The following is a 53597-nucleotide window of genomic DNA, read 5'->3' on the forward strand; positions in this document are numbered from 1 at the left end:
CGGTTGTCGTGCGTGAGCGGGCGGAAGAAGTGTTCGCGGGGTGGGGCGAAGAACTGCATGGGCTGCGCGATCAGTTGCTTCTGGCCGCCAGAGGTCACTCGATGTTCTGCACCTGCTCCCGCAGCTGCTCGATCGCCACCTTCATTTCCACCGAGATGTTGGTCAGCTCGATCGCCACCGCCTTCGATCCCAGCGTGTTGGCCTCGCGGTGCAGTTCCTGCATCAGGAAGTCCAGCCGCTTGCCGATTTCGCCGCCCTTCTTCAGCAGGCGCTCGACCTCGTCCAGGTGAGCGCGCAGCCGCGTCAGTTCCTCGGCGACATCGATGCGGAGCGCATACGCGGCCGCCTCGTTGATCGCGCGCTCCTGCAGCGTCTGCTCGGAAATCGTCTGCGCCGCGCCCGTGGCGCTCAGCGCCTCCTGCCAGCGCTCGAGGAAGCGCTCGCGCTGACGCTGCACGGCGGCGGGGATCAGCGGCTCGGCCTGTGTGGCGAGGTCCCGCAAAGTGGCGACGCGCTGCTTCAGCATCGTCACGAGCTTGGCGCCTTCGCGCTCTCGCGCCTCGAGGAACCCCTTGATGCACTGGCGCGCGGCGTCGAGCACCGTCTCGTCGTTCGCGGAGGCGCCGGTCGTGCCGGTCTTGCACCAGTTCAAGGCCTCCTGGACGCTCAATCCCTGCGCCTTCGGCAGCCAGGTCTGCACCTGCGATTCGAGTCGCGCGAGCCGGTTCAACTGCTCCGGCTGCGGGTTCGGCCAGGAACTGTCGGCATCGCGCTGCGTGTTGATGCGCAGCTCGATCTTGCCGCGCTTGACGCTGCCCGAGACCAGTTCGCGCAGCGCGGGCTCGAGCGAGCGCAGCTCGTCGGGCATGCGGAAGCTGAGGTCCAGGAAGCGGCCGTTCACCGAGCGCGCCTCCACCGTGACCGCCGGCGTGGCGGCGGGGCTAGGGGTTTCGCCGGAGTTCGCGGGTTGTGCCGTGGCGCTGGCATAACCGGTCATGCTGTAAACTGGCATCAGCTATCGGTAGAACAATCGAAACCGCGATTATGTCAAAGCCGAAACCGGCGCCCTTGCCCGCAGGCACGGTGGTGGGGGGCTATCAGATCATCAAAAAGCTGGCTGCGGGTGGATTCGGCGTCGTGTATTTGGCCGAAGACCCCGACCATCATTTGGTGGCGCTGAAGGAATACCTCCCCTCGTCCCTTGCAGAACGATCCCCCGGCGAACTCACGCCTCGAGTGAAGCCTGAAAAGCAGCCCCTGTACCGCCTGGGGCTGCGGAGCTTTTTCGAGGAAGGCCGTTCCCTCGCGCAAATCTCGCATCCGAGCGTCGTCTCGGTGCTGAATTTCCTGCGCGAGAACGAGACCGTCTATATGGTCATGAATTACCTGCAGGGCGATACCTTGCAGGATTTCATCGTGACCGCGCGCGATTTGAAGCGCGACAAGGTGTTCCGCGAATCGACCATCCGGTCGCTCTTCGACGAAATCCTCAAAGGCCTGCGCATCGTGCACCAGCACAAGATGCTGCACCTGGACATCAAGCCGGCCAATATTTTCATCACCAACGACAACAAGGCGGTGCTGCTCGATTTCGGCGCGGCGCGCGAGGTGCTGTCCAAGGAAGGCAACTTCATCCGCCCGATGTACACGCCGGGCTTCGCCGCGCCGGAGATGTACCGCCGCGACGGCTCGCTGGGCCCGTGGACCGACATCTACGCGATCGGCGCCTGCATCTATGCGTGCATGCAGGGCTACCCGCCCAACGACGCGCCGCAGCGCCTGGAGAAGGACCGCCTGGGCCTGTCGCTCTCGCGCCTGCGCAACGTGTATTCCGACAACCTGCTCGAAGTGACCGAGTGGTGCATGTCGCTGGACCCGCTGACCCGTCCGCAGAGCGTCTTCGCGCTGCAGAAGGAACTGTCGCGCGAGACCGAGCGCCGCTACACCAAGCTCAGCTTCAGCGAGCGCCTCAAGCTGCAGCTGGAGAACCTGAAGACCGGGGCCAAGGCGTGAAGTTCTCCGTCTACCAGGTGAGCCGCCGTGGCGGCCGGGAGAAGAACGAGGACCGGATGGGGTATTGCTATACCCGCGAGGCCGGCCTCTTCGCACTGGCCGACGGCATGGGCGGTCACCCGGACGGCGAGGTCGCCGCCCACCTCGCGTTGCAGAACGTGGCCGCGCTCTTCCAGCGCGACGCGCAGCCGGTGATCAAGCAGCCCTCGCAGTTCCTCGAGACCGCCGTGCTGCTCGCGCACCAGCAGTTGCTGGCCTACGCCCAGCAGCGCGGCATGACCGACACGCCGCGCACGACCATCGTCGTCGGGCTGATGCAGCAGGGCCAGATCTGGTGGGCGCACTGCGGCGACTCGCGCATGTACTTGCTGCGCGATGCCGAGTTGATCGCCCGCACCCGGGACCATTCCTACAGCGAGCTGCAGGAGGCGCTGGGCCGCCATGCGGCCGGCGCGGAGCGCTTCAATCGCCATGTGCTGTTCACCTGCCTGGGCAGCCCCGGCAAGCCGATGATCGACGTCAACGGCCCGGTGCTGCTGCAGAACGGCGACCGCATGCTGCTGTGCTCGGACGGGCTGTGGAGCTCGGTCAGCGACGTGGACATCCTGCGCCACCTGTCGGACAGCCGCTCGGTCGGCGACGCGGTGCCGGAGCTGGTCGAGCAGGCGCTGCGCCAGGCCGGCGCGCGCAGCGACAACGTCACCGCCCTGGCGGTGGAATGGGAAGGCGAGGGCGATGCCCCGGACTCCATCTCCACCCAGGACCTCGACGACCAGGGCTTCGCCTCCACGATCCAGGGCGCGACCCAGGACGTGCAGCTCGACGAAGCCGAGATCGATTCCGCCGTGCGCGAGATCCAGGACGCGATCCGCAAGGCCGGCAAGAAGCCCCACTGAAGGAATTCCCCATGAGCAGCACTGCCAGCCGCCCGAATGGGCGCGCGGCCGACGCCCTGCGTCCGGTCCGCATCACCCGCCACTACACCCGCCACGCCGAGGGCGCCGTGCTGATCGAGTTCGGCGACACCAAGGTGCTGTGCACCGCCTCGGTCGAGGAGAAGGTGCCGCCGCACAAGCGGGGCAGCGGCGAGGGCTGGGTCACCGCCGAGTACGGCATGCTGCCGCGCGCCACGCACACCCGCAGCGACCGCGAGGCCGCCCGCGGCAAGCAGTCCGGCCGCACGCAGGAGATCCAGCGCCTGATCGGCCGCGCGCTGCGCGCGGTGTTCGACCTGTCCACGCTGGGTGAGCGCACGATCCAGATCGACTGCGACGTGATCCAGGCCGACGGCGGCACTCGCACCGCGGCCATCACCGGCGCCTACGTGGCCGCGCATGACGCGGTGACCTGGCTGCTGGCGCAGGGCAAGATCGCCGCCTCGCCGCTCAAGGACGCGGTGGCCGCCATCTCCGTGGGCATCCATGAAGGCCAGGCGCTGCTGGACCTCGAGTACGTCGAGGACTCCGCCTGCGACACCGACATGAATGTGGTCATGACCGGCGCGGGACACTTCGTCGAGCTGCAGGGCACCGCCGAGGGCGTGGCCTTCACCCGCGCCGAGGTCGACGTGCTGCTGAACCTGGCCGAGAAGGGCATCCGCGAGCTGCTCGTCGCGCAGCGCGAGGCCCTCGGCCTGAAGTAAATCCCGTTCCCGATTGGAGCAAGCGATGAAGTTGGTCCTGGCCTCCAACAACGCGAAGAAGCTGAAGGAACTGCAGGCGCTGTTCGAGCCGCTGGGCATCGAGCTCGTCACGCAGGGCAGCTTCGGCATCCCGGAGGCGGAAGAGCCCTTCCACACCTTCGTCGAGAACGCGCTGACCAAGGCGCGCCACGCCGCCAAGGCCAGCGGCCTGCCGGCGCTGGCCGACGACTCGGGGCTGGCGGTCGAGGCGCTGGGCGGCATGCCCGGCGTGCTGTCGGCGCGTTACGCGACGCTGTTCGGCCGCGAGAAGAGCGACGCCGAGAACAACCGCGTGCTGCTCGAGAAGCTCGATGGCATCGAGGATCGGCGCGCCCGCTTCGTCTGCGCGCTGGTGGCGGTGCGCTCGGCCGATGATCCCGAGCCGCTGATCGCGCTCGGCCGCTGGCAGGGCGAGATCCTGCGCGCCGAGCAAGGCGAGGGCGGCTTCGGCTACGACCCGCTGCTGTTCATTCCCGAGCTCGGCCAGAGCGTCGCGGCGCTGGGCGCCGAGACCAAGAACCGGCTGAGCCACCGCGCGCTCGCGTCGCAGGACCTGCTGCGCCAGATGCGCGAGAGCTGGCACCTGGGCTGATCCCGTGGCCGACATCATCCGCATGATGCGGCCCGGCACGCTGACGCTGTCGGCGCTGCCGCCGCTGTCGCTGTACGTGCACCTGCCATGGTGCATCCGCAAGTGCCCGTACTGCGACTTCAACTCGCACGAGTACCGCGACGGGCGCGAGCTTGATGTCGACACCGCGCGCGCCTACCTGGCCGCGCTGCGGGCCGACCTGGAAGCCGCGCTGCCGCTGGTCTGGGGCCGGCCGGTGGTGTCGGTTTTCATCGGCGGCGGCACGCCCAGCCTCTTCGCGCCGGAGCAGATCGCCGAGCTGATCTCCGACCTGCGCGCCCGGCTGCCGCTGGAGCCGGGCTGCGAGATCACGATGGAGGCCAATCCCGGCACCTTCGAGACGGACCGCTTCGCCGGTTTCGCGCAGGCCGGCGTGACGCGGCTGTCCATCGGCGTGCAGAGCTTCGACGACCGCAAGCTGCAGGCGCTGGGCCGCATCCACAGCGGCACGCAGGCGCGCGCCGCGATCGCCGAGGCCGCGCGGTCCTTCGGGACCTTCAACATCGACCTGATGTACGCGCTGCCGGAGCAGACGTTGGCCGAGCTCGACGAGGACCTGGGCACCGCGCTGGCCTTCGATCCGCCGCACCTGTCCGTCTACCACCTGACGATCGAGCCGAACACGCGTTTCGCGAATGCGCCGCCCGAGCACCTGCCCGATCCGGACCTGGCCAGCGACATGCTGGACCTCATCACCGCGCGCACCGGCGCCCGGGGCATGCAGCGCTACGAGGTCTCGGCCTACGCGCGGGACGGTCACCGCTGCACGCACAACACCAACTACTGGCAGTTCGGCGACTACCTCGGCATCGGTGCCGGTGCCCATACCAAGCTGAGCTTCGCGCACCGCCTCCTGCGCCAGGTGCGCTGGCGCGATCCGGCAACCTTCATGCAGAAGGCGTCCGAAGGCCAGGCCGTGTCCAACGAGCACGAGGTCGCGCGCTCGGAACTACCCTTCGAATTCATGCTCAACGCGCTGCGCCTGCGCGAGGGCGTGACGATGCAGAGCTTCCTCGAGCGCACCGGGCTGCCGCCGTCCGCGATCGCCCAGGCAATGGCACAGGGCCGCGCCAAGGGACTGCTCGATCCGGATCCGGCCGTGATCCGCGCCACTCCGCGCGGCTTCGACTTCCTCAGCGATCTGCAGGCCCTGTTCCTGACATCGTGATCGCGTCGCCGCGCGGCGGTGCGACCGCGGTCATCCGGCCGGTCGACAGGCAGGTCGTGGCGCCGTCGAGCGCCGCGCGCGACTGCGCCGTCTCCTCGTGCAGCCACGCGACGAAGGCCCGCACCGCGGGCTCCTCGCGCGACTTCGGCGTGTAGACGATGTGATACCGCTGCGGCTCCTTGAGCATCGCCTGCCGTGGCGCGACGCGCACCAGCCGGCCGTCGAGCAGCGCGTCCGCCGCCAGCAGCTCGCGCGTCAGGCCCACGCCCATGCCCTGCTCGGCTGCCTGCAGCAGGATGCCGAAGTCATTGAAGATCGCCACCGGCAGCACCTGGCGCCGCAGCCCGGCCTGCGCGAACCAGTCCTCCCACTGCGACGCGTCGCCCAGCAGCGGCGCCTGCGCGAGCGCCTCCAGCGGCTGCCCGATCAGCTGATGCGCCAGCGCCGGTGACGCGACCGGCAGCATCGACAAGTCGAACAGCGGCTCGCTGTCGAGTCCCGGCCACGGGCCGAGGCCCTGTCGCAGCGCGAGGTCGAATTTCTCCCGCTCCAGGTCGACGAGCCGCGCGGTCGCTTCGATCTCGATCGTGACCTCCGGGTGGCGCGCGTGCCAGCGGCCCAGCCGCGGCAACAACCAGCGCTGCGCGAAGGAGGGCAGCACCGTCACGCGCAGGCTGCGCTGCTCGATGCCATGCGCCGCGGTGGCCGCGCGCAGGCCCTGGTCCAGCTCCTGGTAGGCGCGCTCGACGCCGCGCAGCAGCGCCGCGCCCGCAGCGTTCAGCACCACGCGCCGGCCCTGCCGGTCGAAGACATCGAAGCCCAGCTGCGTCTCCAGCGCGCGGATCTGCTGGCTCACCGCGCTGTGCGTCAAGTTGAGCTCCTCTGAGGCCGCGCGCAGGTTCTGGTGCAGCGCGGCGGCCCGGAAGGCGGCGAGGTACTGGAGCGGCAGGCGAGGGAGTCGCATCGGAAGGGTCCTTGGTCAGGCGGCGGGCGGGGCGACTGTAGCGACTTCCTGGAAAGTCTGGCTGCACAAGGAGGCAAGGATATAGCGTTTGGAGCGCGCTGGTTGGGCACCTAGGATTACCAGCATTCACCCCCGACCGACCCCGATGAACGAAGGAACGACCATGAACGAGCCCGACATCACGCCCCGTTTCCCGACCGCCTTTGCCGCTCGCTCGCCGGCCTGTTCACGCACTGCCGCGCCGGTCCGCGCCGCGCATCAGGCCGTCGCCCGAGCCGCCTCGTCCTGCGCGGCCGCCCTGGCCGCCAGCGGCCGACCGGCCCGACTCACGCCGGAACTGCCGTGCTACGCCTATTCCCCCTGGACGCGCTTCCCGGTGATCGGTCCGGCGCTGACCGTGTTGATCGCGATCGTCTCGGCGCTGGCGCTGGTCTCGAACGCCAACGCCTTCAACGACGTCAATGCCGAATTGCAGATCGCCGCGCGCGAGCAGCGGCTGGCCAAGCAGGAGGCGCAGCAGCAGGCCCGCGCGCAGGCCGAGCGCCGGGCCTTGCTGGTCGCCGCGGGCAATGACCGAGCGACGGCGGTGGCGGGGACGGCCCGCGCGCTGCCCGTCGCGGACCGGACGGACGACGCCAAGCCCGGACGCGGCCGGTGAGGCCGGGCCCTGCGGGATGGACCTCCGCCGGCCTGCCGTGAGCGGCAACGGCAATGCAAACGGGCGCCTCGTCGGCGCCCGTTGGCTGTGGAGCGAGGCCGTCGCGGCCCGCATCCGTCAAAGCCGTCAGACTCGTCAAACCCGGTTCAGCGACATACCCGCGGTGCTGCGCAGCCGCTCGATCAGCCGCGTGGCGATCTGCTGCAGCGGCAGCACCTCGTCGGCGGCGCCGGCGTTGATCGCCTCGCGCGGCATGCCGAAGACGACGCAGGTCGCCTCGTCCTGGACGAAGTTGTAGGAGCCGGCGTCCTTCATCGTCTTCATCGCCTTGGCGCCATCGGCGCCCATGCCGGTGAGCATGATGCCCAGCGCGTTCTGGCCGACCACCCGCGCCGCCGAGTTGAACAGCACCTCCACCGACGGCTTGTGCCGGTTGACCGGATCGCCGTCCTGCACGCGCGCGATGTAGTTGGCGCCCGAGCGCTCCACGCTGAAGTGCATGCCCCCCGGCGCGATGTAGCCGTGGCCGGGCAGGATGCGCTCGCCGTCCTGCGCTTCCTTGACGCGGATCTTGCACAGGCCGTCCAGCCGCGCCGCGTAGCTGCGGGTGAAGCCCGGCGGCATGTGCTGCGTGATGCAGACCGCGGGGCAGTCCGCCGGCAGGTTGATCAGCACGTCCTTGGTCGCCTCCGTGCCGCCGGTGGAGGCGCCGATGAAGATGATCTTCTCGGTCGACAGCCGGCCCAGGTTGGCGATCGGCGAGGCCGGCTTGAGCGGCGGCGTCGCGCCACCCGCGGCGGCGGGGGCGCCCGGCGCCGCGGCCGGCGCGGGCGCGTTCAGGCGGCGGATGTGCGCCTTGGCGGCGATGCGGATCTTGTCCGTGATGTCCTGCGCCAGCGCGCGGATGCCGTCGGCCACGCCAATCTTGGGCTTGGCCACGAAGTCCACCGCGCCCAGCTCCAGCGCCTTGAGCGTGACCTCGGCGCCGCGCTCGGTCAGCGTGGACACCATCACGACCGGCATCGGCCGCAGCCGCATCAGCCGCTGCAGGAAGTCCAGGCCGTCCATCTTCGGCATCTCGACGTCCAGCGTGATCACGTCCGGGTTGAGGTTGCGGATCATCTCGCGCGCCGCGAGCGGATCGCTGGCCGCGCCGATGCACTGCATGTCGGGCTGGCGGTTGATGATCTCGGTCAGGATGCTGCGCACCAGCGCGGAATCGTCCACGACAACGACGGTGGTCTTGGCCATTGCTGCTTACTCCTCGGTACTTCCGGCCGCTGCCGTCTCAGAACAGATCGATCGAGCCGCCGGTGCTCGCCACCGGCTGGGCCCGCTGCGCGGCGGCCTTGTCCTGCTGCACCAGCGCATCGGTGTTGGTCGGCGCCAGGCGCTTGACCATCGCCTTGCCGCTCTTCGGAAGGAAACAGACCTTGCGCGGGTACACGTCCATCACGTCCTTGGACACGATGGGGATGCGCTCCAGCTTCAGGAAGTCGATGACGAAGTTGGTGTTGCGCTCGCCGACGTTGATCGTGTTCATGCCCGAGATCACCGCGCCGCCGCCGAAGATCTTGGCCTCCATGCGGCTCTTGGCGGCGCCGCGCTTCATCATTTCGTTGATCAGCAGTTCCATCGCGAAGGAGCCGTAGCGGCCCGAGTCGCCATGCCCCTCGGGCAGCATGAAGTGGTTCATGCCGCCGATCTGCGCGTGGCGGTCCCACAGGCAGGCGGCGATGCACGACCCCAGCGTCGTCATCACCAGCAGGTCGTCGTTGTCGACGAAGTACTCGCCGGGCAGGACCTTGACCGCGGCGTTCTTGAAGTGCGCGTCGTAGAAGAAGAACGAGGCCTCGCCATTCTTGCGGGACACCGTCTTGAGCTGGGCCACGCGCGCCGCGCCGGCGCTGGCCAGCGCCGCGCTTTGCTGCATCGCGGAGGAGGCGGAAGGCAGGGTCATGAGGGTGTTCCGTTAAACGCGTTCGTAGATCGTCTTGCCGCGCAGGCGGAAGAGATCGCGGGAATCGGTGAAGTTCTCGGAATGCCCGACGAACAGCAGCCCGCCCGGACGCATCACCTTGTGGATGCGCTCCAGCACCTTGCGCTGCGTCGGCGCATCGAAATAGATCATGACGTTGCGGCAGAACACGACGTGGAAGGGATCGCCCAGCGACCACGAGGTGTGCATGAGGTTCAGCGTCCTGAACTCGATCATCTTGGCCAGCTCGGGCTTGACGCGGATGCGGCCCTCGTTGGCGCCGGTGCCGCGCAGGAAGAACTGCTTGAGCCGCTGCGGCGAGAGCCCGCGCGATTCGGCCGCGTAGACGCCGCGACGCGCGGTGTTGAGCACGTTGGTGTCGATGTCGCTGGAGATGATCTGCACGCCGGAGCTCGGGCCCAGCGACTCCTGGCAGGTCATCGCGATGGAGTAGGGCTCCTCGCCGGTGGAGGCCGCGCAGCACCAGATGCGGATCGGCTTGCCGGTCAGCGCCTTGAGGTCGTCGTTGAGCGAGACGAAGTGGTGGTCCTCGCGGAAGAACGACGTCAGGTTGGTGGTCAGGCAGTTCACGAACTCCTGCCACTCCTGGTCGCCTTGCGGGCCGCTGACGCCCTCCAGCCATTGGAGGTAGTCGGCGAAGCTGCGATGGCCGGTGTCGCGCAGCCGGCGCGACAGCCGGCTGTAGACCATCGCATGCTTGCCGTCGTGCAGCGAGATGCCGGCGTGCTGGTAGATCAGCTGGCGCACGCGTTCGAAGTCGGCGCGGCTGAAGCTGAACTCGTGATCGATCGCCTCGACCGGGGACGGGGCCGCGAACGAGACCGGTTGACCTGGGCGCATGAGGCTGTTTGGACTTCTTCGGAGGTGAGATGCCGTAGCACCGGATGGCCGCCATTGTCGGCAATCGTTAGTTTGATTGTGTTTGGTCTCTTTGATCTGTGAAAGAGGTGGGGGGAACCCCTCATTTCTGCACGCTCATTAGAGAGGGAAGCCGCTAGACTGCGCCGGAAATTGCCCCTTCCCACCTTGGACGCACCGCACAGTCTCATTGCCGCGCACCAGCTGCGCCTGGATCTGGCCCTGCAGCTGCTGCAGCAGGCCGGCGCGATGCTGCCCGACGCCGAGCCCTATTCGGAGCCGTGGCTGCAAGGCATCGTCGACGCGCTGTGCGACCTCTCGAGCAAGGACGCGCTGACCGGCCTGGTCAACCGCCGCAGCTTCGAGATGGCGCTGGGGCGCGAGGTCGATCGGGTGGCGCGTTCCGGCGAACCGGCCCTGCTGCTGATGCTGGACATCGACCACTTCAAGGCGGTCAACGACCAGCACGGCCACGCGGCCGGCGACCTGGTGATCCGCGCGGTCGCGCAGTCGATCGCGCAGACGGTGCGTCCGATGGACACGGTGGCGCGGATCGGCGGCGAGGAGTTCGCCATCATCCTGCCCAACTGCCCGACCTCGTTCGGTGTGGTCGTGGCCGAGCGCATCCGGCAACGGGTGCAGGCGCTGGCCATCAGCCTGGGCGGCGGCCAGCCGCCGCTGACCTGCACGATCAGCATCGGCGGGGCGTTCGCGCCGCAGTGGGTGCGCTCGTCGACGCTGATCTGGACGGAGCGGGCTGACCGCCAGCTCTACCGCGCCAAGGCCGAGGGCCGCAATCGCGCCTGCCTGGAGAGCCACGTGGACTCGCTGGTGAGCGCCGAGGAAAAGGGCATGTTGTTCGCCGTAACGCAACAGGATAGTGAATGAGCATGACAACAGCTCCTGCTGCACCCCAGGCCCGCGGAGGCGCTCGCACCTTGGCCGTCACGAGCGGCAAGGGCGGCGTGGGCAAGACCTTCGTCACCGCCAACCTGGCGGCGGCCCTGGCCGCGCGCGGCGAGCGCGTGCTGGTGCTGGACGCCGACCTCGGCCTGGCCAATCTCGATGTGGTGCTGAACCTGCATCCCAAGCTCACGCTGCACGACGTCTTCACCGAGCGCTGCACCCTGGAGCAGGCCATCCTGCCGGCGCCCGGTGGCTTCCATGTGCTGCTGGCGGGCTCGGGCATGGTGGAGTATTCGCGGCTCACGCCCGATGTGCGGGACAAGCTGCTGCACATCCTCGAGGTGGTGCGGCCGCGCTTCGACTACGTGCTGCTGGACACCGGCGCGGGCATCTCCGACGTGGTGCTGTTCGCCGTCTCGATGGCGCATGACGTGCTGGTTGTCGCGACGCCGGAGCCGACCTCGCTCACGGACGCGTACGCCACCATCAAGGTGCTGGCGACGCAGCAGGAGCGCCGCCAGGTGCGGCTCATCTTGAACCAGGCCAACCGGCCGGGCGAGGGCAAGCTGATCTGCGGCCAGCTGCAGCAGGTGCTGCAGCGCTTCGTCGGCCCGACGCCGGGCCAGACCTTCAAGCTGGAACTGCTCGGCGAGGTCAAGAACGATCCGATGGTCCGGCAGGCGGTGCTCAAGCGCCAGCTGCTGCTGGAACATTACCCCGGGTGCGACGCGGCGCAGGGCATCCGCGGGCTGGCCGCGAAGTTGCTGGAACAATCGGCCGGGCATCCCTGAACCTTTCCCGCTTCCAGCGCCCCATTTCAGCGCTTCTTTCAGCGCTCCCTCCCCGATGTCCGATTCCCCCGAGACCGGTGCCGCCGACGGCACCGCGGTCCCCCCGACGGCTGCGCCCGCCACCCCCTTCGAGTGGGTCGGTGGCGAGGACGCCGTGCGGCGATTGGTCGACCGCTTCTATGACCTGATGGACCTGGAGCCGCGCTTCGCGCAGCTGCGCGCGATCCATCCGACGACGCTGGACGGCTCGCGCGACAAGCTGTTCTGGTTCCTGTGCGGCTGGCTCGGCGGTCCCGACCACTTCGTCGAACGCTTCGGACACCCGCGGCTGCGCGCGCGCCACATGCCGTATCGCATCGGCATCGCCGAGCGCGACCAGTGGATGGCCGCCATGACGCAGGCGATGGCCGAGTGCGAACTCGACGCCGAGCTGCAGCGGCGGCTGGCCGCCTCCTTCGCCCACACGGCGGACTGGATGCGCAACGTCTGAGGCCGCGCCGGTCGGCGCCGCGTGGCGTTGGGGACGGTCCGGTTCGCTTGCCGGCGGGCTGAAATGATGTAAACGACGCGACCAGCGTGCATATCTGACACCGATGCCGGCCACGACGGGCTGGCGGTGAACACGGCGCGGGCGGCTTCGTCTACTGTCGCATCCATCATGTCCACGCTGTTCCACGACGATGAGGTCGGCATCGAAGCCAATCCCGACCTGATGCATGTCCGGATCGACGACGGCCGCCTGTGGCTGTCCGAAGACGCCCGGGAAGACATCGAGGTCTGCGCCGGCTTCTGCCCGGACACGGACAGCCCGATGCAGATGCTCAACTTCCTGCGCGCCGCCTGCGTCCGCCTGCAGCACGTCGACATGGACGGCGAGGACGCCGAGCACGCCTTCATGTCCTTCTGCGTGCTCAAGGGCCTGGAGCACGCGATCGAGACCCACTGGCAGGGCGCCGACTCGGTCGGCGAGTTCCGTCCCGAGCGCCTGCTGATGGCCTTCACCACGCCGGTCTCGCCTTACAGCAGCCTGATGCTGCACTGACCGCGGCGGCGCTCCGCCGCCCGGAATCCCCCACAGGAACGAAGCGCCGGCCACGGCGCCGACCCTCAGGTCGCGTTCAGCAGGACCATCAGCGCCCCGGCTCCGCCATCGCTGGCGCGGGCCTGCACGAAGGCCAGCACTTCCTGCTTCTGCACCAGCCAGCGCCGCACCCGCGCCTTGAGCACGGGCTCGCGCCCGGGCGAGCCGTTGCCCTTGCCATGCACGACGCGCACGCAGCGCAGGCCGCGCCGGGCGCTGTCGTGGATGAACTGGCCCAGGGCCTCGCGGGCCTGGTCGCGCCGCAGGCCGTGCAGGTCGATCTGCGCCTGCAGCGCCCAGTGGCCCCGTCTGAGCTTGCGCACCGACTCGGCCGAGATCTCCGGCCGGCGGAAGGACAGCGTCTCGTCGGTCTCCAGCAGCGAGTCCACGTCGAAGTCGTCCGACAGCGCCTGTTGCCAGGCTCTCTGCTCGTCGAGTTCGCGCTGGCGCGGCTCGGGCTCGGGCCGGCCGTGGCGCAGGATCGCGCGGTTCGGATCGGGCAGCGGCACGACCGGGCCGACGGTGAGCTCGAAGACGCGGGCCTCCTGCTCGCGCAGCCGCGCCAGCGCGGCCTCGCGCTCGCGGCGTTCCTCTTCCGCGCGTTGGCGGAGCTTCAGTTCTCGGTGCAGCGTCTGCAGGTCTTGCAGGCTGCGCAGTCGGTCGGTCACAGCAGGCCCAGGTCGGTCATCGAAGCGGGCTGGCCCGCGCCGACGATGAAGTGGTCCAGCACCTTCACGTCGACCAGGGCCAGCGACTCGATCATCGCGCGCGTCAGCTGGACGTCCTGCGGCGATGGATCGGTGCGGCCCGAGGGGTGGTTGTGCACCAGGACGACGGCAGCGGCGTCCAGGGTCAGCGCGCGCTTCACCACCTCCCGGGGATAGGCAATGGTATGGGAAAGGGTGCCGTGGAACAGCGTCTCCAGGGCGATCAGCCGATGCTGGATGTCGAGGAACATCACGGCGAAGCACTCGGCGCGGCGCGCGTCGTACTCGAGCCGCAGGTAGTCGCGCACCGCCTGGGCGGACTCGAAGACCGGTCCGTCGGTCAGGGCGTCGCGGAACGCGCGCCGGGCGATCTCCAGCACCGCCAGCAGCGTGGCGCGCTTGGCCGGCCCCAGCCCCTTGATGCCGGCCAGCGCGGCGGCGGGTTCGCGCAGCAGCCCGCGGAAGCCGCCGCACTCGTCCAGCACGTCGCGCGACAGGCGCAGGACGGAGCGGCCCGGCAGGCCGGTGCGCAGCAGGATGGCGAGCAGCTCGGCGTCGGCCAGGGCGGACGGCCCCAGGGCGACGAGCTTCTCCCGCGGGCGCGTCTCGGGCGGCAGGGCGGCGATGGCGGAGCCGGCGCGGCCGGCGGCAGCGGCGGTAGCGGCGGTAGCGGCGGACGGGGAGGAAGACACGGCGAGAACGGTCATGGCGGGACTCGGAGGAAGGACCACGGCGCTCCAGCCTAAAATCGCGCTTCGTTTCCCAAAATCCCCCTGACTAGTGAACCTCGTTCAACCAGGATCCTTCCTGACCCTGCATTACCGGCTGAGCGGGCCGGACGGCCAGGACCTGATCAACACCTTCGCCGACAAGCTGCCGGCCACGCTGACGCTGGGCGCCGGCGAGCTCGCGCCCGCGATCGAGGCCCGGCTGATCGGCCTGGCCGAGGGCACGCACACCCGCGTCGAACTGGCGCCCGGCGAGGCCTTCGGCGAGCGCAACCCGGAGCTGCTGCAGCGCGTCAAGCGCAGCCTGATGCGCGAACTGGGCGATCCGGACGAGCAGTACCGCGTCGGGGACGTCGTGCAGTTCCCGACGCCGGACGGGCAGGGGCAGTACGCCGGTGTCGTGCGCGAGCTCGGCGAGGACTGGCTGTTGTTCGACTTCAACCACCCGTTGGCGGGACAGCCCGTCAGCTTCGAGGTGCAGCTGATCGGGGTGCTGTGATGACGGACGTGACCATGGACAAGGACATCGTGCTGGCGGAGCCTCGCGGCTTCTGCGCCGGCGTGGACCGCGCGATCGAGATCGTCGAGCGCGCGCTGAAGAAGTTCGGCGCGCCCATCTATGTGCGGCACGAGATCGTGCACAACACCTATGTCGTCAACGACCTCAAGGCCAAGGGCGCGATCTTCATCGAGGACCTGGCCGAGGTGCCTCCGGGCGCGACGCTGGTGTTCTCGGCGCACGGCGTCAGCCAGGCGGTGCGCAAGGAGGCCCAGCAGCGCGGCTTCCAGGTCTTCGACGCCACCTGCCCGCTGGTGACCAAGGTCCATGTCGAGGTGGCCAAGCTGCATCGCGAGGGCTACGAGTTCATCATGATCGGCCACAAGGGCCACCCCGAGGTCGAGGGCACGATGGGCCAGCTCAGCGACGGGATCTACCTGGTCGAGGAAGCGTCGGACGTGCCGCACGTGCGGGTCAAGGACCCGTCGAAGCTGGCGGTGGTGACGCAGACGACGCTGAGCGTGGACGACGCGGCCGAGATCCTCGCCGCGGTGAAGCGGCATTTCCCGCAGGTCCGCGAGCCGAAGAAGCAGGACATCTGCTACGCCACGCAGAACCGCCAGGACGCGGTGAAGGTGCTGGCGCCGCAGGTGGACGTGGTGGTCGTGGTGGGCAGCCCCACCAGCTCCAACAGCAATCGCCTGCGCGAACTGGCCGAGCGTCTGGGCACGCCGGCCTACATGGTCGACGCCGCCGAGGACGTGCGGGGCGAGTGGCTCGACGGCCGCTCCAAGGTCGGGCTGACGGCGGGCGCCTCGGCGCCGGACGTGCTGGTCCAGGCCGTGATCGCGCGGCTGCGCGAACTGGGCGCGACGACGGTGCGCACGCTGCCGGGCGTCGAGGAACACGTGCGCTTCCCGCTGCCGATGGGGCTGGGCGACAAGTCGATGGCCGAGGTCACCAGCGATCGATCTTGATCGCCGCGGCCGGTCCCCCTACGGGGCCGCCGCCTGACTTCCCGCTGACCTTCCTGAACCGACTCCCCCATTCGAGCGCCGGTGCTCCCCCATAGGACCGCCACTGGCGCAGGACACGAAAGACACACCATGCTGGACATCACCCTGCTGCGCAAGGACCTGGACGCCGTCATCGAGCGCCTGCAGCTGCGCAAGAACCCGCAACCCTTCCTGGACGTCGAGCGCTTCAAGGCGCTGGAGGCCGACCGCAAGCAGGTGCAGACCCGCACCGAGGAGCTGCAGGCCCGGCGCAACCAGCTGTCCAAGCAGGTCGGAATGCTGAAGGGCAAGGGCGAGGACGCCAGCGCCGTGATGGCCGAGGTGGGCGGCATCGCCGACGAGCTCAAGGCAGGCGCGGACAAGCTGGAGCTGATCCAGCAGGAACTGAACGGCATGCTGATGGGCGTGCCCAACCTGCCGCATGCCAGCGTGCCGGCCGGGGCGGACGAGACCGGCAACGTCGAGGTGCGCCGCTGGGGCACGCCGCGGAGCTTCGATTTCCCGGTCAAGGACCACGTCGACCTCGGCGCGCCGCTGGGCCTGGACTTCGAGACCGGCGCGAAGCTGTCGGGATCGCGCTTCGCGTTCCTGAAGGGGCCGGCGGCCCGGCTGCACCGCGCGCTGGCGCAGTTCATGCTGGACGTGCAGACGACCGAGCACGGCTACACCGAGTGCTACACGCCCTACATCGTCAACCGCGAGATCCTGGAGGGCACCGGCCAGCTGCCCAAGTTCAAGGAGGACATGTTCTGGGTGCTGCGCGGCGGCGACGACGAGCAGCAGGAGCAATACCTGATCTCGACCTCGGAGATCTCGCTGACCAACACCGTGCGCGAGAGCGTGCTGAAGGCCGAGGAGCTGCCGGTGAAGCTGACGGCGCACAGCCCGTGCTTCCGCTCGGAAGCGGGTTCGGCCGGTCGCGACACGCGCGGCCTGATCCGCCAGCACCAGTTCGACAAGGTCGAGATGGTGCGCATCGAGCAGCCCGAACGCAGCATGGAGGCGCTCGAGGAGATGACCGGCCACGCCGAGGCGGTGCTGCGCAAGCTCGGCCTGCCGTACCGCACCGTGCTGCTGTGCGCCGGCGACATGGGCTTCGGCTCGACCAAGACCTATGACCTGGAGGTGTGGGTGCCGGCGCAGAACACCTATCGCGAGATCAGCTCCTGCTCGAACATGGGCGACTTCCAGGCCCGCCGCATGCAGGCGCGCTTCAAGAACGCGCAGGGCAAGAACGAGCTGGTCCACACGCTGAACGGCTCAGGCCTGGCGGTGGGGCGGACGCTGGTGGCGGTGCTGGAGAACTACCAGCAGGCCGACGGCAGCGTCGCCGTGCCGGAAGTGCTGCAGCCCTACCTGGGCGGGCTGACGGTCCTGAAGGGCTGAGGCAGCGCGGAGCGCGGCGGCGTTCGCACAATCTCCAAAGACTTGTTGCCAAGGCTTGGAAAACCTCGCTATACTCTTAGGCTTACTCGCTGACAACCACGGTGAGCACCGAATCAGGAGAGGTGGCAGAGTGGTTGAATGTACCTGACTCGAAATCAGGCGTACGGTAACCCCGTACCGGGGGTTCGAATCCCCCCCTCTCCGCCAAGCAAAGCGTTTTAAAACAACGCAGTAAGCCAGCCGCAGCGCTGGCTTTTTTATTGCCTAAAAGTCCGAAACGACGGTCGTTTCCGCATCGTCGTTTCCGCATCTCGATCTTCAACCAGCCGGGTCCACCAGCTCGCCGACGCGTCGGTAGACGATCTCGGTGATCCGATCGTGCTGTCCAACGGCGCGCACATCTACTTCCTGGGCACCAATGCGCTCACGGCGCAGGGCTACCACGGGAACTTCTACTTCGACGAGTTCTTCTGGACCCACCGCTTCGAGGAGCTGAACAAGGTCCCGATTAGGTCACGCGTGTGCCGCTCGCTGGCGAGCATGTGCTGCTCGAACCGGCCAGGAGCGCGGCGATCAACGCGATCGCGGCCATGGCGCTCGAAGACGATAGCGAAGAGGACTGCTGCTGACTTCAGCACGGAAGTAGGCAACCATTGGCCGAAATGGACGGCGAACCTTGAGGAGCTTTGAAGTCGCTCAGTCGCTGTCGTGGTCAGCCGGCTCGTCGCCTAACGCGATGCGCATTTCTTCTTCCACACTGTTCGCGGCGTCACTGACCGTGCCATCGAAGTCGCCAAGTAACTTCATCCAGAGGCTCGTGTTCGGCTGATCGCCGTGAGCCTTAACGACCAGCGTGAACTGGTTCGTGATACGTCGAAACTCCGCTTCCAAAGCTGCGACCTTGGCGGAGATGGAACGGGTCAAAAACAACGCATTCGCCACGATGTGGTTCCGAAGCGCATCGTGAGCCGCGACGACAGCATTCAATCGGTCTGCTTCCCCGTCATCCCCCACAAGCCGAAAGGCAGCAATGTAAAGGCCGACAGCTCGTTGAAGCGCCCGGATGAGCTTGTAAGTCTGATGGATGGCTTCGACTCGACGTTCGTGCAATTTTCCAAACGCAAGGCTGCGTTGTGCCGCCTGTACTTGGAGCGTTGATTTGAGTTGCTCCAACTCCAGGTCCGCTCGGCCTTTGAGCTGCGCTTTCAGGACTTCGATTTCCTTGGAGTTCGAGGCCTGGAGCTGCGCCTTATGACTCTCAAGCTTTTCGTCATACTCGGCTTTAATCGCGTTCTTCAACCGTTCCGTAATCGCGCTCTTGAAGAGGAACATCGCGATGCCGCCGAGGACCGCGGCGACAGTTGCCGATTCAAGTAGTGTTTTGACCCAACTCTCGAACATGAACTTCCTCCAGGAGTAGTGGCGGGTGAGCATATCCAATGCTTGCGTCAAGGCGGGGGATCGTCTGCTTCTAGGCTGAAGCGTAGTCCGCTATGCAGCGATCTCGGTCGGTCAATGCAGCGTCTTGTCCGACCGGTCTATAGCACACTGCGGTCACTGGACTGTCCGCCTGTGGCGTAGAAACGGCTGATGACTGCATATATACCGGCTGCCCAGCCACCAGTCGGGCTGACGAGAGGTTTTGCAGACCGTCCCTAGCGGAATTTTTCATCCTTGTCGGTCGAGCAGCTTCAAATAACCGGAGAGTTCCATCGCTCTGCACTAGTGAGCCCGATGACTGCAATAGTCAAGGCGGCGTAAAGATAACGTGAAGACTTCCGCGTGCTGGACGCGCTCGGCACTGGCGAAGACTATAAATTTTGACGGTTATCACGGCTGAAGTTCCGACGCAATGTCAACCATTACAGGTTGCAGTCGATCCAAATCGGCTCACCATATACCTTGCGGCGATGTCGCCGCTCTTATACATGGAGGAATGATTTGAACAAGCGAATCGTAATTCGAGCCGTCGCCGAAGAACTTCCGATCGAGGATCTGACCCCGATCTCATTGGATCAACTAAGGGAAGTTTCTGGGGGAACCGAGGCTGGTGTGGGTCTCAGCCCCGATGATGGTGGATTCACCGGGGGGCAATCTACGCAAACCCGCGACGAATATCAGCAGATCAACGACACCGACAAGTCGGTTGCGGACTTCTGATTTCTTTGGGATTACAAGGGGCGGCGCGGCCGCCCTTTTTTTTATGCGCAACATTCTGATTCCCTCATTGGCATCGGACATTCATGCCATCGCCATTCAATCCGCGCTTGAGCAACGAGGACATCGAGTCGTCCGCTGGATCGGCGACGATTTTCCTTCGAGCCAGGTGGCGACGCTGGCATTGTCGAATCTAGACGCGCTACATGGCTCGATTCGCACGCAAGATGCCGAATTCGATGTGGGTGACATCGACTTGGTGTGGTTGCGTCGTCCGCGATGGCCGGTTGCCCCCAAATACTTGGACCAGTACGATCAAAAGTTGACAGACGAAGAGCTGCACCATTGGTACAGATCGATTTGGGAGTCTTGCTGGAGCGATGCCAATTGGGTGAACTCGATGCACGGGAGGCGGCGCGCAAACAACAAGATACTGCAACTGAAAATGGCTCGCAAATCGGGATTGTCTGTTCCTAGGACATTGATCTCGAACGATCCTAGGCAGATTCGCGATTTCATCTCATCGATCAATGCGGTAGTCAAGCCATTTCAAACTCAGAACTGGATTGAAGGGTCAACAAATGTCTCCACATTGACAGCTCGAATCCATAAGGAACAACTTCCCGACAACCAATTTATTCAAGCGTGCCCTGCAATATATCAAGAATGCATTGACAAAGTATTTGAGGTGCGCGCATTTTTCTGCGGCAAAGCTGCACTAGCGATCTCCATTGACTCACAGAAGCAGCTTGAATCCACGACAGATTGGCGAGCCGCCAAGCCTCAGTTGTTAGGCATCAAACCAATCACGGTTCCTGCAGCCGTCGAACATGCTTGCTTCACACTTATGGACGAGTTAGGGATCGTCACGGGATCTTTCGACTTTGCGGTAACGCCGTCAGGGGAATGGGTGTTTTTCGAGGTAAATGAGCAAGGGCAGTTCATGTGGATGGAGCAGTGCGCGCCGGAGGTTACTGTCACTGACATGTTCGTGAACTTCTTGGAAGCGCGGTCGCATCGCGATTTCAAATACCATGCCGCCTCTCCGGAAATCCGACTTCGAGAGCTGCTCAACGCACCGCGGACCAAAGAAATCGTTTCGATCGACGCAAGCCGAGAGCGAAACGAGCACGCCACTGCGACACTGTGATCCGGGATCTGGCGAAGACTTGAAGGAGAAATGATGCTTCGAATGCGTATCGGTCTTGCGAGCTTTCTCGGGACCACGATCTCCTTGCTCTGGGCGCCAGCCGCCCTCGGCATCACGCTCTCGAACATCGATGTTGTCGGCATCCAGGGTGCTGACAAGGACCTCGTTCGCTCGACCACCCGGCTCGTCATTGGCAATCAATATGAGGCCCGGGATCCGGCGTTCGTCAGCGCTTGTCGACTGGTCCGAGAACAGTACCCGCGAGCCAGCGTCAGCTGCAACCTGATTGCCAGAGCGAACAACGAGGCCACCTATGCGATCGCGTTCTCGGCGAGCGGCTACACGCCTCGCTATGCGGGGACATGCGTGGACGGCAAAGGAATTCCGGAAGCGCTCAATCGGGACATCGAAGCCTTCGAGCGTGCGCGGCAATCGGTTTTCGATGAGACAGGGGGACGCAGCGGACGAGAGTTCGTGGGCATGGATGGTTCTCTCGACTACCAAGACCCTCGTCTTCACGAAGCTCGAAACAAGCTCGCGAGCGCCGTGGCCGAGGAACGTGCCGCGGTTCTCGACGCAGCCAAGCGATGCAACCCGGACATCAAGGTGAAGGCCTTGGAGTTGCTTCAATACGCTGGAGCTCCAAAGGCAGCCGTTGAGGCGGCGATGCCAGAGGCGACACATCCGGATCCTGCGGTCAGGAATATCTCAATGCGGCTGCTTGGAACTTTCGCCGGCTCGCTCGACTCGGCGTCCACGGAGCACGTGCTGCATATTGCTTGTGACGCGGTGCAGCGAGGCGGGTTCCTCGACGTCAACAAAGCGCTCGCGGTGATCGACGCATTGGAGGCGAAAGCGGGAATGCAAGCGTTGAAGATTGACGCTGCCTGCAGGGCGGAGATCGTTCGACTCAGCGCGGAAAGCGACTCCCCTCAAATCGGAGGATTCGCGAATTCGATCATTCGTCAGCGCAAGGACAAGGGGGCGCCGACGTAAGTTGGCCGTGGCGCGAGGCCGATTCCCCTGCGTGCTCATGCCAGCCATCGCTATTCAGCTCAAACTACTGCTCCTGGTGAGACCAGTCACTCAGTTCCAAGTCGCGAACGACCGAGATCAGCCTAAAGGGGAAGTCGGGACCATGGTTGGGAGCGTAGCGAATCGGTTCCGCATCTGCTGCCGTGTACATCAGCGGTCGGAGGAGCGGCAGGTCCATCGTTGAACGGCTTAGCGGAAACGTTCTGACGCTAAGTGGTTGACCTAAAAGGAGATTCGGCCTGACTCGAAACCAGGCGTACGGTACGGTAACCCCGTACCGGGGGTTCGAATCCCCCCCTCTCCGCCAAAATGCTTGTGAATCAAGCAGTTAGAAAACCCGCCTTGAGCGGGTTTTCTTTTTGGTCGGATGGAATTCTGAAACTCCGGGGCCAGTTTGTCGGAGCACTGGCGCGAGGGATTGAATCAGTCGAGCGTTACGCGCGCGCTGGCGTTCAACGCAAATGCAGCGAGCCCAGCGTCATCGGCCGGCTGGCGGCGAGGCGGGGCGCCTCGGCCAGCATGTTGAGGTCGGTGAGGAAGCGCTCGAACTCGCGCCCCTTGTCGTAGAAGGCGTTCGCGCCGTTCTGCACGCACAGCGGGGCGTAGATCTCCGCCTCGCGGTTGCTGAGGACCAGGATGGTCCCGCCGAAACCGGCCATGCGGAGCTTGCGCAACACCTCCAGCCCCGATCCCGAAGCCAGTGACAGGTCCAGCACGACCACGTGCGGCCGCGTCAGGCCGACCGTGCACAGCGCTTCGGCCTCCGTCGCAGCAATGCCGACCACCGACAGGAAGGGCTGCTCCTTCAGCGCCGCCAGCAGGTGCTTGCGCACCAGCGGCGAGTCTTCGACGAGAACGACTTTCATGATGGTGTCAATTTTGCGCTTTTCGAATTGACAAAATCATGTGGAAAACCGAGGGGGCTCGGGCGCACGTGAATTTGTGGAGCGCTCAGCCCCCATTCAGGGGGGCGGTGGCAGACTCCGCGACGGTCCTCTTCCAGGAGCATTGCCGTGAGCCTTTCCCCTGAGACCTTCGACGCGATCGTCATCGGTGCCGGCCAAGCCGGCCCGGCGCTGGCCGAGCGGATGTCGCAAGCCGGCTGGCGGGTCGCCGTCGTCGAGCGCTCGCGCGTCGGCGGCACCTGCGTGAATACCGGCTGCATCCCGACCAAGGCGATGGTCGCCAGCGCGCATGCCGCCTGGGTCGTGCGCGAGGCCGCGCGCTGGGGCGTGCGCCCGCCGGAGCGCTTCGGCGTGGACCTGCCCGCGGTGGTCGCACGCAAGGACCGCATCTCCGGCCAGTCGCGCCGCAATGTCGAGCAGTGGCTGCGCGGCATGGCGAACGTGGAACTGGTCATGGGCCACGCGCGCTTCGTCGATCCCCATACGATCGCCGTCGGCGAGCGCCGGCTGAGGGCCGACCGCTTCTTCCTCAATGTCGGCGGCCGGCCGGCGCAGCCCGGCGTCGAGGGCCTGGACGCGGTGCCCTGGCTCACCAACGCGTCGATCATGGCGCTCGAGGAACTGCCTCGGCATCTGGTGGTCGTCGGCGGCAGCTACATCGGGCTGGAGTTCGCGCAGATGTTCCGGCGCTTCGGTTCGGCGGTCACCGTCGTGCAGCGGGGGCCGCGATTGGTCCCGCGCGAAGACGCCGACGTGGGCGAGGCGCTGCGCGGGATCCTGGAGCGGGAAGGGCTGACGATCCGCACTGGCGCCGAATGCGTGAAGCTCGCGCCGGCCGGCGAAGGCGTCGCCGTGCGGGTGAACTGCCAGACCGGCGAGCCCGAGGTCCGCGGCAGCCACGTGCTGATCGCGACGGGTCGCCGGCCCAATACCGACGACCTCGGCCTGGACCAGGCCGGCGTGCGCGTGGACGAGCGCGGTCATGTCGTCGTCGACGACCGGCTGCGCAGCAGCGTGCCCCACATCTGGGCGCTCGGGGACTGCAACGGCCGCGGCGCCTTCACCCACACCGCCTGGAACGACTTCGAGGTGGCTGCGGCCAATCTCTTCGACGGCGCCGACCGTGGCATCGGCGATCGGGTCGTGACCTATGCGCTGTACACCGACCCGCCCCTCGCGCGCATCGGCCTGAGCGAGCGCGAGGTGCGCGCGAGCGGTCGTGCGGCGTTGATCGGCACGCGGCCGATGACGCGGGTGGGCCGGGCGATCGAGAAGGGTGAGACCGAAGGTTTCATCAAGCTGCTGGCCGACGCGGGGTCGAAGGCGATCCTCGGCGCGACGGTGCTCGGCGTCGATGGCGACGAGGCGGTGCAGTCGCTGCTCGATGTCATCGCGTCGAAGCGGCCGTACACCGAGGTGACGGCCGGCGGCGTGCGCATCCATCCCACCGTCAGCGAGCTGCTGCCGACGGTGCTGCAATCGCTGAAGCCCCTGCTGCCGGCGACTGACTGAGCCGGGCTGAGCGCGCCGCGCTCGCGGGTATGGGGTTTGCCAATCGGGGGAAAACCGCGACTGGCGGTTGTGAAAGGCCGCCGATGAACCGTCCCGCCGCTCGCCGTCCCGGCACGATCCCCGCGCTGCCCGCCGCTCCCTTGGCGGCGTCGGCCGGCGCAGGGGCGACGTCGCTCGCGGTGCATGTGGTCGAGGTCGTCGGCGCCGTGCCGCCGGACGAGGCGAACGAGGACGCCCCCTCGGGCCTGGCCTCCGCCGCCGACCGGCTCGGCGCGACCGAACTGGTGGAGCGCCTGCTCGAGCGCCTCGGTCCGGACGAAGGCCTGCGCTTCACCGTCGTGTGTCCCGCCGACGGTGCGTTCGCGGAACGGATGCGCGGCCGGGGCGCCGAGGTCGTGATCGTCGCGATGCCCGACGACCCGCCCTGGCACGCGATCCAGGTGCTGGTGGGATTGATCCGGAATCGGCAGGCGGACGTGCTGCACGCGCATTTGCCGAACGCTCACCGGCTGGCCGGTCTGGCGGGCGGCATCACGCGCACGCCGGTGCTCAGCTCGGTGCAGGGGTCCCAGCTGGACATGCCCGACCTCGAAGTGCACCGGCTGATCGCGAGCCAGCTCAGCGTTGTCAGCGAGGCCAGCTATTTCCATGCGCTGGGGCTGGGCATCGCGCAGGAGCGCATCAGCCTCGAGCCCTTCGACGCGCAGGCGGACGAGGACGCGATGGCTGCCAGCCTCGACGCGCTGGGCGAGCGCCTGCGCGGCGTCGCGGCGCAGGCGGCGGTTGCCGGGTCCCGCGGCGCGGCGCAGGCGCGCGCGCTCACGCAGCCGCTGACGCCCGAGCCGGTGCCCGCGACGACGGCGGGCGCGCCGGCGGTGCGGGCGGTGCTCGATGAACTCGTGCCGGGCAGGACGCGGACGGTGGTCCGCGACCGTTGACCCGGCCGCGCCGAGGCGCGCGGGCATCGGGATTGCCGGTCAATTCGTGCAAGGACGGCCCGTCGATCCGCGATGCGACGCGGGTTCGCGACCGTTCCCGGCAAGACCTCGACCCTCAGCTTCCAAGGAGATCCACCATGAACTCACGTTCCAAGATCACCACCGTGGCGATGGCGATCGCGCTGGCGTCCGGCGTCAGCTTCCTGCATGCACAGAGCGGCGGCCAGGGCGGCAGCTCGGGCTCGGTCGGCGCCCGCGACCAGACCCAGGATCCGCTGTCCAACAACAATAACCAGAACAAGGCGCCGCCCGCGACCCCCGCGGCCAACCCGAGCACCGGCCAGCCCGCGACGACCAACGACTGGCGCAACAGCCAGCCGGCCACCGGCAGCGACTACAACGGCAACAACACGACGACCGACCAGCGGCAGGACCCGAGCGTGAGAACGCCGACGCAGCCGATGAACCAGGGCAGCACGTCGACCATGGGCAGCGACACGTCGAGCACCGACATGTCGACGAACAGCTCCGACAGCAACCTGCCGGCGCGCGCCGACCGCAACTGATTCCGCTGTCATCACCACCCCGCAGGCGACCCACGGGTCGCCTTTTTCCTTGCTGCAAATGCAGCGGGCGAGGCGCTGCCGAGCGACCCGCCGCCGGCCGCTTCAGCGGGTCCTTCGCGCGAGCCACACGCCGATCGCGACCAGCGCCATGCCCGCCATCGCCGGCCCGCTCAGCGTCTCGCCGAACAGGGCCCAGGCGATCAGCGCGGTGGTCGGCGGCGTCAGGTAGAAGAGGCTCGCGACGTTGACCGCGCTGCCGCGGCGGATCAGCAGGTTCAGCAGGCTGACCGCGCCCAGCGACAGCACCACCACCAGCCAGCCCAGCGCGAAGATGAACTGGCCGGTCCAGCGCACCTGCATCGTCTCGGTCGCGACCGCGATCGCGGCGGTCACCAGCAGGCTGGGCACGAACTGGATGATCGAGCCGGTGCGCAGGTCGAAGGAGGGGCAGAACTTCTTCTGGTAGAGCGTGCCGGCGGTGATGCCGACCAGCGCGACCACGGCGGGCAGCAGCATCGTCACCAGCGCGCCGCCCGGGACCGCGGCCACCTTCTGCGCCACGACCAGCCCGACGCCGAGAAAGCCCATCGCCAGCCCCAGCCATTGCAGGCGGTCGATGCGCTCGCCGAGGAAGGCGCGCGCGCCCAGCGCGGTCACCAGCGGCTGCAGGCCCACCACCAGCGCGGTGATGCCGGCCGGCAGCCCGTGCGAAATGGCGGTGAAGACGCCGCCCAGGTACACGCCGTGGACCAGCAGCCCCGTGACCGCGATGTGGCCAAAGGCGGCGGGCGAGCGCGGCCACGGCGCGCGCAGCAGCAGGACCACCGGCAGCATCAGCACGATCACCGCGGCGTAGCGCCAGGCGAGGAAGGTCAGCGGCTCCGCGTCGGGCAGGCCGAACTTGGCGCCGATGAAGCCGGTGCTCCAGACGGCGACGAAGAGCAGCGGCAGCAGCTCGTTGATCGAATGGGCGCGTGCGGCACCGGACGGGGACGGCGTGGGGGAGGGCGAGGGCGATGCGGAGGGCGGGCTCATGGGCCCCGATGCTACCGAGCCGCGATGGCGGCCGGCGCCTCCCAACCGCCGCCAAACGCCCGGAAGGCGGCGACCGCCGCCCGCGCGTGCGCCGCGTCGAGCTGTGCCAGCTGGTCGCGTGCCCCGAGCAGCAGCCGGTCTTCCTCCAGCACCTCGATCAGGCTGGCGGCGCCGCCCTTGTAGGCGTCCTCGGCCGCATCACGTGCAAGCTGATGGGCGCGGACCTCCTCCGTCAGATCGCCGCGCTGCTGCTCCAGTTCGGACAGGCTGACGATGGCGTTCTCGACGTCCTCGGTGGCGCGCAGCATGCGCAGCCGCACTTGCGCGAGCGCCTCGGCCCGCGCGCCACGGGCCTGCGCGACCTCGGCGTCGACGCGGCCGAAGTCGAACAGCCGCCAGTGCAACCCAAGCAGCGCCTGCGGCTGGAAGGCCGCCGCCGACAACAGCCCGCCGTTCAGGCTCGAAGCGCCGAGCACGCCACCGAGCGTCAGGCGCGGGTAGTACTCGGCCGTTGCGACGCCGATGCGCGCCTGGCTCGCGTCGAGCTGGCGCTCCGCGGCGATGACATCGGGGCGGCGGCGCATCAGCGCCGCAGGAGTGAGGTCCGCGGGCAGCGACGGCACGCGGTAGGTGGATGAACGCGTGGCGGCAGGCGCAGCGGCGCGCGGCGCCTCGGGCGTGTCCGCGATCAGCTTTGCCGCGTAGGTGCCGGCCTGCTCGCCCATCAACACGTCCAGGCGATGCAGCTGCTGCGACAGCTCGGTGCGCAGCGGCGGCAACGTGCCGCGCGCCTGCAGCTGCAGCGCCTGGGCTTGCGCGACTTCGCGCTGCGCCGCCAGGCCGCCGTTGAAGCGGTCCTCGATCAGCCGCAGCAACTGGGACTGGTTGCGCAGGTGCGCCTCGGCGACGGCGATTCGGGCCTGCGCGCCGCGCACGCGGAAGTAGGCATCGGCTGCTTCGGCCACGACGGTCACGCGCGCGCCCATGCGCGCCGCCTCGGCGACCTGCCATTCGGCGACGGCAGCCGTCTCGCCCTGGCGCAGGCCGCCGGCCAGATCCGCTTCCCAGCTCGCGCCGATGCCGAGCGTCTGCAGCGTCTGCTCGCGCTCGTAGCCGGGAAACCCGTGTGCGAGCTGACCTTCGGGGCTCTTCAGCGACTGGCGCTGATGCAGCAGCTGGCCTTGCAGCATGCCCTGCGGCAGGCGATTCGCGCCGGCGCCTTGCGCCGCGGCGCGCGCCTGCTCGGTGCGGGCCAGCGCGATGGCGAGGTCCAGGTTCTGGTCGAGCGCGCGCCGGACGATGGCGCTCAATGCGGGATCGTCGAAGCCTTGCCACCAGGTGGCCAGCGCCGCAGGCGAGTCGCCGGTCTGGCGTTGCGAGATCAGCGCCTGGCCGGCGAACTGCTCGTCGAGCGCGCGGGGGCGGCCGGCCGGATCGGCCATCGGCGCGCAAGCGGCAAGCGCAGCCGCCAGCATGGCGCTCAGCGCCAGATTCAGCGTGGCAGGGCGCCTGGGCAGGCGGGCAGCGGAGGAAAGCGGGAGCGTCATGGCGGAACTCCAGGAAGTGCGGCGCGAAGGAGGGGCGGGCGCGAAACCTCAATGGGCATCGGCGGAAGGGGCGGATGGCGGCGTGATCTTGCGCAGCAGCGGCACGAACAGCAGCGCCGCCACGAAGCAGACCATCACGAGCAGGAAGGCGTCGGAGAAGGTCATCGTCAGCGCCTCGCGGTAGGTCAGCGACCAGAGCTGGCGCAGCGCCGCGGTGGCCGCATCGCCCGAAGGCAGCAAGGACAGCGGCGCGCCGGCGGACGCGAGGAAGCCGCTCATCGCCTCGTTGCCGTCATGCAGGCGCTCGGCCAGGCGCTGGAAGTGCAGGTTGGTGCGATCGTTGAGCACCGTCGCGCAGGCCGCGATGCCGATGGCGCCGCCCAGGTTGCGCATCAGGTTGAACAGTCCCGAGGCCAGCTTGAGCCGCGCCGGCGGCAGCGCGCCGAGCGCCAGCGTCACCACCGGCGGCACGCTGAGCTGCTGCGCCATGCCGCGCAGCGCCTGCGGCAGCAGCAGCTGATGCGCGCCCCAGTCGTGCGTGATCGGCATGAACTCCCACATCGAGAGCGCGAACAGCGCGAGCCCCGCGAAGAGGATCCAGCGCAGGTCGAAGCGGCTGGCGAGGAAGGCGTAGAGCGGGATGCTCATCACCTGGAACACGCCGGTCGAGAACACGGCCAGGCCGATGTCCAGCGCGCCATAGCCGCGCACGCGGCCGAGGAACAGCGGCGTGAGGTAGATGGTGGCGAAGATGCCGATGCCGGTGATGAATGAGAACAGGCTGCCGAGCGCGAAGTTGCGGTCCTTGAGCGCGCGCAGGTCCACGATGGGCCGCGCGGCGGTCAGGCTGCGCCCGATGAAGGCGAGGCCGCTCAGTGCGGCAGTCCAGGCGGTGACGGCGATGGTCGTGTCGCCGAACCAGTTCCAGCGCGGGCCTTCCTCGAGCGTGTACTCGAGGCAGCCCAGGAACACCGCGAGCAGCGCCATCGACAGGTAGTCGGCGCCCTTGAGCAGCGAGAGGTCGGGCTTGTCCACGCGCACCATCAGCGGCACGACGACGGTGACGACGAGGCCGGGCAGCAGGTTGATGTAGAAGAGCCACTGCCACGACAGCATGTCGGTGATCCAGCCGCCGACCACGGGCCCCAGCGTCGGCGCGAGCGAGGCGATGGCGCCGATGGTGGCCGCGGCGATGACGCGCTGCTTCCCGTCGAAGTACATGAAGGCGGTGGTGAAGACCATCGGGATCATGGAGCCGCCGAGAAAGCCCTGCAGCGCGCGGAACGCGATCATGCTCTGGATGTTCCATGCCAGGCCGCACAGCAGGCTGGTCAGCGTGAAGCCCAGCGCGGAGGCGGCGAACAGCCAGCGCGTGGACATCACGCTGGCGAGCCAGCCCGACAGCGGGATGACGATGATCTCGGCGATCAGGTAGCTGGTCTGGACCCAGGTGGTGTCGTCGGCGCCGGCGGAGAGGCCGCCGCCGATGTCGCGCAGCGAGGCCGAGACGATCTGGATGTCCAGCAGCGCGATGAACATGCCGATGCACATCGTCGCGAAGGCGATCACCTTGTCGCGCGTGCTCAGCTGGGCGAGGGGAATGACGTCGTTGGACCAGAAGGCGGGACGCGCGCGCGGCGGCATCGATGCCGGCGCCGGCGGCGACGCGGAAGCAGTGAGCGCGGTGCTCATGGCAGGCTCGCGGTCTTGGCGGACGGGGTGGTGCTGTCTGCGGCGGTGTCGACCTCGACCACGACGGACAGTCCGGGGCGCAGCCGGCCGAGGCGGTCATCCGCGGCGTCGAGCTGGATGCGCACCGGCACGCGCTGGACGATCTTGGTGAAGTTGCCGGTGGCGTTCTCGGCCGGCAGCACGCTGAACTGGGCGCCCGTCGCGGGCGCCAGGCTGCCGAGCCGTCCGTGCATCACGACGCCGGGCCAGGCGTCGGCGCGGATGCGCACGGGCTGTCCGGCCTGCATGCGGGCGAGCTGGTCTTCCTTGAAGTTGGCATCGACCCAGAGGCCCTGCGCGGGGACGACCGACATCAGCGGCGTGCCGACGCCGACATAGGTGCCCAGCCGCGCCTTGCGGTTGCCGATGTAGCCATCGCGCGGCGCGCGCAGTTCCGTGTAGCCGACGTTCAGGCGCGCGAGTTCGCGTTCGGCGCGGGCCTGGTCGAGCGCGGCCTGCGCCTGGCGCTTCTGCGTCGCGATGACGTCGAGCTGGCGCTCGGCGGCGAGTTGCTCGGCACGGGCGCGCGCGGAGCCGGCCTGCGCGGTCTTGAAGGCGGCCTCGGCGCGCTGGCTGCTTTCGACCGAGACAGCCGAGCGCCGCACCAGATCCTGATAGCGCGCGAAGTCGTCGCGGGCGCGCTGCTCCTCGGCGGAGGCCGCGGCGATGCCGGCGCTCGCCTTGGCGATCACCGCCTGCTGCAGCGCGGCGGCCGCGGCCAGGTTGGCGATGGCGGCCTCCTGCGCTTCGACGGCGCCGGCCGCGCGCTGCAGCGCGGCGTCGTAGTCGCGGGCGTCGATGCGAGCCAGCAGCTCGCCGGCGCGCACGAACTGGTTGTCGGTGACCGGCAGCTCGGCGATGTAGCCGCCGACCTTCGCGCCGACGACGGTGACGTCGCCGCCGACGTAGGCGTCGTCGGTCTCCTCATGGAAGCGGCCTGTGGTCCACCAGTGGGCGCCATAGGCGCCGGCCGCGAGCACGGCGGCGGTCAGCGCGGCCCACGACAGCGCGGTGCGGCCGAACGGCCTGCGCGAGCCAGCGGAGGACGCGGGAGGAAGAGAAGGAGCGGGAGGCGCGGGAGGAACGGGTGCCGGGGAAGCGGCCGTGGCGGTGGCGTTGGGGGAAGAGGCGGTCATGCGGAGCTCCGGCATCGAGGGCCCGCCGGGGCGGCGGGTGATGGAGCGGACTATAGGAACGTCACTTTCATGATGGAAGTGACTGGCGGTGGAATGCACTGTTCCGGATTCGTCAACTGACTTCCATGATGGAAGTCAGTGAGAATGGCGGGGCAACCCAAGGAGACCGCCGATGCGCCGCACGAGTTTCGAGGAGATGGCCTGCCCGGTGGCACGTACGGCCGACATGCTGGGTGACAGCTGGAGCGTGCTGATCCTGCGCGAAGTGTTTTATGGGCATCACCGCTTCGACGAGTTCGTGACCGAGCTCGGCATTGCGTCCAATACGCTGGCGCGGCGGCTGGCGGAGCTGGTGGATCGCGGGTTGCTGGAGAAGCGGCCCTATAGCGAGAAGCCGCCGCGCTTCGAGTACGTGCTGACGCCCAAGGGCCGCGATTTCCGGCCGGTGATGCTGACGATGCTGAACTGGGGCAACCGGCACGCGGCGCTGAAGGGCAAGCCGATGCGGCTCATCGACACGGAGACCGGCGAGCCGGTGGAGCTGCAGCTGATCGATGCCCGCACGGGCAAGGCGATCGGGCCGCAGCACAAGGTGGAGCGGCGCTCGGCCGCGCCGCGGCGCATCGAGCTGTTCGACTTCGATGGGGAAGTGAAGGACGAGGCGGGCGTGTAGCCCGGACGGCGGGATGCGCGTTCCTGGCGGGCGCCCTCAGCGCTGCACCAGCGCGAGCTTGACGCCCAGTCCCACGAAGGCGGCCGCGAAGCCGCGCCGCATCCAGCGCAGCACCGGCGGGCGGGACAGCACGCGGTCGCGCATCGCGGCGGCGAAGACGCCATAGACCGCGAACACGCCGAAGGTCATCGCCATGAAGACGAGGGACAGCTCGAGCATCAAGGGCGTCGGGCGGGGCTCGTCGTGGGCGATGAACTGCGGCAGGAAGGCGACGAAGAAGATCGACAGCTTGGGATTGAGCAGGTTCACCAGCACCGCGTGGGCGACGATCTCGTGCGCGGAGCGAGGCGGTCCGGCGGCATCGATGGCGAGCGCGCCGCGCTCGCGCAGCGACACCCAGGCCATGTAGAGCAGGTAGGCAACGCCGGCGTACTTCACGAGGTCGAACGCGAGCGCGCTCGCATGCAGCAGCGCGGCCAGGCCGGTGATCGCGGCCAGCATGTGCGGCACGATGCCGAGGGTGCAGCCGAAGGCGGCCGCGAGCGCGGCCCGTCCGCCGCTGGACAGGCCGGCGGCGAGCGTCACCAGCGCGCCGGTGCCGGGCGAGGCCACGACGATCAGCGAGGTGACCAGGAACTCGGGATTGGAGAGCGAGGAGAACGGCACGGCGGACCTCGATGCGATGGCTGCGGAGAGGTCATGATCGGGCCGCGAGGGGCGGCGCGTCTTGGACGAAATTGCAGGGCCGGGCGGCTCAGCGCAGCGCGGCCGCGTAGACGCCGGGCGGGATGCCGAAGCAGCGGACGAAGTGGCGCGTGAGGTGGCTCTGATCGCAGAAGCCGCTGGCCGCGGCGGCCTCGGCGAGCGGGGTGCCCTGGCCGATGAGCCGGCGCGCGCGCTGCAGGCGGCGCTGGACGAGGTAGGCATGCGGCGGCAGGCCGGTCGCGCGGGTGAAGGCGCGCAGGAACTGGAAGCGGCTCAGGCCGGCTTCGCGGGCGAGGTCGGCCAGGCTCGCCGGGGAGGCGAGCTCGTCATCGAGGCGGGTGCGGGCGGCGGCGATGCCGGAGGGGATCGCGGTCGGCGCTGGCGCGCGGGGATGGAGCAGGCTCTGGAGCAGCAGCACGAGCGCGGAGTCGGCGCGCAGTGTGTCGGCCGCGGCGGCGGGCTCCGAGGTCATTGCGCGGAAGAGCGCCTCGAAGCGGGCGGCGATGCGGGCGTCGTGGAGGGCGGGGTGGTGGAACTCGACGTCGCGTGTGGGTGCGTCCTCGGCGATGTCGGCGAGGAGGTCTAGCACCAGTTCCGGCGAGAGGTAGAGCATGCGCCAGGCGCGTCCGTGGTCGCCGACGGGCAGGCCATCGTGGACCTCGCCCGGGTTGACGGTGATGAGGTCGCCCGGGCCGGCTTCGACGATGCCGCGGCCGCTGGCGGATTTCTGAGCGCCGCGGTCGATCAGGCCGATGCCGAACTCGTCATGGATGTGACGGGAGAAGGCGCGCGCGGTGTCGGCGCGGACGATGTCGACGCCGGGGATCGGGCAGGGGAGGCGGGTGAAGGCGCCGCCGCGCGGGGCGGAGTCAGTGGCCATCGAGGAGTTCCAGCGTGCGCGGGTCGGGCTGGCCATCGTAGAAGCGGTCGAGGGCTTCGACGAAGACGGCGTCGTTGCCGGAGGCGCGCGCGAAGAGCGTCAGCGAGGAGCGGAACTTCAGCGCGTCGACCTGGCCGAGGATCTGTTCGGCGGATCGGGTGCGGTGGGAGTTCATCAGCGTCACGCATTCGCGAAGACGCGGGCCGAGGACCGGGTGGGCCAGAAAAGCGGCGGCTTCGTCGAGGGATTCGATGCCGTAGAACTGGGCCGTGCTGCTGAGACCCAGGCCGCGGAGCTGCGGGAAGAAGTACCACATCCAGTGGCTGACCTTGCGACCGCGCTTGAGCTCGTCGAGGACGTCGGCGAGTTGAGGAGACTGGGCGGTGAGGAAGCGGTCGAGGTCGAAGGGGGCCGGCATGGCGGTTTCCAGATGCGCGCGGGCTGCGTCGACTCTAGCAAGGGGAACGCCTGAATCGGAGGGAACCCATTTGGTGGGAGGTGTCGCGCCGATGATGGTTCTCCTCACGATTGATGAGGCTCCGCAAGCTTTTGAGGGTTCCTCCGATGCGCCCGAGGCAGCGCCTCTTTCAGACTGAAGTTTTCGAAGGGAGGAGACCCGTATGGCGCAGATCATTTCTCGGCGTTTGCTCGTGCTGGGCGGATTGCTCGCGCTCGGCATCGGATCGGCGGAAGCCAAAGGCAGGCGAGGCGGTGGAGGGCGAAGCGGTAGCCGCGGTGGCCGTGGAGGCGGCGGTGGGGGTAACAGCGGCGACTGCGGCTCGCGAGGAGGCCCGGGCGGGCCTCGCGACAAGAACGGGAAATGTCCGGGGTGGCGGAAGTGATTCTTTCGGTTGAGCTCACCGAAATTTGCTTGCCGCGAATTCTCGCGGCAGGCCGCAGAAACGAAAAAACCGCCACTCGGGCGGTTTCATTCTGGGTATGAGGTTGACGAGCCTTACCCTCGGCACTGGTCACAACGGTTAGGGCTGCTTGGTTCCCCACCTGACCCGGTTGGCCGCGCTTCCATGCGAGGAGGCCCGTCAGCGGCGGATTCTAGCCGAGCTTTCCGGGCCCTCCGGCCGCGCGCTCCCCCGGCGTGCATCTCCGCACGCCACGCGTGCGAACACCGCCACCCCTGGGTCGACGTGCCCTGCGGGCCTGTGGTTAAATCCGCCCCGGACCTCGCGGGACGCGCTCCCGCCCAGGCCATCGCCGATTTACCAACTACTTGCGGGCGATTCACAAATGCGGCTAAAGCGTTGCGGCTCCGATTGCCTCCGGGCCGGCAAACGCCGGTGACCACTGTGGGCTCTCGGAGTTTTTTCATGTCCGCTCGTCTGGCTCAGTTCGATTCGCTGCTGACCCGCCGCCGTGCCGCTCACGGCGCCACCGCGCCCACCCGGCCGCTGCGCACGCTGCGCGACCCCTGGGGCGAGCCGGTCGCCGAGTTCTCCCGCTTCCCCTCCGACCTCGAGCTGCTCAAGGCCGCCCATCGCCTGCAAGGCGACGACTGGATCGGCCCGCTCGCCGACGACGCCCACGCCCAGCGCCTGAACGCCGCCTGGCGCCTCGCGCTGCTGCGCGCCGATCGCCACGGTCAGGCCCGCGTGTCGCGTGAGGTCGGCCCGCAATGGATCAGCGCCCCTCACGCCGCGCGACCCGGCGAGCGTCCCGCCGAGCTGCGCCGCGCGCTCCAGGCCGCGGCCGTCCGTCAACTCTGGCAATCGGGCTGGAAGCTGGTCGGCTGATCCGCCACGCCCGGCGGACCGCTCGCCACGCCGTCATGCCGACGGAAGCCGCTCCGACAACCAGGCCTCGGTCGCGTAAGGGAAGGCGATCGTCGGCGCTCTCAGTTCGGCGAAGCGATCCCGCAGCGCCCGCAGCCGCTGCGCGACCGCGTGCCGCTCGGTCTCCGGCAGCGACGCGATGAAGCTCACCGACAGGATCCGATCGATCACGACCTGATCGAAAGTCCCCACGTGGCTGTGCGGCAGCACCGTCCGCTGCAGTGGCCCGAATAGCGACTGCCCCTCGAAAGGCTGCTTCCACGTCCCCTTGTAGAAGCGCGGCGCATCGCCCTCATAGGGGGTGATGATCTCGGTGATCGCGGCGACCCAGTCGCGGGACTCGTCCCTCACGTTCCACACCAGCCCCAGACGGCCACCCGGCCGCAGCACGCGATGCATCTCGCGCAGCGCCTGCGCGTTCGCGAACCAGTGGAAGGACTGTGCGCAGACGACCACGTCCGCCGCGCCATCCTCCAGCGGGATCGCCTCCGCCGTGCCGCCGAGCGCCCGCACGTCAGGCAGGCTTTCCGCGAGCCGCGCCCGCATCGCGTCGACCGGCTCGACCGCCGTGACCGCCGCCCCCGTGCGCGCTAGCAGCTTGGTGAACTTGCCGGTCCCCGCGCCGAGATCGACGACGCGCGCGCCCTCGCGGGCGCCCAGCGTCGCGTCCAGCCATTCGGCGAGCGCTTCCGGATACTCCGGGCGGCCACGCTGGTAGCTGTCCGAGGCGCTGGTGTAGCCGCGCTGCGCGGCGTCGTGGATGGGGCGGGTGGAGGTCATTTGCCCATGCTACGCCCGGCATGGCTCGTGGACGTCAAGGGCCTGTGGGCGCCGCGTGCGCGCGGTGGCTCAGAGCCCGAGCAAGACCTGGCGCGTCATCGACACCGCCATGACGTAGCCGAGCGCGACCAGCGCCAGCAGATAACCGACCACGCGGAACTCTCCGCGTCCGATGCCCCAGTGCCCGAGTGCGAAGTACGCGCCGAGCGCGATGAACTTCGCCGTCATCCAGGGCTCGTAGCGCGGGTCGTGGTGCATCGCGCCCCAGAGGCTCAGTCCGGACACCACGATCAGCACATGGCTGCTGAACACGAGCGTGCGCAGCCGCTCGTCCATCACCCACGCCGCGCCGAATTGATGCGCCAGCCCCCGCACCAGGAACAGTCCGACGCTGCACCACGCGAGCAGCGCATGCATCTCGACCATCGGGCCATAGAACCAGTCCATGAGCGCGGAGCTTCGTCACCCGGGCGGGGGATGTCAATCCGGGGAACGCGGGGCAGGGCCCAAGAGGCCAGGCGGCTTCCCTCGAAGGTGGGCCCGCTTCAACCCCCCGCCAGGAACCACTTTGAGTCATGGCAGGACGCGCCGCGATTTCGAGAATGGGCGCCTTCCATCGACGTGGGTCGGTGAGTCGAAAGGTCGTGAAGATGATTGATCAAGTGGAATGCAAGCCGAGCGGTGTGCTGGCCGCGTCGGGCAGGGAGGCGGAGTGGCCACACTACCGCTGGGTGAGGGTCGACAGCAAGGCCCAGCCGCCCTACAAGTTTCACCCGTGCCTCAATCCCTGCGCGCCGTCCGAATGGCCCTACGACTTGCAGGCGCTGCGCGGCACGGAGGATTGGAGCGACATCATCGAATGGTTCTTGTCGAGGCATCCCGCCGTACCCCGCGAAGACGTACGGCACTTCGAAGAGGAGCTGATTCGGTGTTCACGAGGCCGTCAGATCAGCGTGGAGATCAGGCGGGATCCGGAGCTGGCCACACTGGATCTGCTGTTCACGCTCTGGGGTTTCGCGGAGGGCGAGTTCTGCTTCGAGTCCATTGAGATCAAGACCATGAGCAGGGTTTGGTTTGCCGTCCCCGCGTTGCGCTCGCTCATGGGAACCGTCGGACTCGATGCAAGGCGTGGAGCCTTCGAGGATCGGCGGGACATGTGGAAGAGGTGACGCATGCATCGATTCGATCCGGACGAGTTTTTGGAGGTGGCGGAGCACCTGATCTCTCGGCAAAGCGAGGGCAGCATGCGAAGCGCGGCTTCACGCGCGTACTACGGCGTGTTCATCCTGGCGCGTGAGTTGGCCGTCATTGGCGACAAGGGGAGCGAAGTGCATCTGCGCACCCGGCACCATTACGAACAAGCCGGTGAAAGGCTGATCGCGGAGGGCCTTGAATACTTGAGGCGACGCCGAAACATCGCGGACTATTTGACTGAGCGGATCTTCTCTCAGCAGGACTCGCGTGACGTTTTGAAGCGCTCAAGGCACGTGCGTGCCGCCCTGAGGATCTTTGCCGGGCGGCGAAAGTACGCTCACGCAGCGGGAGGCTGAATGCCAGGATTCATTCGGCGAGAAGGTAGGAGCGAAAAAAAAGGCGCCTCAGCGCCTTTCATTGCCTCCAGACCTGGCCTCGCTCAGCGCAGCTGCAGGTCGTCGTCACCGAAGCGGATGTCCAGCGGCTCGATCAGCAACTGCTTCTCACCGTCCTCGACGCGGCCGGCGTCCCACGCCTCGATACCGCAGGACTTGGCGATCTCCACCACCTTCGCCGCCTGGTCCGCCTTCACGAAGATCGCGAAACCCGCGCCCATGTTCAGCGTCGAATAGGCCTCGCGGTCGTCCTGCTGCGCGTGCTCCTGCATGAACTTCAGCACCGGCGTCACCGGCGGCACCGTGTGGATGCGGTAAGTGAACTTGCCGGGATGCCGCAGCAGCTTGCGCCAGCCGTGGCCCGTGATGTTCGCGCAGTAGTGCGGCGTGATGCCGGCCTTGTACAGCGCCTCGGTCACCGGCGAGTAAAGCGTGGTCGGCGCCAGCAGCGCGTCACCGTAGCTCAGGCCCGGCTGGACTTCCGTCAGGTAGCCCTGGGGCAGGCGCTCGGTCAGTTTGCGCGCCAGGCTCAGGCCGTTGGCGTGGATGCCGGACGAGGCCAGCAGCACGATCGCGTCGCCCGCGCCCAGCTTGTCGCCCACCGACAGCCGTTCCTTCGGGTTGATCAGGCCGGTGCAGGAGGCCGCCAGATCGATGCGGCCGCCTTCCACGATGCCCGCCAGCGCCGGCGTCTCGCCGCCGCCCCAGGCCACCTGGCAGACGTCGCAGGCCTTCTTCCAGCCCGCCACCAGCGCCTGCGCGCGCTGCGCGTCGCCGAACCAGTCCGAGCCGCCCGCGGCCCAATAGGCCTGCACCACCAGCGGCGTCGCGCCCACCGTGATCAGGTCGTTCACCGCCATCGCGATCGTGTCCTGCGCGATGCCGTCGTAGTAGCTCTTGCCGGTGAGCGTCGCCATCTCATCCGCGACCAGGGTCTTCGTGCCTAGGCATTCGACGATCGAGGCGATGTAGAACGGCCCCACGTCCACGACATACGCCGACTCGCCCCGCGAGGCCTTCACCTCGGTGAACCCGTGCGCGCTCATGTGGACGGCCGTGGCCGCCGCGGCGCGCTGGGCGCTGATCTTCAGCGGGTCGATCAGGTCGTAATTGACGCCGGCCTGTTCGTAGCTCAGCGTGCCGGAGGAAGGATCGTGCGGGGCGTGGGTGCTCATGGCGGCGGATTATCCGTCAGCGCCGCGCGGGCCTCCTGACAAACCCGGACGCCGCCCGCCCGGCGGCGCGCCGGCGGGCGAGTGCGCCCCCGTAGAATGCCCCGCCATGAGTTACCAGGTCCTCGCACGCAAATACCGCTCCCGCACCTTCGAGGAGCTGATGGGTCAGGAACACGTCGTGCAGGCCCTGGCCAACGCGCTGACGCAGCAGCGCCTGCATCACGCCTACCTGTTCACCGGCACGCGCGGCGTGGGCAAGACCTCGGTGTCGCGGATCCTGGCCAAGTCGCTGAACTGCATCGGCCCGGACGGCACCGGCGGCATCACCGCCCATCCCTGCAACGTCTGCGACGCCTGCCGCGACATCGACGCCGGCCGCTTCGTCGACTACGTCGAGCTCGACGCCGCCTCCAACCGCGGCGTCGAGGAAATTTCCCAGCTGCTGGACCAGGCCGTCTACAAGCCGGTCGTCGGGCGCTTCAAGGTCTACATGATCGACGAAGTGCACATGCTCTCGAACACCGCCTTCAACGCGATGCTGAAGACGCTGGAGGAGCCGCCCGAGTACCTGAAGTTCGTCCTCGCGACGACCGACCCGCAGAAGGTCCCCGTGACCGTGCTGTCGCGCTGCCTGCAATTCAACCTGCGCCCGATGGCGCCGCAGACGGTGCTGGAGCACCTGACGCGCGTGCTGGGCAACGAGAACGTCCCGAACGAACCCGGTGCGCTGCGCCTGCTGGCGCGCGCGGCGCGCGGCTCGATGCGCGACGCGCTGTCGCTGACCGACCAGGCCATCGCCTTCGGCTCGGGCGAGCTCAAGGAAGCCGGCGTGCGCCAGATGCTGGGCAGCGTCGATCGCGGCCATGTGCTGGGCATCCTGAACGCGCTGATCGCGGGCGACGGCGCCGCGCTGGTCGGCGCCTCGGACCGGCTGCGCGACATGGGCCTGTCGGCGGGCGGCACGCTCGAGGACCTGGCGGTGGCGCTGCAGCACCTGGCCGTCGCGCAGGCGGCGCCGGGGGCGCTCGACGCGGGCGATCCCGACCTGGCCGAGCTGCTGCCGCTGGCCAGCCAGTTGCCGCCCGACGAGATCCAGCTGATGTACAGCATGGCGCTGCACGGCCGTCAGGAACTGCCGCTGGCGCCGGACGAGTACGCCGGGCTGACGATGGTGCTGCTGCGGATGATGGCGTTCCGGCCGAACGGGCAGGGCGCTCGACAGCCGTCGGCGCCGGAGGGCAGCGCGGCGCGGACCGCGCCCGCTCCGGCGCCGGCGCCGGCGCCGGTGGCCCGTCCGCCGGTGAGCGCGGCGCCGCCGGTCCAGGCGGAACCGGTGCGTGCGCCGGAGATGCCGGCTCCGGCTCCGGCCGTGCCGCGCGTGGCGGAGGCCGCCGCGCCGGCACCCGACCCTGAGCCCGAGCCCGCGCCAGCCCCCGAATCGGCGTCGGTGCCGGAACCCGCGCCCACACCGGCCCCCGAGCCCGAGCCGGAATCTCAACCGGTCACCGCGGCGCTCCAAACCATCGCCGCTGCGCCGGTGCCGCAACCCGCGCCGGCCCCCGCGTCCATGGCCGTTCCCGCGCAGGAAACGCCTCGCGCGCCGGCGCCTTCCGGTCCCTTGCGCGCCGCTCAGGCGGGCGCTCCGGCGACGCGCTTCAGCGACCGGCTGCGTCCGCGTGCGGCGCCGCTGGCGGCCGCCAAGGCGGATGCCGACGCCGAGGAGCCGGAAGACCTGTCCCCGCCGCACGACGACGACGGCCCTCCGCCCTGGATGGACGTGCCGCCGCCGTCGGACGAGGAGGCCTCGCTCGGCATGGCGATGCCGGACATGGACGATCCTGTGCCCGACAACGCCGGCGACGGCATCTACGTCTCGACCGCGATCGAGGAAGTGGTGCTTGTCCCCACCGCGCTGGGCGAACGCTGGCACGCGCTCGCGCCGCAGTTGGGCCTGAACGCGCTGGCGCGCGAGCTGGCGCTGCAGGCCGAATGCCTGGAGATCGACGAGGCCGCCGAGCCGCAGCGCTGGCGTTTCCGCGTCGAGCGCGAGTCGCTGCGCCAGCCCGGCCTGCAGGAGAAGCTGCAGGCGGCGCTGACGGCGCTGACCGGCAAGCCGGCGCGCGTCGAGATCGAGGCGGGGCGCGCCTCCGACTCGCCGGCGCTGCGCGACACGCTGGCGGTGCGCGCCCGCCAGCGGCAGGCCGAGGCCATCATCCTCGAGGACCCGGAAGTCCAGCAGCTGCTCGCGCAGTTCAAGACGGCGCGCATCCTGCCGGGCTCGATCAAGCCGGCCTGACCGGCGCCGCGGCCGATCCGGCGCTGGGCGACAATCCCGCCCATCGCCTCGACCTCCGGGTCGCGTCCCCGGTCGGCCATCCACCGCACCATTGAATCTCTGAACAAGGAATCACGATCATGATGAAGGGTCAACTCGCCGGCCTTATGAAGCAGGCGCAAGCGATGCAGGACAACCTGAAGAAGGCGCAGGACGAACTCGGCAACATCGAGGTCGAAGGCCAGTCCGGCGCCGGCCTGGTGAAGGTCACGATGACCTGCAAGCATGACGTCAAGCGCGTCGCCATCGATCCCAGCCTGCTGGCAGACGACAAGGACATGCTGGAGGACCTCGTCGCCGCCGCGTTCAACGACGCCGTGCGCCGTGCCGAGCAGGTCAGCTCCGAGAAGATGTCCAAGCTGACCGCCGGCATGCCGCTGCCCCCGGGCATGAAGTTCCCGTTCTGATCGGACGACGGTGACCGCGCTCGACCAGTTGATCGAGGCCTTGCGGCGCCTGCCCGGCGTGGGCCAGAAGTCGGCCCAGCGCATGGCCTACCACCTGCTGCAGCACGACCGCGCCGGCGCCGACGCGCTGGCCCGCGCGCTGCAGGACGCAGCGCGCAACGTGCGCCACTGCGAGCGCTGCCACACCTTCAGCGAGACGCCGCTGTGCGCCATCTGCTCGGACCGTCACCGCGACGCGCGGCTGCTGTGCGTGGTCGAGTCGCCGGCCGACCAGGCCGCGATGGAGCGCACCGCGTCCTACTTCGGCTACTACTTCGTGCTGCAGGGCCGGATCAGCCCGCTGGACGGCGTGTCCACCCGCGAGATCGGCGTGGACCAACTGCTCGAGCGGGCCACCGACGGCCAGGTGGAGGAGGTCATCCTCGCCACCAGCTTCACCGCCGAGGGAGAGGCCACCGCCCACGTGCTGGCCGAGGCGCTGCGCGCGCGCGGCCTGCGCAGCACCCGGCTGGCGCGCGGCGTGCCGGTCGGCAGCGAGCTGGAGTACGTGGACCTGGGCACGATCGCGCACGCGCTGGTGGACCGGCGCTCCACCTGACCGGCCGCCGCGGCCGGCCGCGATCGCATCGCGGCATCCATCCAACGCCACGCCCGGGGAGGGCACTCGATGACCATCGCCAACCATTGCCTGATCGTCGCCTGCCTGCTGCCGCTGCTGTGCGCCTGGGTGGCGAAGTCCAAGGGCATCGGCAAGCGCCGCCGTGACGGCGGTTTCGACAACCACGACCCGCGCGCCTGGCTCGGCCGCCAGACCGGCTGGCAGGCGCGCGCCAACGCGGCGCAGGCCAACAGCTTCGAGGCGCTGCCGCTGTTCATCGCCGGCGTGCTGGCGGCGCAGCAGATGCAGCGCGACCAGGGCCGCATCGACGCGCTGGCGATGGCCTTCATCGCGGTGCGCCTGGTCTACATCGCGCTGTACATCGCCGATCGGCCGACGCTGCGCAGCGCGGCCTGGGCCATCGGCGTGGCCTTGTCGGTCGGGCTGTTCTTCGCCTGACGCCGCGCGCTGCCTTCCTCGCCTCGTGAGGCGGAGAGGGCCGACTCAGCGCAGCGCGGTCTTGGTCGACACGGTGCGGGCGCCCTTGCCGTCGCCGCTGGCGACCTTGGCGCTGCGGGTCTTGGCGCCGGCCTTGGCCTTGCCGGAGGCGGTCGACGCCACCTTGGTGACCTTGCCCGACTTGGCCGACGCCTTCGAATTGCCGGACGGTTCCACCGAAGCCAGCGTCTGGCCCTCGCGCACGTAGACGACGATCTGCTGGCCCGGCTTGAAGGTGGCCTTGGTGCTGACGCGGTTCCACTGCGCCAGCTGCGTCGTGCCCAGGCGATGGCGGCGCGCGACGCTCGCCACCGTGTCGCCCTTGTTCGCCTTCAGCGTCACGCGGCGCATCGGCGGCACGTCGGGCGCGAAGCCGATGCGGGCGTTGTCGGCCAGGTGCTCGGAGACGTCCTGGTCGCGCGACGCGGTGCGCGGCACCAGCAGCGTCGAGCCCTTGGTCACCAGCATGCGCGCCGGGATGCGGTTGATCTCGCGCAGGCCGGTCTCGCTCATGCCAACCTGCTTGGCGGCTTCTGCCGGCTTCATCGTGCGGGGCACGACCCAGGCGGTCCACGACGCCAGCGGCCCGCGATGCTTCTCGAGGTTGGTCACGAAGGTGCTGGCGTTGTCGTAGGGCAGCAGCAGCTGGCCGCTGCTGGCCGCCAGGATCACCGGCTTGTTCATCGACGGGTTGAACTGGCGGAAGGTCTCCTCGTCCAGCTCGGCCAGCTGCGCGGCGCGGGTCACGTCGATGTCGCGGTCGATGTTGACCGACAGGAAGTACGGATGGTTCGCCACCGCCGGCAGCTCCAGGCCATAGGCCGACGGGCGCATCACGATGTTCTTCACCGCCTGCAGCTTGGGCAGGTAGTAGCGCGTCTCGTCGGGCATGCGCAGGCTTTCGTAGTCGATCGGCAGCCCGGCCTTCTGGTTGCGCGCCACCGCCTTGCTGACGTTGCCCTGGCCCCAGTTGTAGGCGGCCAGCGCCAGTTGCCAGTCGCCGTCGAACAGCTTGTTCAGGCGCTGCAGGTAGTCCAGCGCCGCCTTGGTCGAGGCCAGCACGTCGCGGCGGTCGTCGCGGAAGATGTTCTGCTTGAGGTCGAAGTCCCGGCCGGTGGCGGGCATGAACTGCCACATGCCGACGGCCTTGGCGCTGGACTGCGCATCGTTGCGGAAGGCGCTCTCGACGAAGGGCAGCAGCGCCAGCTCCATCGGCATGCCGCGCTTCTCGACCTCCTCGACCACGTGGTACAGGTACAGGCTGCCGCGGCCGGTCATGCGCGCGACGTAGTCGGGCCGGCTGCTGTACCAGTCCTCGGCCTTGCGGACCAGGTCGTTGTCGAGCTCGGGCATCGCCATGCCGGCGCGCATCCGCGCCCACAGGTCGACGTGGGTCTTCGGCGCATCGAGGTCGACCTTCTGGCCCGGGTTCATCGTGTCCTCGAGCAGCACGTCGAGCTTCTCTTCCGGCGCGGTGGCCACGCTCGCCACCGGCGTCGCGGGCGAGGGCACGGCCGAGGCGGCCGCCTCGACCGCCTGCACCGTCTGCTGCGCCACGGCCTGCGCGTCCTGGTTGTCGGCGGGCGCGACCGGGCGGTTGGCGCAGGCGGCCAGCACCAGCGGCAGCAGCGCGGCCAGCAGCGTCAGCGCCGGACGTTTCGAAGTGGTGGGGGAGGGGGAAGTGGCGTCCGCGCGGTCCGCGGAGCGGGGGGAACGAAGCAGCGGGAAGGACGGGGTCGGGTGTCGATGCATCGGGGTCTCAGCGAAAGTCGTTCTTCCATCGGCGCAGCCCGGCCAGGACCGAGACCGGCTCCGCGGTGACGCTCGGGTCATGGCGCTGCGCGGCCGCGCGGACCTCGGCGTGCTCGCAGCGCAGGAAGGGGTTGATCTGGAGCTCCACCGCGATGGTGGAGGGCAGGGTGGGCAGCGACTGCTCGCGCCGGGCCAGACACCAGGCCTCGTGGCGCGCGACCGCCTCGTTCTGGGGCTCGACTGTGCGAGCAAATCGCAGATTCGACAAGGTGTACTCGTGCGCGCAGCAGACCCGGGTTTCTCCGGGCAGCGCGGCCAGCTTCGCCAGCGAGGCCTGCATCTGCGCCGGCGTGCCCTCGAAGAGCCGGCCGCAGCCGGCGGAGAACAGCGTGTCGCCGCAGAACAGGAGGGGCGCGTCGCCGTCGGCCGGATGCTTCAGCACGAAAGCGATGTGACCGGCGGTGTGGCCCGGCACGTCCAGCACCTCGAAGACCTGGCCGAGCAGCTCGACGCGGTCGCCCTCGCGCAGCGGCACGACCGGCACCGGCATGGTTTCGGCGGCGGGACCCCAGACTTGTGCGCCTTGCGCCAGCAGCGGCAGCAATTCACGCAGGCCGCCGACGTGATCGCCGTGGTGATGCGTCACTAGAATGCCCTGCAGGTCCAGGCCGAGCGCGCGCAGCGCCTCCTTCACCGGCGCGGCGTCGCCCGGATCGACCACCAGGGCCGACCGGCCGTCATGCAGCAGCCAGAGGTAGTTGTCTGTGAAGGCGGGAACGGCGACCAGGTTCATGCAGGCAAGGGGATCGGGTTCCAGATGAAGACGCGGGGCCAGGACGAGGACACCGACGCGAAGGCGCCGATTGTAGAGGCGCAGGTCCGGCCGGACGCTGCCGCGGCGGAGCTCGCGCACTGGCTGCGCACGCCGGCCGGGCGCTACCTGCTGGCCTGGGAACAGCGCTTCATCGACGCCGCCGTGATCGACTGGTTCGGCTATCACGCGCTGCAGCTGGGTTTCCCGGAACTGCACGGCCTGCGCACCAACCGCATGACGAACCGGTGGCTCGCGCTGGACCATCGGCCGTTCGAGGACGCCGTCGCCGGGCCGCCGCGGCCCTCGCTGATGGCGCATCCGCTGGAATACCAGCCCGAACCGCAGGCCGAGCCCGCGCCGGGCCTGGGCGGTGCGGGCCGCGCGGCGATCTTCTGCGAGTTCGACGCGCTCCCGTTCGAGGCCAACAGCCTGGACCTGGTGCTGCTGCCCCACACGCTGGAGCAGGCGGTCGATCCCCACCGCTGCCTGCGCGAGGTCGAGCGGGTGCTGCGGCCCGAGGGCCGGGTGGTGATCCTGGGCCTGAACCCGGCCAGCCTCTGGGCCGTGAGGCAGAATCTCGCCCGCGTCAACGGCCGGCTGCTGAGCCGCGCGCCGCGGCTCTACCTGCCGGAGGAGCGCGAATACATCGGCTACTGGCGGCTGCGCGACTGGTTGCGGCTGCTGTCGTTCGAGGTCGAGCGCGCGCAGTTCGGCTGCTATCGACCGCCGCTGCTGAGCGATCCCTGGCTGGCGCGCTGGCAGTGGATCGAGAAGCCCGGCGGCAAGTGGTGGACGGTGCTGGGCGCGCTGTACGGCGTCATCGCGGTCAAGCGCGTGCACGGCATGCGGCTGATCGGGCTGGCGCGCGGCAAGAAGCGCGTCGCCAAGGCCGCGCCGGCGGTCGCCGCCGTCCACCATCATCACCATCGCGACGACGTCGAGGTCGACTGAACCTCGACGCGCCGCACGCCCGGACCCGGCCCGCCGCCGTGTCCGGTCCGCATTTTTCACCTTCCCTGTTGCTCCGCTCCGTTCATGACCGATACCACTCCCGCCGCCGCGCCCGCCGCGCCGAAGATCGCCAAGCCCAGCGTCGTCATCTACACGGACGGCGCCTGCAAGGGCAACCCGGGTCCGGGCGGGTGGGGCGCCTGGCTCAAGAGCGGCGACCACGAGAAGGAGCTGTTCGGCGGCGAGCGCAACACCACCAACAACCGCATGGAGCTGACGGCGGTGATCGAGGCGCTGAGCTCGCTCAAGCGCAGCTGCAACATCGTGATCTACACGGACAGCGAGTACGTGCGCAAGGGCATGACGGAGTGGATCTCCGGCTGGCAGCGCCGCGGCTGGAAGACCGCCGACGGCAAGCCGGTGAAGAACGCCGAGCTGTGGCAGCGCCTGGATGCGCTGCGCAAGCTGCACACGGTGGAATGGCGCTGGGTCAAGGGTCATGCCGGCGACCCCGGCAACGAGCGCGCGGACGCGCTGGCCAACAAGGGCGTCGGCGTCGCGAGGTAAGTCGCGGCCGCCCACTACACTCCTGCGCCTGTCCCCGACCTTCGCCTCTGCCTTCACCATGGACAACCATCCGCTGATCGACTGGCATTCGATGTTCATGGGCGTGGCCCTGCTGGCCAGCGCCCGTTCCAAGGACAGCCGCAAGCGCAACGGCGCCTGCATCGCGAGCGGGGACTACAAGATCGTCGGGGTCGGCTACAACGGCCTGCCGCGCGGCTGCGACGACAACGACCCGGCCTACTGGTCCGATGACGACGCCGATCCCGCCAACTCGCGCCACAGCTACATCGTCCACGCCGAGGTCAACGCGATCCTCAACTGCGTCGTGCTGCCGCTGACCGGCAGCACCATCTACACGACCCAGTACCCCTGCCCGCGCTGCGTGCAGTCCATCATCCAGGTCGGCATCCAGCGCGTGGTCTACCTGGAGAAGAAGGACCACCAGGTCGGGCTCAACGCGGCCTCGGCCAAGATGCTGACCGATGCCCGCATCGACGTGCTGGCGCTCAACGAGCTGGACGTGCCCGCCGCCGCCTGGTGTACCGAGCTGTCGGGCTTCATCGCCCGGCCGCGTCGCTGATCGACGCCGGCCGGCCGCGCGGCGATCGCAGGAACTGGGCCGGATTTCCCCCGCTTTTCCCGCTCAAGTTCCGGGCGGTGCGATCCATCATCCTGTCCACGCCGACATGAATCGCTCCGAGGCCGCCATGCACACCCCCATCCCCCCGCACCTGATGCCCGAAACCGCCCAGGCTCCCTGGGGACTGGTGCCGGATCTCGGCCTGACGGTGGCCGGCACCGCGAGCATGGACGAGCTGCTGACGCTGCAGGACCTGATGGCCGACCACGGCCTGACGCTGCAGCCGACCCGCATGCTCTACGACCGCCTCTACGCGCTGGAGCGCCTGTCCACGGCCCATGCCCGCGGCGATGCGCGGCTGCAGGCGGTCGCGCAGGACCTGTTCGACGCGTACCAGCGTCGCGGCGAGTGGATCGGCCTGGTGCACTGAGCACGCCGTCGCCGCAGGATCGAACGCAGAAGGCGCCCGCGAGGCGCCTTTGTCGTTCCTGCGCGTGGGGCCTTCCGCTCGGTGGCTAAGATCGATCGCCCACTTCAGGAGGAAACCATGAATGCTCCGCGCACTTCCAGTGACTTCCCACCCGGCCTGCACGGCGGGCTCGAGCATGACGACGAGGACCATCGCGTCGGCGAGACCGGCCAGAAAGGGCCGGAAGGGGACGGCGACATCGACCGCGCCCACCATGAGCAGCGCGACTCCGGCGATCGCGCCGAGCGACCGCGGACCAAGCCGCCGATCCCCGGCCGTTGATCAGTTGGCGCTGGCCGGACCCGACGCGGGCGTCGGGCCGGTCGCCTTGCGCCAGCTCGCCAGGGTGTTGGCGAACTCGATGACCGCCATCGCGTAATAGCTGCTCTGGTTGTAGCGGGTCACCGTGTAGAAGTTCTGGGTGCCCGCGACGTACACCGGCGCGGCGCCGCCCATCTGCAGCTCGATCAGCGCCAGCGGCCCGTTGTGCGCGCGCCCCTGCGGCGACAGCTGCGCGCCCACCGATTCGAACTGCCGCGCATCGAGCTGCGGCAGCACGTCGCTGATCAGCAGCTGGGCGCGGGCCGCGGTGTCATTGGGCACCTGCACCTCGTAATGCGTCGGCATGCCGCGCTGCCAGCCGTGCTCGCGCAGGAAATTGGCCACCGAGCCGATCGCGTCAACCGGGCTGTTGATCAGGTCCACATGGCCGTCGCCATCGAAGTCGATCGCGAAGCGCCGCCAACTGCCCGGCATGAACTGGCCCCAGCCCATCGCGCCGGCGTACGAGCCCTTCATCGCCATCGGATCCAGGCCGTTCTCGCGCGCCAGGATCAGGAACTGGCGCAGCTCCTCGCGGAAGAAGGGGCTGCGGTCGCGCGCGCCGGGCGGCAGCGGCGAGGGGTAGTCGAAGCTCAGCGTCGCCAGCGCGTCCAGCACGCGGAAGCCGCCCATGATCCGGCCGTAGAAGGTCTCCACGCCGATCACCGACGCGATCATTTCCGCCGGCACGCCATAGGACGCCTCCGCGCGCGCGAGCGCCGCCTCGTGCGTCGCCCAGAAGGCCAGCCCGGCTTGCAGCCGCTGCGGCTCGACGAAGCGCTGCCGGTAGGCGCCCCAGTCCTTCGCCTGTCCCGGCGGCCCCGGCAGGATCAGCCGCTGCACCGCCGGCTGCGGACGCGCCAGCGCCAGGATCGCGCGCAGTTCCTCGCGCCGGTAGCCGAGCGACTCCGCCTGCGCGTCGGCGAAGGCCATGACGTCGTCGCGGTCGCCATAGGCCGGCGGCGGCGCGGGCTTGCGCGCCGGCTTCTTCGCGGCGGACTTCGGCTTCGCGGCCGGGTGCGGCTTGTGGGCCGTCTCCGCCAGCGCCGGCGCGGCGGCCAGGCCGGCCATCAGCGGTGCGGCGGCCATCGAGGCCTGGAGCAGGGAACGGAGGAAGACGCGGCGGGGTGTGGAGCGGCGGACAGCGGTCATGCGGGACTACGGCGGAGGCGGCGGAGATGGCGGTAATGGCGGATGCGAGCCGGCGAGCGGCGGTGCAGCGTCAAGCACATGGAAGAGGAGGGCTCAGCGGGCCAGCGCCTGACGGAGGTCGGCGCACAGGGCCGCGAACTGGCGCTGCCATTGTGACGTGGCGGCGGCGAGGTCCTGCCGGTAGCGCTGCGCTTCCAATTGCAACAGCGCGGCCGCGACCGTCTCGGCCGGCGCGCCGTGGCGCTCGACCAGCGCCGCGGCCCAGCGGCGCGGGGTCTCGTCGTCGCGGGTGGACAGGCCGAGCCGATCGAGCTCGCGCCGCACGCGGGCGCGCTGACGCGACCAGGGATCGTGCGGCCGCCGGTGCCAGGCCGCCAGGCCGGCCCCGACCAGGGCCGCCAGCGCCATCAGGCCGCCGGCGACCTGGCCCAGCGCGGTCCAGTCCGGATTCTCGAAACCCAGGCGCTTGAGCAGGCTCATCTGCTCGCCGGTGGAGAAGTTCAGCACCGTCTGCTGCCAGCGGTTGTTCAGGCGCTCCCAGGCGGTGCGCAGCTCCGTCAGCAGGCCCGGGCGGAGCTGCTCCAGCGCGCCGGTGAACACGCCCGGCGACGGCCGCAGCGGCCGGCCCTGGATGCGATCAGGCGACACCGCCGCGGTCGGATCGGCGCGCTGCCAGCCGCCGGAGGCGGTCCAGAACTCGGCCCAGGCATGGGCCTGGCTCATGCGCACGACCAGGTCGCCGTCCTGCAGCTGCGGGTCCGCGCCCTGGAAGCCGGTGACTACGCGGGCCGGCACGCCCGCCGCGCGCATCAACACGACGTAGGCCGAGGCGAAGTGCTCGCAGAAACCGAGCTTGCGGTCGAACCAGAACTCGTCGATCGCATGGGGACTGGTCTCGCCATAAACGCCGGGGCTGAGGGTGTAGCCGAAGCCGTCGCGGCGGACGCGGGTCAGCAGCTCCCGGTTCACGGCGAGCGCGCGGGCGTCGTCGTCCAGCGCCGCGAAGCGCTCCTGCAGCGAGGCGCCGAGCGCCCGCGCGCGCGGATTCAGGCCGGGCGGCAGGCTCAGCGCCTCGAGGCGATCGGCGCGGCCGAGGCGGGTGCCCCATTGCGCGCGCGGCCAGGCCTCGTGCCGGAAGCGCAGCGTCTCCGCGAACGGCAGCGCGACCTGCCACTGGCCTTGCGGCGAGCGCGTCGCCGCCAGGCGTCCGACCGGGATCCGGTCCCCGGTGACGCCGGGGCTGAACTCCAGCAGCGGGATCGCGGTGACGCGCAGCGGCTCGATCGTGGCCTGGTAGCGGAAGACCGGGCCGTCCAGCGTCGGTGCCGCCTCGTGGCCGACCCAGGTCACCCGCGAGGCGGTCCACTGCTGGCCGTCGAAGCGCGTCAGCACCTGCGCCCGGAAGTACAGCTGCGGCTGCGCCGGCGGTGCGCCGTCGAAGCGCAGCCGCATCGCGATCGTGTCGTCGGTGGCGACTTCGGCGAAGGCGCCGAAGCTCATCGTGTCCGACAGCCCGGTGCGCGCGCCCGAGTCCTTGGGCAGTCCCCACAGCGGCGGGAAACGCGGGAACAGCACGAACAGCGCCACCATCACCGGCAGGCCGATCAGCGTGTTGCGCGCCGCGATGCGCGCCGCCAGCCGCAGGCTCGGCACGCCTTGCGGCATCTGCGCCAGCACCAGCGCCGACAGCAAGGCCCAGACGCAGCCGATCATCCAGACCGCGATCAGCGGCGACTGCGAGTACAGGAACTGGGTCAGCACCAGGAAGAAGCCGAGGAAGAACACGACGAAGGCGTCGCGCCGGGCGCGCAGCTCCAGCGTCTTCAGCGCCATCAGCATCGCCAGCATGGTGATGCCGGCCTCGCGTCCGAGGATGGTCTTGTGGGTGGCCAGGGTCAGGCCGATGACCACCGCCAGCACCGCCAGCAGGCTCCAGCGACCGGGCAGCGCCTCGCTGCGCCAGGCCAGCCGCGCGCGCCAGCCCAGCATCAGCGCGGTCAAGGCGCTGCACCACCAGGGCAGGTGACCGGCATGCGGCAGCAGCACGGCGGAAATGATCGCCAGCAGGAAGAGCGTGTCGCGCGCCTCGCGCGGCAGCGGGCTACGGCGGCCTGCCGCCAGGGTCGGGGCGGCGCTCATGGCTGCTCCTGCGCCAGCGCCAGCGCTTCCATGCAGTCGCGGAAATGCTCCGGCCCGAGGTCGGGCGCCAGCGAGACGCCGCGCAGGCGCAGGCCGTAGGGCAGGCCTTCCTCCTCGGCGCGCAGCACCCACGCGGCCAGGCGGGAGACGCGCTGCTCAAAGGGCAGGCCGCGCGTCGCCGCCAGGTCCAGCCACTGCTCGCTGGCGCGGCTGCCCAGGCGCTCGCGCACGAGCAGGGCCGCGCCGGCGCCGCTGCCGCCGGGGGGCTGCGGCTGGGCCAGCGCCAGCGCCGACTTCTTCCACAGGATCTGCCGCGGCGAGTCGCCATGCCGGTAGGGCCGCAGCCCCGGATCGTCGCCCAGCCCGGGCTGGCCCTGGCCCTGCGGCAGGCCTTCCTCGACGGCGGCGGCGGGCGGCGCTTCCAGCTCGGGCGCCGGATAGACCCAGGCCTGCGCGGCCGGCCGCCAGTAGCTCCAGGTCACGAACAGCCCGAAGGGGAATTGCGATTCGATGCGCAGCCGCGGCAGCGCATGCCGGCCGCGGGTCGGGAAGCTCAGTTGCAGCTGCAGCTGCGCATGGCCCTGCGCGGGCACGTCGGCGAAGGCGCTATCGGCGGATTTGGCGTCGGGCAGCCGCACGCCGACGCCGAAGCGCGCCGCCGAGGGGTTGTGCAGCCGGATGTCCAGCGCCAGCGGCTGGCCCGCGTAGGTCGGCGGCGGCGTCTTCAGGTCCAGCTTCAGGCCGCGCAGGTTGGCGTGGGTCGCGTTCATCGACGCCATGCCGGCGCCCGCGAGCACGAAGGTCAGCAGGTAGCCCAGGCTCAACTGGTCGTTGATCGACGCCAGCAGCAGCACCAGCAGGGTGACGACGAAGGCGGCGCCCGGGCGGCTGGGCAGGATGTAGAGGTTGCGCTGCGTCAGCGCGGTCGTGTCGCTGGCCGGGTGGCGGGCCTGCCACCACGCGTCCCAGCGCCGCTGCCACGGCCAGCGCAGGGCCGGCGGTTTCAGCGAGGGCAGCTTCCAGGCGGGCACGCGCACGGCGGTCTCCGGTCGGGCGGTCGCGAGGCCGCGCTCAGGGCAGCGGCACGGCGGCCATCATCGCGCGCACCTGCTCGCGGGCGCCGCGCGCGCTGCCGCCACGGGGGCGCAGCCGGTGCGCGATGGTCTGCGGCAGGATCGCCTGCACATCGTCCGGCGAGACATAGTCGCGGCCGCTCAGCAGCGCCTTGGCGCGCGCGGCGCGCAGCAGCGCGAGGCCCGCGCGCGGGCTCAGGCCTTCCTGGAACCACTCGCCGGAGCGCGTCGCCTCCAGCAGCGCCTGCAGGTAGTCCAGCAGCGCCGGCGAGACGTGGATGCGCAGCACCTCGCGCTGCAGCGCGCGCAGCTGTTCCGGCGTCATCACCGGCTTGAGCGTGCGCAGCTGCTCGCGGCTGTCCTCGCCCATCAGCAGTTCGCGCTCGGCCTGGCGGTCGGGATAGCCCAGGCTGATGCACATCAGGAAGCGGTCCAGCTGCGACTCCGGCAGCGGATGCGTGCCGAGCTGCTCGCTCGGGTTCTGCGTCGCGATGACGAAGAACGGTTGCGGCAGCGGATGGGTCGTGCCGTCCACGCTGACCTGGTATTCCTCCATCGCCTCCAGCAGCGCGCTCTGCGTCTTGGGGCCGGCGCGGTTGATCTCGTCGGCCAGCAGCACCTGGCTGAAGACCGGGCCGGGGTGAAACTGGAAGGCGCTGCCGCCGACGCCCTGCGCCCCGGGCTGGTAGATGTTGACGCCCAGCAGGTCGGACGGCATCAGGTCCGTCGTGAACTGGACGCGGGAGAAGCGCAGGCCCAGCGAGATCGCCAGCACATGCGCCAGCGTGGTCTTGCCCACGCCGGGGAGGTCCTCGATGAGCAGGTGGCCGCCGGCCAGCAGGCAGGCCAGGCAGTCTTCCGTCTGCGCCTGTTTGCCCTTGATGATCGTGCTAATCTGCCGCCGCAGGTCGGCCAGCGGTTGGGAGGCGAGGGTCGGGGCGTCGGAGCTCATCGACGCACGATATCTCAGAATCCCCACGGTCCGACGACGCCACGCGCACGCCCCGACCATGTCCACCGCCTTCATCAGCCACCCCGACTGCCATCGTCACGACATGGGCGCCGGTCACCCGGAATGCCCGCAGCGCCTGGCCGCGATCGAGGACTGGCTCATCGCCCACGGCATCGACACCGCGCTCGACCGGCACGACGCGCCGCGCGCCGACTTGCGGGCGCTGGAGCGGGCGCACTCGGCGCGCTACGTCGCCGAGCTCAAGGCCGAGCTGGAGGCGCTCGAGCAGCAGGCCCGCGAGGGCGTGCCCAACCCGATGAAGGCGCTGGACCCCGACACCTGCGCCAACGCGCACACCTGGTCGGCGGCGCTGCGCGCGGCCGGCGCGGCGGTGCAGGCCACCGACCTGGTGATGGACGGCCGCGCCGAGAACGCCTTCTGCGCCGTGCGCCCGCCCGGCCACCACGCGACCCGCGAGCAGGCGATGGGTTTCTGCTTCTTCAACAACGTGGCCGTCGCCGCCCGGCATGCGCTGGACGTGCGCGGCCTGGACCGCGTCGCGGTCATCGACTTCGATGTCCACCACGGCAACGGCACCGAGG

General features: G+C 69.1%; 59 protein-coding genes, 2 tRNA genes, 1 other RNA gene and 1 pseudogene (2 of these 63 only partly in view). 36 read left to right on the forward strand and 27 right to left on the reverse strand.

Features of this window, described 5'->3' with window-relative positions; all coding sequences use genetic code 11:
* Window positions 1-59 carry the 5' end (the start) of a Wadjet anti-phage system protein JetA family protein gene (locus FHT37_RS01730; protein ID WP_183478586.1) on the reverse strand. 1378 nt of this gene lie to the left of the window's left edge, so the window shows 59 of its 1437 coding nt (coding positions 1-59); its start codon is at window positions 57-59; its stop codon lies beyond the left edge, outside the window.
* A 35-nt stretch (window positions 60-94) separates the two neighbouring features.
* Window positions 95-1012 carry a YicC/YloC family endoribonuclease gene (locus FHT37_RS01735; protein WP_091723247.1) on the reverse strand — a complete coding sequence of 306 codons (918 nt, stop codon included), beginning with the start codon at window positions 1010-1012 and terminating at the stop codon, window positions 95-97.
* 32 nt (window positions 1013-1044) lie between these two features.
* Between FHT37_RS01735 and FHT37_RS01740 the strand changes: the two genes are divergently transcribed.
* Genes FHT37_RS01740 through hemW form a run of 5 tightly spaced genes read left to right on the forward strand, consistent with a single transcriptional unit; the run spans window position 1045 to window position 5493 of the window.
* On the forward strand, window positions 1045-2013 hold the full coding sequence (locus FHT37_RS01740) for a serine/threonine-protein kinase (RefSeq protein ID WP_058936168.1): 969 nt from the start codon (window positions 1045-1047) through the stop codon (window positions 2011-2013).
* Window positions 2010-2909: a PP2C family serine/threonine-protein phosphatase gene (locus FHT37_RS01745; protein ID WP_183478587.1), complete on the forward strand. Its 900-nt coding sequence runs from the start codon at window positions 2010-2012 to the stop codon at window positions 2907-2909. The genes FHT37_RS01740 and FHT37_RS01745 overlap by 4 nt, the downstream gene beginning before the upstream one ends.
* 11 nt (window positions 2910-2920) lie before the next feature.
* A complete protein-coding gene (rph, locus tag FHT37_RS01750) occupies window positions 2921-3655 on the forward strand; it encodes a ribonuclease PH (RefSeq protein WP_183478588.1) in 735 nt (244 codons plus the stop codon).
* 25 nt (window positions 3656-3680) lie between these two features.
* The gene (gene rdgB, locus FHT37_RS01755; protein WP_183478589.1) at window positions 3681-4286 is read left to right on the forward strand and encodes an RdgB/HAM1 family non-canonical purine NTP pyrophosphatase; all 606 of its coding nucleotides are present in this window, start codon (window positions 3681-3683) and stop codon (window positions 4284-4286) included.
* 22 nt (window positions 4287-4308) lie between these two features.
* Window positions 4309-5493 carry a radical SAM family heme chaperone HemW gene (gene hemW / locus FHT37_RS01760; RefSeq protein ID WP_183481138.1) on the forward strand — a complete coding sequence of 395 codons (1185 nt, stop codon included), beginning with the start codon at window positions 4309-4311 and terminating at the stop codon, window positions 5491-5493.
* Here the strand turns inward: hemW and FHT37_RS01765 are convergent.
* Complete coding sequence (locus FHT37_RS01765; protein WP_147241849.1) at window positions 5459-6457, reverse strand: LysR substrate-binding domain-containing protein; 999 nt, start codon at window positions 6455-6457, stop codon at window positions 5459-5461. The two genes, hemW and FHT37_RS01765, sit on opposite strands and share 35 nt — an antisense overlap.
* A 163-nt stretch (window positions 6458-6620) precedes the next feature.
* On the opposite strand from FHT37_RS01765, the gene FHT37_RS01770 reads away from it, so the two are divergent.
* Window positions 6621-7115 (forward strand): hypothetical protein, encoded by a 495-nt coding sequence (locus FHT37_RS01770; RefSeq protein ID WP_183478590.1) that lies wholly within the window; start codon window positions 6621-6623, stop codon window positions 7113-7115.
* A 135-nt stretch (window positions 7116-7250) separates the two neighbouring features.
* Here the strand turns inward: FHT37_RS01770 and FHT37_RS01775 are convergent, their stop codons facing one another.
* Genes FHT37_RS01775 through FHT37_RS01785 form a run of 3 tightly spaced genes read right to left on the reverse strand, consistent with a single transcriptional unit; the run spans window position 7251 to window position 9954 of the window.
* Entirely contained in the window at window positions 7251-8366 is a 1116-nt protein-coding gene (locus tag FHT37_RS01775; protein WP_183478591.1) for a chemotaxis response regulator protein-glutamate methylesterase, read from the reverse strand.
* Between the two features lie 37 nt (window positions 8367-8403).
* A complete protein-coding gene (gene cheD / locus FHT37_RS01780) occupies window positions 8404-9075 on the reverse strand; it encodes a chemoreceptor glutamine deamidase CheD (protein WP_091723265.1) in 672 nt (223 codons plus the stop codon).
* 12 nt (window positions 9076-9087) lie between these two features.
* On the reverse strand, window positions 9088-9954 hold the full coding sequence (locus FHT37_RS01785; protein ID WP_091723268.1) for a CheR family methyltransferase: 867 nt from the start codon (window positions 9952-9954) through the stop codon (window positions 9088-9090).
* Between the two features lie 186 nt (window positions 9955-10140).
* Here FHT37_RS01785 and FHT37_RS01790 point away from each other — a divergent pair, with 186 nt between their 5' ends.
* The 4 genes from FHT37_RS01790 to FHT37_RS01805 all read left to right on the forward strand — a co-directional run bounded on the left by FHT37_RS01790 (window position 10141) and on the right by FHT37_RS01805 (window position 12711).
* The gene (locus tag FHT37_RS01790; protein WP_404932442.1) at window positions 10141-10860 is read left to right on the forward strand and encodes a GGDEF domain-containing protein; all 720 of its coding nucleotides are present in this window, start codon (window positions 10141-10143) and stop codon (window positions 10858-10860) included.
* Between the two features lie 2 nt (window positions 10861-10862).
* Window positions 10863-11669, forward strand: coding sequence for a MinD/ParA family protein (locus FHT37_RS01795; protein ID WP_183481141.1), 807 nt, complete (start codon window positions 10863-10865; stop codon window positions 11667-11669).
* Window positions 11670-11724: 55 nt separating this feature from the next.
* Window positions 11725-12159, forward strand: coding sequence for a group II truncated hemoglobin (locus FHT37_RS01800; RefSeq protein ID WP_183478592.1), 435 nt, complete (start codon window positions 11725-11727; stop codon window positions 12157-12159).
* 168 nt (window positions 12160-12327) lie between these two features.
* Window positions 12328-12711, forward strand: a complete 384-nt coding sequence (locus FHT37_RS01805; protein WP_091723272.1) for a hypothetical protein — start codon at window positions 12328-12330, stop codon at window positions 12709-12711.
* Window positions 12712-12776: 65 nt separating this feature from the next.
* Here FHT37_RS01805 and FHT37_RS01810 read toward each other — a convergent pair whose 3' ends face one another.
* Together FHT37_RS01810 and radC are read right to left on the reverse strand one after the other, a co-directional pair.
* The gene (locus tag FHT37_RS01810) at window positions 12777-13418 is read right to left on the reverse strand and encodes a Smr/MutS family protein (RefSeq protein ID WP_183478593.1); all 642 of its coding nucleotides are present in this window, start codon (window positions 13416-13418) and stop codon (window positions 12777-12779) included.
* Window positions 13415-14083: a RadC family protein gene (radC, locus tag FHT37_RS01815; protein WP_409072701.1), complete on the reverse strand. Its 669-nt coding sequence runs from the start codon at window positions 14081-14083 to the stop codon at window positions 13415-13417. The genes FHT37_RS01810 and radC overlap by 4 nt, the downstream gene beginning before the upstream one ends.
* Before the next feature lie 154 nt (window positions 14084-14237).
* Between radC and FHT37_RS01820 the strand changes: the two genes are divergently transcribed.
* From FHT37_RS01820 to FHT37_RS01840, 5 genes and pseudogenes are all read left to right on the forward strand, one after another.
* Window positions 14238-14684 (forward strand): FKBP-type peptidyl-prolyl cis-trans isomerase, encoded by a 447-nt coding sequence (locus tag FHT37_RS01820; RefSeq protein ID WP_183478595.1) that lies wholly within the window; start codon window positions 14238-14240, stop codon window positions 14682-14684.
* Entirely contained in the window at window positions 14684-15661 is a 978-nt protein-coding gene (ispH, locus tag FHT37_RS01825) for a 4-hydroxy-3-methylbut-2-enyl diphosphate reductase (RefSeq protein WP_255489468.1), read from the forward strand. Before FHT37_RS01820 ends, ispH begins: the two co-directional genes overlap by 1 nt.
* Before the next feature lie 129 nt (window positions 15662-15790).
* Entirely contained in the window at window positions 15791-17086 is a 1296-nt protein-coding gene (gene serS / locus FHT37_RS01830) for a serine--tRNA ligase (RefSeq protein WP_183478596.1), read from the forward strand.
* Between the two features lie 116 nt (window positions 17087-17202).
* A tRNA-Ser gene (locus FHT37_RS01835) sits at window positions 17203-17293 on the forward strand.
* A 156-nt stretch (window positions 17294-17449) separates the two neighbouring features.
* A pseudogene (locus FHT37_RS01840) lies at window positions 17450-17590 on the forward strand (terminase large subunit domain-containing protein); the annotation flags it as partial.
* A 192-nt stretch (window positions 17591-17782) separates the two neighbouring features.
* On the opposite strand, the gene FHT37_RS01845 reads toward FHT37_RS01840, so the two are convergent.
* Window positions 17783-18538 (reverse strand): hypothetical protein, encoded by a 756-nt coding sequence (locus tag FHT37_RS01845; RefSeq protein ID WP_183478597.1) that lies wholly within the window; start codon window positions 18536-18538, stop codon window positions 17783-17785.
* Window positions 18539-19027: 489 nt separating this feature from the next.
* On the opposite strand from FHT37_RS01845, the gene FHT37_RS01850 reads away from it, so the two are divergent.
* The 4 genes from FHT37_RS01850 (at window position 19028) to FHT37_RS01865 (ending at window position 21735) form a co-directional block, all read left to right on the forward strand.
* Window positions 19028-19246 (forward strand): hypothetical protein, encoded by a 219-nt coding sequence (locus FHT37_RS01850; protein WP_183478598.1) that lies wholly within the window; start codon window positions 19028-19030, stop codon window positions 19244-19246.
* A 43-nt stretch (window positions 19247-19289) separates the two neighbouring features.
* Window positions 19290-20393, forward strand: a complete 1104-nt coding sequence (locus FHT37_RS01855; protein ID WP_221210946.1) for an MvdC/MvdD family ATP grasp protein — start codon at window positions 19290-19292, stop codon at window positions 20391-20393.
* A gap of 33 nt (window positions 20394-20426) precedes the next feature.
* Entirely contained in the window at window positions 20427-21389 is a 963-nt protein-coding gene (locus FHT37_RS01860) for a hypothetical protein (RefSeq protein WP_183478600.1), read from the forward strand.
* A gap of 233 nt (window positions 21390-21622) precedes the next feature.
* Window positions 21623-21735 (forward strand) — tRNA-Ser (locus FHT37_RS01865).
* A 145-nt stretch (window positions 21736-21880) separates the two neighbouring features.
* Here FHT37_RS01865 and FHT37_RS01870 read toward each other — a convergent pair.
* Window positions 21881-22294 (reverse strand): response regulator, encoded by a 414-nt coding sequence (locus FHT37_RS01870; RefSeq protein ID WP_099861889.1) that lies wholly within the window; start codon window positions 22292-22294, stop codon window positions 21881-21883.
* Window positions 22295-22441: 147 nt separating this feature from the next.
* On the opposite strand from FHT37_RS01870, the gene FHT37_RS01875 reads away from it, so the two are divergent.
* The 3 genes from FHT37_RS01875 to FHT37_RS01885 all read left to right on the forward strand — a co-directional run bounded on the left by FHT37_RS01875 (window position 22442) and on the right by FHT37_RS01885 (window position 25349).
* Entirely contained in the window at window positions 22442-23845 is a 1404-nt protein-coding gene (locus FHT37_RS01875) for an FAD-containing oxidoreductase (RefSeq protein WP_183478601.1), read from the forward strand.
* A gap of 83 nt (window positions 23846-23928) precedes the next feature.
* Window positions 23929-24783 (forward strand): glycosyltransferase, encoded by an 855-nt coding sequence (locus FHT37_RS01880; RefSeq protein WP_183478602.1) that lies wholly within the window; start codon window positions 23929-23931, stop codon window positions 24781-24783.
* 137 nt (window positions 24784-24920) lie between these two features.
* Complete coding sequence (locus FHT37_RS01885; RefSeq protein WP_183478603.1) at window positions 24921-25349, forward strand: hypothetical protein; 429 nt, start codon at window positions 24921-24923, stop codon at window positions 25347-25349.
* A gap of 102 nt (window positions 25350-25451) precedes the next feature.
* Here the strand turns inward: FHT37_RS01885 and FHT37_RS01890 are convergent, their stop codons facing one another.
* From FHT37_RS01890 to FHT37_RS01905, 4 genes are read right to left on the reverse strand one after another with little or no spacing between them, the layout of a single operon-like run.
* Window positions 25452-26384, reverse strand: coding sequence for a DMT family transporter (locus FHT37_RS01890; RefSeq protein WP_183478604.1), 933 nt, complete (start codon window positions 26382-26384; stop codon window positions 25452-25454).
* Window positions 26385-26395: 11 nt separating this feature from the next.
* Entirely contained in the window at window positions 26396-27931 is a 1536-nt protein-coding gene (locus FHT37_RS01895; RefSeq protein WP_183478605.1) for an efflux transporter outer membrane subunit, read from the reverse strand.
* Between the two features lie 48 nt (window positions 27932-27979).
* Window positions 27980-29623 carry a DHA2 family efflux MFS transporter permease subunit gene (locus tag FHT37_RS01900; protein WP_183478606.1) on the reverse strand — a complete coding sequence of 548 codons (1644 nt, stop codon included), beginning with the start codon at window positions 29621-29623 and terminating at the stop codon, window positions 27980-27982.
* Window positions 29620-30798, reverse strand: a complete 1179-nt coding sequence (locus FHT37_RS01905; protein ID WP_183478607.1) for an HlyD family secretion protein — start codon at window positions 30796-30798, stop codon at window positions 29620-29622. Before FHT37_RS01905 ends, FHT37_RS01900 begins: the two co-directional genes overlap by 4 nt.
* Before the next feature lie 172 nt (window positions 30799-30970).
* On the opposite strand from FHT37_RS01905, the gene FHT37_RS01910 reads away from it, so the two are divergent.
* A complete protein-coding gene (locus FHT37_RS01910; protein ID WP_091723303.1) occupies window positions 30971-31471 on the forward strand; it encodes a helix-turn-helix domain-containing protein in 501 nt (166 codons plus the stop codon).
* A gap of 36 nt (window positions 31472-31507) precedes the next feature.
* Here FHT37_RS01910 and FHT37_RS01915 read toward each other — a convergent pair whose 3' ends face one another.
* The 4 genes from FHT37_RS01915 to ffs all read right to left on the reverse strand — a co-directional run bounded on the left by FHT37_RS01915 (window position 31508) and on the right by ffs (window position 34098).
* Window positions 31508-32137, reverse strand: a complete 630-nt coding sequence (locus tag FHT37_RS01915) for a LysE family translocator (RefSeq protein ID WP_183478608.1) — start codon at window positions 32135-32137, stop codon at window positions 31508-31510.
* Between the two features lie 88 nt (window positions 32138-32225).
* Entirely contained in the window at window positions 32226-33056 is an 831-nt protein-coding gene (locus tag FHT37_RS01920; RefSeq protein WP_183478609.1) for an AraC family transcriptional regulator, read from the reverse strand.
* On the reverse strand, window positions 33046-33474 hold the full coding sequence (locus tag FHT37_RS01925) for a DUF1810 domain-containing protein (RefSeq protein ID WP_183478610.1): 429 nt from the start codon (window positions 33472-33474) through the stop codon (window positions 33046-33048). The genes FHT37_RS01920 and FHT37_RS01925 overlap by 11 nt, the downstream gene beginning before the upstream one ends.
* Window positions 33475-34000: 526 nt before the next feature.
* Window positions 34001-34098: signal recognition particle sRNA small type (ffs, locus tag FHT37_RS01930), an RNA gene on the reverse strand.
* 283 nt (window positions 34099-34381) lie between these two features.
* Here ffs and FHT37_RS01935 point away from each other — a divergent pair.
* Window positions 34382-34804 (forward strand): hypothetical protein, encoded by a 423-nt coding sequence (locus tag FHT37_RS01935; protein ID WP_183478611.1) that lies wholly within the window; start codon window positions 34382-34384, stop codon window positions 34802-34804.
* Between the two features lie 33 nt (window positions 34805-34837).
* Here the strand turns inward: FHT37_RS01935 and FHT37_RS01940 are convergent, their stop codons facing one another.
* On the reverse strand, window positions 34838-35623 hold the full coding sequence (locus tag FHT37_RS01940) for a class I SAM-dependent methyltransferase (protein WP_183478612.1): 786 nt from the start codon (window positions 35621-35623) through the stop codon (window positions 34838-34840).
* 69 nt (window positions 35624-35692) lie between these two features.
* Window positions 35693-36070, reverse strand: a complete 378-nt coding sequence (locus FHT37_RS01945; RefSeq protein ID WP_091723319.1) for a SirB2 family protein — start codon at window positions 36068-36070, stop codon at window positions 35693-35695.
* A 203-nt stretch (window positions 36071-36273) separates the two neighbouring features.
* On the opposite strand from FHT37_RS01945, the gene FHT37_RS01950 reads away from it, so the two are divergent.
* On the forward strand, window positions 36274-36792 hold the full coding sequence (locus FHT37_RS01950; RefSeq protein ID WP_141225238.1) for a hypothetical protein: 519 nt from the start codon (window positions 36274-36276) through the stop codon (window positions 36790-36792).
* Window positions 36793-36795: 3 nt separating this feature from the next.
* Complete coding sequence (locus tag FHT37_RS01955; protein WP_183478614.1) at window positions 36796-37173, forward strand: hypothetical protein; 378 nt, start codon at window positions 36796-36798, stop codon at window positions 37171-37173.
* Window positions 37174-37256: 83 nt separating this feature from the next.
* Here the strand turns inward: FHT37_RS01955 and FHT37_RS01960 are convergent, their stop codons facing one another.
* Window positions 37257-38387 carry an AIR synthase-related protein gene (locus tag FHT37_RS01960; RefSeq protein WP_147241701.1) on the reverse strand — a complete coding sequence of 377 codons (1131 nt, stop codon included), beginning with the start codon at window positions 38385-38387 and terminating at the stop codon, window positions 37257-37259.
* Between the two features lie 106 nt (window positions 38388-38493).
* On the opposite strand from FHT37_RS01960, the gene dnaX reads away from it, so the two are divergent.
* The 4 genes from dnaX to FHT37_RS01980 all read left to right on the forward strand — a co-directional run bounded on the left by dnaX (window position 38494) and on the right by FHT37_RS01980 (window position 42186).
* The gene (dnaX, locus tag FHT37_RS01965; RefSeq protein WP_183478615.1) at window positions 38494-40683 is read left to right on the forward strand and encodes a DNA polymerase III subunit gamma/tau; all 2190 of its coding nucleotides are present in this window, start codon (window positions 38494-38496) and stop codon (window positions 40681-40683) included.
* A gap of 116 nt (window positions 40684-40799) precedes the next feature.
* A complete protein-coding gene (locus FHT37_RS01970) occupies window positions 40800-41129 on the forward strand; it encodes a YbaB/EbfC family nucleoid-associated protein (RefSeq protein WP_091723332.1) in 330 nt (109 codons plus the stop codon).
* A 10-nt stretch (window positions 41130-41139) separates the two neighbouring features.
* Window positions 41140-41727 carry a recombination mediator RecR gene (recR, locus tag FHT37_RS01975; RefSeq protein ID WP_091723335.1) on the forward strand — a complete coding sequence of 196 codons (588 nt, stop codon included), beginning with the start codon at window positions 41140-41142 and terminating at the stop codon, window positions 41725-41727.
* 69 nt (window positions 41728-41796) lie between these two features.
* Window positions 41797-42186 (forward strand): MAPEG family protein, encoded by a 390-nt coding sequence (locus FHT37_RS01980; RefSeq protein ID WP_183478616.1) that lies wholly within the window; start codon window positions 41797-41799, stop codon window positions 42184-42186.
* A gap of 45 nt (window positions 42187-42231) precedes the next feature.
* Here the strand turns inward: FHT37_RS01980 and FHT37_RS01985 are convergent, their stop codons facing one another.
* Both FHT37_RS01985 and gloB read right to left on the reverse strand, forming a co-directional pair.
* Window positions 42232-43977, reverse strand: a complete 1746-nt coding sequence (locus FHT37_RS01985; RefSeq protein WP_183478617.1) for a transglycosylase SLT domain-containing protein — start codon at window positions 43975-43977, stop codon at window positions 42232-42234.
* A 7-nt stretch (window positions 43978-43984) separates the two neighbouring features.
* Complete coding sequence (gene gloB / locus FHT37_RS01990) at window positions 43985-44770, reverse strand: hydroxyacylglutathione hydrolase (protein WP_183478618.1); 786 nt, start codon at window positions 44768-44770, stop codon at window positions 43985-43987.
* Window positions 44771-44794: 24 nt separating this feature from the next.
* Between gloB and FHT37_RS01995 the strand changes: the two genes are divergently transcribed.
* The 5 genes from FHT37_RS01995 (at window position 44795) to FHT37_RS02015 (ending at window position 47640) form a co-directional block, all read left to right on the forward strand.
* The gene (locus FHT37_RS01995; RefSeq protein WP_091723344.1) at window positions 44795-45742 is read left to right on the forward strand and encodes a class I SAM-dependent methyltransferase; all 948 of its coding nucleotides are present in this window, start codon (window positions 44795-44797) and stop codon (window positions 45740-45742) included.
* Between the two features lie 84 nt (window positions 45743-45826).
* Window positions 45827-46309 (forward strand): ribonuclease HI, encoded by a 483-nt coding sequence (gene rnhA, locus FHT37_RS02000; RefSeq protein WP_091723346.1) that lies wholly within the window; start codon window positions 45827-45829, stop codon window positions 46307-46309.
* Between the two features lie 58 nt (window positions 46310-46367).
* A complete protein-coding gene (locus FHT37_RS02005) occupies window positions 46368-46889 on the forward strand; it encodes a deaminase (protein ID WP_091723348.1) in 522 nt (173 codons plus the stop codon).
* Between the two features lie 127 nt (window positions 46890-47016).
* Window positions 47017-47319, forward strand: a complete 303-nt coding sequence (locus tag FHT37_RS02010) for a hypothetical protein (RefSeq protein ID WP_091723350.1) — start codon at window positions 47017-47019, stop codon at window positions 47317-47319.
* A gap of 117 nt (window positions 47320-47436) precedes the next feature.
* On the forward strand, window positions 47437-47640 hold the full coding sequence (locus tag FHT37_RS02015) for a hypothetical protein (protein ID WP_183478619.1): 204 nt from the start codon (window positions 47437-47439) through the stop codon (window positions 47638-47640).
* Here FHT37_RS02015 and mltB read toward each other — a convergent pair whose 3' ends face one another.
* The 4 genes from mltB to FHT37_RS02035 all read right to left on the reverse strand — a co-directional run bounded on the left by mltB (window position 47641) and on the right by FHT37_RS02035 (window position 52995).
* A complete protein-coding gene (mltB, locus tag FHT37_RS02020) occupies window positions 47641-48831 on the reverse strand; it encodes a lytic murein transglycosylase B (protein ID WP_183478620.1) in 1191 nt (396 codons plus the stop codon).
* A gap of 93 nt (window positions 48832-48924) precedes the next feature.
* Entirely contained in the window at window positions 48925-50970 is a 2046-nt protein-coding gene (locus FHT37_RS02025) for a DUF3488 and transglutaminase-like domain-containing protein (protein ID WP_183478621.1), read from the reverse strand.
* Window positions 50967-52007: a DUF58 domain-containing protein gene (locus FHT37_RS02030; RefSeq protein ID WP_254783220.1), complete on the reverse strand. Its 1041-nt coding sequence runs from the start codon at window positions 52005-52007 to the stop codon at window positions 50967-50969. The genes FHT37_RS02025 and FHT37_RS02030 overlap by 4 nt, the downstream gene beginning before the upstream one ends.
* A 34-nt stretch (window positions 52008-52041) precedes the next feature.
* Complete coding sequence (locus FHT37_RS02035) at window positions 52042-52995, reverse strand: MoxR family ATPase (protein WP_091723361.1); 954 nt, start codon at window positions 52993-52995, stop codon at window positions 52042-52044.
* 58 nt (window positions 52996-53053) lie between these two features.
* Between FHT37_RS02035 and FHT37_RS02040 the strand changes: the two genes are divergently transcribed.
* On the forward strand, window positions 53054-53597 hold the 5' portion of the coding sequence (locus FHT37_RS02040) for a histone deacetylase family protein (protein ID WP_183478622.1). Its footprint extends 410 nt past the window's final position; only the first 544 of its 954 coding nucleotides appear in the window; it begins with the start codon at window positions 53054-53056; the stop codon falls past the right edge of the window.

It is taken from the genome of Mitsuaria sp. BK037 (genome assembly GCF_014193045.1).
Classification (GTDB): domain Bacteria; phylum Pseudomonadota; class Gammaproteobacteria; order Burkholderiales; family Burkholderiaceae_C; genus Roseateles.

What these genes read in the sequence shown, in the direction of transcription:
- FHT37_RS01735 (WP_091723247.1), bottom strand. Translation starts at nt 1,012, where the DNA reads ATGCCAGTTTACAGCATGACCGGTTATGCCAGCGCCACGGCACAACCC.
- FHT37_RS01740 (WP_058936168.1), top strand. Translation starts at nt 1,045, where the DNA reads ATGTCAAAGCCGAAACCGGCGCCCTTGCCCGCAGGCACGGTGGTGGGG.
- rph (WP_183478588.1), top strand. Translation starts at nt 2,921, where the DNA reads ATGAGCAGCACTGCCAGCCGCCCGAATGGGCGCGCGGCCGACGCCCTG.
- rdgB (WP_183478589.1), top strand. Translation starts at nt 3,681, where the DNA reads ATGAAGTTGGTCCTGGCCTCCAACAACGCGAAGAAGCTGAAGGAACTG.
- hemW (WP_183481138.1), top strand. Translation starts at nt 4,309, where the DNA reads ATGATGCGGCCCGGCACGCTGACGCTGTCGGCGCTGCCGCCGCTGTCG.
- FHT37_RS01765 (WP_147241849.1), bottom strand. Translation starts at nt 6,457, where the DNA reads ATGCGACTCCCTCGCCTGCCGCTCCAGTACCTCGCCGCCTTCCGGGCC.
- FHT37_RS01770 (WP_183478590.1), top strand. Translation starts at nt 6,621, where the DNA reads ATGAACGAGCCCGACATCACGCCCCGTTTCCCGACCGCCTTTGCCGCT.
- FHT37_RS01775 (WP_183478591.1), bottom strand. Translation starts at nt 8,366, where the DNA reads ATGGCCAAGACCACCGTCGTTGTCGTGGACGATTCCGCGCTGGTGCGC.
- cheD (WP_091723265.1), bottom strand. Translation starts at nt 9,075, where the DNA reads ATGACCCTGCCTTCCGCCTCCTCCGCGATGCAGCAAAGCGCGGCGCTG.
- FHT37_RS01785 (WP_091723268.1), bottom strand. Translation starts at nt 9,954, where the DNA reads ATGCGCCCAGGTCAACCGGTCTCGTTCGCGGCCCCGTCCCCGGTCGAG.
- FHT37_RS01795 (WP_183481141.1), top strand. Translation starts at nt 10,863, where the DNA reads ATGACAACAGCTCCTGCTGCACCCCAGGCCCGCGGAGGCGCTCGCACC.
- FHT37_RS01800 (WP_183478592.1), top strand. Translation starts at nt 11,725, where the DNA reads ATGTCCGATTCCCCCGAGACCGGTGCCGCCGACGGCACCGCGGTCCCC.
- FHT37_RS01805 (WP_091723272.1), top strand. Translation starts at nt 12,328, where the DNA reads ATGTCCACGCTGTTCCACGACGATGAGGTCGGCATCGAAGCCAATCCC.
- ispH (WP_255489468.1), top strand. Translation starts at nt 14,684, where the DNA reads ATGACGGACGTGACCATGGACAAGGACATCGTGCTGGCGGAGCCTCGC.
- serS (WP_183478596.1), top strand. Translation starts at nt 15,791, where the DNA reads ATGCTGGACATCACCCTGCTGCGCAAGGACCTGGACGCCGTCATCGAG.
- FHT37_RS01855 (WP_221210946.1), top strand. Translation starts at nt 19,290, where the DNA reads ATGCGCAACATTCTGATTCCCTCATTGGCATCGGACATTCATGCCATC.
- FHT37_RS01860 (WP_183478600.1), top strand. Translation starts at nt 20,427, where the DNA reads ATGCTTCGAATGCGTATCGGTCTTGCGAGCTTTCTCGGGACCACGATC.
- FHT37_RS01870 (WP_099861889.1), bottom strand. Translation starts at nt 22,294, where the DNA reads ATGAAAGTCGTTCTCGTCGAAGACTCGCCGCTGGTGCGCAAGCACCTG.
- FHT37_RS01880 (WP_183478602.1), top strand. Translation starts at nt 23,929, where the DNA reads ATGAACCGTCCCGCCGCTCGCCGTCCCGGCACGATCCCCGCGCTGCCC.
- FHT37_RS01885 (WP_183478603.1), top strand. Translation starts at nt 24,921, where the DNA reads ATGAACTCACGTTCCAAGATCACCACCGTGGCGATGGCGATCGCGCTG.
- FHT37_RS01890 (WP_183478604.1), bottom strand. Translation starts at nt 26,384, where the DNA reads ATGAGCCCGCCCTCCGCATCGCCCTCGCCCTCCCCCACGCCGTCCCCG.
- FHT37_RS01895 (WP_183478605.1), bottom strand. Translation starts at nt 27,931, where the DNA reads ATGACGCTCCCGCTTTCCTCCGCTGCCCGCCTGCCCAGGCGCCCTGCC.
- FHT37_RS01900 (WP_183478606.1), bottom strand. Translation starts at nt 29,623, where the DNA reads ATGAGCACCGCGCTCACTGCTTCCGCGTCGCCGCCGGCGCCGGCATCG.
- FHT37_RS01905 (WP_183478607.1), bottom strand. Translation starts at nt 30,798, where the DNA reads ATGACCGCCTCTTCCCCCAACGCCACCGCCACGGCCGCTTCCCCGGCA.
- FHT37_RS01910 (WP_091723303.1), top strand. Translation starts at nt 30,971, where the DNA reads ATGCGCCGCACGAGTTTCGAGGAGATGGCCTGCCCGGTGGCACGTACG.
- FHT37_RS01920 (WP_183478609.1), bottom strand. Translation starts at nt 33,056, where the DNA reads ATGGCCACTGACTCCGCCCCGCGCGGCGGCGCCTTCACCCGCCTCCCC.
- FHT37_RS01925 (WP_183478610.1), bottom strand. Translation starts at nt 33,474, where the DNA reads ATGCCGGCCCCCTTCGACCTCGACCGCTTCCTCACCGCCCAGTCTCCT.
- FHT37_RS01935 (WP_183478611.1), top strand. Translation starts at nt 34,382, where the DNA reads ATGTCCGCTCGTCTGGCTCAGTTCGATTCGCTGCTGACCCGCCGCCGT.
- FHT37_RS01940 (WP_183478612.1), bottom strand. Translation starts at nt 35,623, where the DNA reads ATGACCTCCACCCGCCCCATCCACGACGCCGCGCAGCGCGGCTACACC.
- FHT37_RS01945 (WP_091723319.1), bottom strand. Translation starts at nt 36,070, where the DNA reads ATGGACTGGTTCTATGGCCCGATGGTCGAGATGCATGCGCTGCTCGCG.
- FHT37_RS01950 (WP_141225238.1), top strand. Translation starts at nt 36,274, where the DNA reads ATGATTGATCAAGTGGAATGCAAGCCGAGCGGTGTGCTGGCCGCGTCG.
- FHT37_RS01955 (WP_183478614.1), top strand. Translation starts at nt 36,796, where the DNA reads ATGCATCGATTCGATCCGGACGAGTTTTTGGAGGTGGCGGAGCACCTG.
- FHT37_RS01960 (WP_147241701.1), bottom strand. Translation starts at nt 38,387, where the DNA reads ATGAGCACCCACGCCCCGCACGATCCTTCCTCCGGCACGCTGAGCTAC.
- dnaX (WP_183478615.1), top strand. Translation starts at nt 38,494, where the DNA reads ATGAGTTACCAGGTCCTCGCACGCAAATACCGCTCCCGCACCTTCGAG.
- FHT37_RS01980 (WP_183478616.1), top strand. Translation starts at nt 41,797, where the DNA reads ATGACCATCGCCAACCATTGCCTGATCGTCGCCTGCCTGCTGCCGCTG.
- FHT37_RS01985 (WP_183478617.1), bottom strand. Translation starts at nt 43,977, where the DNA reads ATGCATCGACACCCGACCCCGTCCTTCCCGCTGCTTCGTTCCCCCCGC.
- gloB (WP_183478618.1), bottom strand. Translation starts at nt 44,770, where the DNA reads ATGAACCTGGTCGCCGTTCCCGCCTTCACAGACAACTACCTCTGGCTG.
- FHT37_RS01995 (WP_091723344.1), top strand. Translation starts at nt 44,795, where the DNA reads ATGAAGACGCGGGGCCAGGACGAGGACACCGACGCGAAGGCGCCGATT.
- rnhA (WP_091723346.1), top strand. Translation starts at nt 45,827, where the DNA reads ATGACCGATACCACTCCCGCCGCCGCGCCCGCCGCGCCGAAGATCGCC.
- FHT37_RS02005 (WP_091723348.1), top strand. Translation starts at nt 46,368, where the DNA reads ATGGACAACCATCCGCTGATCGACTGGCATTCGATGTTCATGGGCGTG.
- FHT37_RS02010 (WP_091723350.1), top strand. Translation starts at nt 47,017, where the DNA reads ATGCACACCCCCATCCCCCCGCACCTGATGCCCGAAACCGCCCAGGCT.
- FHT37_RS02015 (WP_183478619.1), top strand. Translation starts at nt 47,437, where the DNA reads ATGAATGCTCCGCGCACTTCCAGTGACTTCCCACCCGGCCTGCACGGC.
- mltB (WP_183478620.1), bottom strand. Translation starts at nt 48,831, where the DNA reads ATGACCGCTGTCCGCCGCTCCACACCCCGCCGCGTCTTCCTCCGTTCC.
- FHT37_RS02025 (WP_183478621.1), bottom strand. Translation starts at nt 50,970, where the DNA reads ATGAGCGCCGCCCCGACCCTGGCGGCAGGCCGCCGTAGCCCGCTGCCG.
- FHT37_RS02035 (WP_091723361.1), bottom strand. Translation starts at nt 52,995, where the DNA reads ATGAGCTCCGACGCCCCGACCCTCGCCTCCCAACCGCTGGCCGACCTG.